At 51.3% G+C, this 57,671-nt stretch carries 46 protein-coding genes and 1 tRNA gene (2 of these 47 cut by a window edge); 16 read left to right on the plus strand and 31 right to left on the minus strand.

The genetic code is table 11. The features are described from left to right. Positions 1-407: the 5' end (the start) of a M20/M25/M40 family metallo-hydrolase gene (locus ACMGDE_RS06070; protein ID WP_436831874.1), read on the minus strand. Its footprint begins 1,192 nt before the window's first position; only the first 407 of its 1,599 coding nucleotides appear in the window; it begins with the start codon at positions 405-407; the stop codon falls past the left edge of the window. 178 nt (positions 408-585) lie between these two features. Further along, on the minus strand, positions 586-3,330 hold the full coding sequence (locus ACMGDE_RS06075) for an outer membrane beta-barrel protein (protein WP_436831875.1): 2,745 nt from the start codon (positions 3,328-3,330) through the stop codon (positions 586-588). Between the two features lie 180 nt (positions 3,331-3,510). Between ACMGDE_RS06075 and ACMGDE_RS06080 the strand changes: the two genes are divergently transcribed. Both ACMGDE_RS06080 and ACMGDE_RS06085 read left to right on the plus strand, forming a co-directional pair. After that, entirely contained in the window at positions 3,511-4,752 is a 1,242-nt protein-coding gene (locus ACMGDE_RS06080; RefSeq protein ID WP_436831876.1) for a SufS family cysteine desulfurase, read from the plus strand. Positions 4,753-4,792: 40 nt separating this feature from the next. Then, a complete protein-coding gene (locus ACMGDE_RS06085) occupies positions 4,793-5,212 on the plus strand; it encodes a SufE family protein (protein WP_436831877.1) in 420 nt (139 codons plus the stop codon). 15 nt (positions 5,213-5,227) lie between these two features. Here the strand turns inward: ACMGDE_RS06085 and lysS are convergent, their stop codons facing one another. Continuing rightward, a complete protein-coding gene (lysS, locus tag ACMGDE_RS06090; protein WP_436831878.1) occupies positions 5,228-6,946 on the minus strand; it encodes a lysine--tRNA ligase in 1,719 nt (572 codons plus the stop codon). 544 nt (positions 6,947-7,490) lie between these two features. On the opposite strand from lysS, the gene ACMGDE_RS06095 reads away from it, so the two are divergent. From ACMGDE_RS06095 to ACMGDE_RS06110, 4 genes are all read left to right on the plus strand, one after another. Then, positions 7,491-8,090 (plus strand): RNA polymerase sigma factor, encoded by a 600-nt coding sequence (locus ACMGDE_RS06095; protein ID WP_436831879.1) that lies wholly within the window; start codon positions 7,491-7,493, stop codon positions 8,088-8,090. An 18-nt stretch (positions 8,091-8,108) separates the two neighbouring features. After that, complete coding sequence (locus ACMGDE_RS06100) at positions 8,109-9,458, plus strand: hypothetical protein (protein WP_436831880.1); 1,350 nt, start codon at positions 8,109-8,111, stop codon at positions 9,456-9,458. 170 nt (positions 9,459-9,628) lie between these two features. Then, positions 9,629-11,545, plus strand: a complete 1,917-nt coding sequence (locus ACMGDE_RS06105) for a sensor histidine kinase (protein WP_436831881.1) — start codon at positions 9,629-9,631, stop codon at positions 11,543-11,545. Positions 11,546-11,639: 94 nt separating this feature from the next. Next, positions 11,640-13,067 carry an alkaline phosphatase gene (locus tag ACMGDE_RS06110; protein ID WP_436831882.1) on the plus strand — a complete coding sequence of 476 codons (1,428 nt, stop codon included), beginning with the start codon at positions 11,640-11,642 and terminating at the stop codon, positions 13,065-13,067. Here ACMGDE_RS06110 and ACMGDE_RS06115 read toward each other — a convergent pair. Together ACMGDE_RS06115 and ACMGDE_RS06120 are read right to left on the minus strand one after the other, a co-directional pair. After that, positions 13,064-13,687 (minus strand): HAD family hydrolase, encoded by a 624-nt coding sequence (locus ACMGDE_RS06115; protein ID WP_436831883.1) that lies wholly within the window; start codon positions 13,685-13,687, stop codon positions 13,064-13,066. The genes ACMGDE_RS06110 and ACMGDE_RS06115 overlap by 4 nt on opposite strands. Continuing rightward, positions 13,684-14,880, minus strand: coding sequence for a proline dehydrogenase family protein (locus tag ACMGDE_RS06120; protein ID WP_436831884.1), 1,197 nt, complete (start codon positions 14,878-14,880; stop codon positions 13,684-13,686). Before ACMGDE_RS06120 ends, ACMGDE_RS06115 begins: the two co-directional genes overlap by 4 nt. Positions 14,881-15,014: 134 nt before the next feature. Here ACMGDE_RS06120 and ACMGDE_RS06125 point away from each other — a divergent pair, with 134 nt between their 5' ends. From ACMGDE_RS06125 to aroB, 3 genes are read left to right on the plus strand one after another with little or no spacing between them, the layout of a single operon-like run. After that, positions 15,015-15,224, plus strand: a complete 210-nt coding sequence (locus tag ACMGDE_RS06125) for an RNA-binding S4 domain-containing protein (protein WP_436831885.1) — start codon at positions 15,015-15,017, stop codon at positions 15,222-15,224. Positions 15,225-15,227: 3 nt separating this feature from the next. Beyond that, positions 15,228-15,650, plus strand: coding sequence for a hypothetical protein (locus ACMGDE_RS06130; RefSeq protein WP_436831886.1), 423 nt, complete (start codon positions 15,228-15,230; stop codon positions 15,648-15,650). Between the two features lie 6 nt (positions 15,651-15,656). Continuing rightward, positions 15,657-16,721 carry a 3-dehydroquinate synthase gene (aroB, locus tag ACMGDE_RS06135; protein WP_436831887.1) on the plus strand — a complete coding sequence of 355 codons (1,065 nt, stop codon included), beginning with the start codon at positions 15,657-15,659 and terminating at the stop codon, positions 16,719-16,721. Positions 16,722-16,740: 19 nt separating this feature from the next. On the opposite strand, the gene lpxB is transcribed toward aroB, so the two are convergent. The 10 genes from lpxB to ACMGDE_RS06185 form a co-directional block, all read right to left on the minus strand. Next, positions 16,741-17,856, minus strand: coding sequence for a lipid-A-disaccharide synthase (gene lpxB / locus ACMGDE_RS06140; RefSeq protein WP_436831888.1), 1,116 nt, complete (start codon positions 17,854-17,856; stop codon positions 16,741-16,743). Next, positions 17,853-19,058, minus strand: a complete 1,206-nt coding sequence (locus ACMGDE_RS06145) for a porin (RefSeq protein WP_436831889.1) — start codon at positions 19,056-19,058, stop codon at positions 17,853-17,855. Before ACMGDE_RS06145 ends, lpxB begins: the two co-directional genes overlap by 4 nt. A 23-nt stretch (positions 19,059-19,081) precedes the next feature. Continuing rightward, positions 19,082-20,140, minus strand: coding sequence for an agmatine deiminase family protein (locus ACMGDE_RS06150; RefSeq protein ID WP_436831890.1), 1,059 nt, complete (start codon positions 20,138-20,140; stop codon positions 19,082-19,084). Further along, positions 20,133-21,005: a carbon-nitrogen hydrolase gene (locus tag ACMGDE_RS06155; RefSeq protein ID WP_436831891.1), complete on the minus strand. Its 873-nt coding sequence runs from the start codon at positions 21,003-21,005 to the stop codon at positions 20,133-20,135. The genes ACMGDE_RS06150 and ACMGDE_RS06155 overlap by 8 nt, the downstream gene beginning before the upstream one ends. A gap of 91 nt (positions 21,006-21,096) precedes the next feature. Further along, entirely contained in the window at positions 21,097-21,960 is an 864-nt protein-coding gene (locus tag ACMGDE_RS06160; RefSeq protein ID WP_436831892.1) for a DUF5050 domain-containing protein, read from the minus strand. A 90-nt stretch (positions 21,961-22,050) separates the two neighbouring features. Continuing rightward, on the minus strand, positions 22,051-23,526 hold the full coding sequence (gene rpoN / locus ACMGDE_RS06165; protein WP_436831893.1) for an RNA polymerase factor sigma-54: 1,476 nt from the start codon (positions 23,524-23,526) through the stop codon (positions 22,051-22,053). 44 nt (positions 23,527-23,570) lie between these two features. Then, positions 23,571-24,659: an ATP-grasp domain-containing protein gene (locus tag ACMGDE_RS06170; RefSeq protein WP_436831894.1), complete on the minus strand. Its 1,089-nt coding sequence runs from the start codon at positions 24,657-24,659 to the stop codon at positions 23,571-23,573. Between the two features lie 178 nt (positions 24,660-24,837). Next, positions 24,838-25,155: a thioredoxin gene (gene trxA, locus ACMGDE_RS06175; protein ID WP_436831895.1), complete on the minus strand. Its 318-nt coding sequence runs from the start codon at positions 25,153-25,155 to the stop codon at positions 24,838-24,840. A 173-nt stretch (positions 25,156-25,328) separates the two neighbouring features. Continuing rightward, on the minus strand, positions 25,329-29,756 hold the full coding sequence (dnaE, locus tag ACMGDE_RS06180; protein WP_436831896.1) for a DNA polymerase III subunit alpha: 4,428 nt from the start codon (positions 29,754-29,756) through the stop codon (positions 25,329-25,331). A gap of 145 nt (positions 29,757-29,901) precedes the next feature. After that, complete coding sequence (locus ACMGDE_RS06185; protein WP_436831897.1) at positions 29,902-30,543, minus strand: DinB family protein; 642 nt, start codon at positions 30,541-30,543, stop codon at positions 29,902-29,904. Between the two features lie 349 nt (positions 30,544-30,892). Here ACMGDE_RS06185 and ACMGDE_RS06190 point away from each other — a divergent pair, with 349 nt between their 5' ends. Further along, positions 30,893-32,203: an ammonium transporter gene (locus ACMGDE_RS06190; RefSeq protein ID WP_436831898.1), complete on the plus strand. Its 1,311-nt coding sequence runs from the start codon at positions 30,893-30,895 to the stop codon at positions 32,201-32,203. 72 nt (positions 32,204-32,275) lie between these two features. Here ACMGDE_RS06190 and ACMGDE_RS06195 read toward each other — a convergent pair whose 3' ends face one another. Then, a complete protein-coding gene (locus tag ACMGDE_RS06195) occupies positions 32,276-32,866 on the minus strand; it encodes a hypothetical protein (RefSeq protein ID WP_436831899.1) in 591 nt (196 codons plus the stop codon). A gap of 143 nt (positions 32,867-33,009) precedes the next feature. Between ACMGDE_RS06195 and ACMGDE_RS06200 the strand changes: the two genes are divergently transcribed. After that, complete coding sequence (locus tag ACMGDE_RS06200) at positions 33,010-34,920, plus strand: amidophosphoribosyltransferase (RefSeq protein WP_436831900.1); 1,911 nt, start codon at positions 33,010-33,012, stop codon at positions 34,918-34,920. Here the strand turns inward: ACMGDE_RS06200 and ACMGDE_RS06205 are convergent. The 5 genes from ACMGDE_RS06205 to ACMGDE_RS06225 are packed head-to-tail and all read right to left on the minus strand — an operon-like array spanning position 34,910 to position 38,526. After that, on the minus strand, positions 34,910-35,890 hold the full coding sequence (locus tag ACMGDE_RS06205; RefSeq protein ID WP_436831901.1) for a bifunctional riboflavin kinase/FAD synthetase: 981 nt from the start codon (positions 35,888-35,890) through the stop codon (positions 34,910-34,912). The two genes, ACMGDE_RS06200 and ACMGDE_RS06205, sit on opposite strands and share 11 nt — an antisense overlap. Beyond that, entirely contained in the window at positions 35,868-36,605 is a 738-nt protein-coding gene (gene truB, locus ACMGDE_RS06210; RefSeq protein ID WP_436831902.1) for a tRNA pseudouridine(55) synthase TruB, read from the minus strand. Before truB ends, ACMGDE_RS06205 begins: the two co-directional genes overlap by 23 nt. Continuing rightward, positions 36,605-37,399 carry an undecaprenyl-diphosphate phosphatase gene (locus ACMGDE_RS06215; protein ID WP_436831903.1) on the minus strand — a complete coding sequence of 265 codons (795 nt, stop codon included), beginning with the start codon at positions 37,397-37,399 and terminating at the stop codon, positions 36,605-36,607. Before ACMGDE_RS06215 ends, truB begins: the two co-directional genes overlap by 1 nt. Then, the gene (locus tag ACMGDE_RS06220) at positions 37,399-37,638 is read right to left on the minus strand and encodes a DUF3098 domain-containing protein (RefSeq protein ID WP_436831904.1); all 240 of its coding nucleotides are present in this window, start codon (positions 37,636-37,638) and stop codon (positions 37,399-37,401) included. The genes ACMGDE_RS06215 and ACMGDE_RS06220 overlap by 1 nt, the downstream gene beginning before the upstream one ends. A 9-nt stretch (positions 37,639-37,647) precedes the next feature. Then, positions 37,648-38,526 carry a cell division protein FtsX gene (locus ACMGDE_RS06225; protein ID WP_436831905.1) on the minus strand — a complete coding sequence of 293 codons (879 nt, stop codon included), beginning with the start codon at positions 38,524-38,526 and terminating at the stop codon, positions 37,648-37,650. Between the two features lie 175 nt (positions 38,527-38,701). Between ACMGDE_RS06225 and leuS the strand changes: the two genes are divergently transcribed. After that, positions 38,702-41,491 carry a leucine--tRNA ligase gene (gene leuS, locus ACMGDE_RS06230; protein WP_436831906.1) on the plus strand — a complete coding sequence of 930 codons (2,790 nt, stop codon included), beginning with the start codon at positions 38,702-38,704 and terminating at the stop codon, positions 41,489-41,491. A gap of 68 nt (positions 41,492-41,559) precedes the next feature. Next, positions 41,560-41,796 (plus strand): type II toxin-antitoxin system Phd/YefM family antitoxin, encoded by a 237-nt coding sequence (locus ACMGDE_RS06235; protein ID WP_436831907.1) that lies wholly within the window; start codon positions 41,560-41,562, stop codon positions 41,794-41,796. On the opposite strand, the gene ACMGDE_RS06240 is transcribed toward ACMGDE_RS06235, so the two are convergent. After that, positions 41,791-42,213 (minus strand): type II toxin-antitoxin system VapC family toxin, encoded by a 423-nt coding sequence (locus ACMGDE_RS06240; protein ID WP_436831908.1) that lies wholly within the window; start codon positions 42,211-42,213, stop codon positions 41,791-41,793. The genes ACMGDE_RS06235 and ACMGDE_RS06240 overlap by 6 nt on opposite strands. After that, entirely contained in the window at positions 42,210-42,455 is a 246-nt protein-coding gene (locus tag ACMGDE_RS06245; RefSeq protein WP_436831909.1) for a DUF6364 family protein, read from the minus strand. Before ACMGDE_RS06245 ends, ACMGDE_RS06240 begins: the two co-directional genes overlap by 4 nt. A gap of 123 nt (positions 42,456-42,578) precedes the next feature. Here ACMGDE_RS06245 and ACMGDE_RS06250 point away from each other — a divergent pair, with 123 nt between their 5' ends. Together ACMGDE_RS06250 and ACMGDE_RS06255 are read left to right on the plus strand one after the other, a co-directional pair. Next, positions 42,579-44,693 carry a S9 family peptidase gene (locus tag ACMGDE_RS06250; RefSeq protein ID WP_436831910.1) on the plus strand — a complete coding sequence of 705 codons (2,115 nt, stop codon included), beginning with the start codon at positions 42,579-42,581 and terminating at the stop codon, positions 44,691-44,693. Between the two features lie 62 nt (positions 44,694-44,755). Next, positions 44,756-44,829: transfer RNA gene (locus ACMGDE_RS06255), tRNA-Ala, on the plus strand. A 91-nt stretch (positions 44,830-44,920) separates the two neighbouring features. On the opposite strand, the gene ACMGDE_RS06260 is transcribed toward ACMGDE_RS06255, so the two are convergent. From ACMGDE_RS06260 to ACMGDE_RS06290, 7 genes are all read right to left on the minus strand, one after another. Then, positions 44,921-45,385, minus strand: a complete 465-nt coding sequence (locus ACMGDE_RS06260; RefSeq protein WP_436831911.1) for a hypothetical protein — start codon at positions 45,383-45,385, stop codon at positions 44,921-44,923. Between the two features lie 550 nt (positions 45,386-45,935). Beyond that, the gene (locus tag ACMGDE_RS06265; RefSeq protein WP_436831912.1) at positions 45,936-46,634 is read right to left on the minus strand and encodes an SGNH/GDSL hydrolase family protein; all 699 of its coding nucleotides are present in this window, start codon (positions 46,632-46,634) and stop codon (positions 45,936-45,938) included. 26 nt (positions 46,635-46,660) lie between these two features. After that, positions 46,661-49,153: a hypothetical protein gene (locus tag ACMGDE_RS06270; protein WP_436831913.1), complete on the minus strand. Its 2,493-nt coding sequence runs from the start codon at positions 49,151-49,153 to the stop codon at positions 46,661-46,663. Positions 49,154-49,199: 46 nt separating this feature from the next. Next, complete coding sequence (locus tag ACMGDE_RS06275; RefSeq protein ID WP_436831914.1) at positions 49,200-50,636, minus strand: RagB/SusD family nutrient uptake outer membrane protein; 1,437 nt, start codon at positions 50,634-50,636, stop codon at positions 49,200-49,202. Between the two features lie 17 nt (positions 50,637-50,653). Continuing rightward, positions 50,654-53,851 carry a SusC/RagA family TonB-linked outer membrane protein gene (locus tag ACMGDE_RS06280; RefSeq protein WP_436831915.1) on the minus strand — a complete coding sequence of 1,066 codons (3,198 nt, stop codon included), beginning with the start codon at positions 53,849-53,851 and terminating at the stop codon, positions 50,654-50,656. Between the two features lie 41 nt (positions 53,852-53,892). Then, the gene (locus tag ACMGDE_RS06285; RefSeq protein WP_436831916.1) at positions 53,893-55,371 is read right to left on the minus strand and encodes a hypothetical protein; all 1,479 of its coding nucleotides are present in this window, start codon (positions 55,369-55,371) and stop codon (positions 53,893-53,895) included. 83 nt (positions 55,372-55,454) lie between these two features. Beyond that, positions 55,455-56,672, minus strand: coding sequence for an MFS transporter (locus ACMGDE_RS06290; RefSeq protein ID WP_436831917.1), 1,218 nt, complete (start codon positions 56,670-56,672; stop codon positions 55,455-55,457). A gap of 148 nt (positions 56,673-56,820) precedes the next feature. Between ACMGDE_RS06290 and ACMGDE_RS06295 the strand changes: the two genes are divergently transcribed. Beyond that, positions 56,821-57,561, plus strand: coding sequence for a GntR family transcriptional regulator (locus tag ACMGDE_RS06295; protein WP_436831918.1), 741 nt, complete (start codon positions 56,821-56,823; stop codon positions 57,559-57,561). A gap of 79 nt (positions 57,562-57,640) precedes the next feature. On the opposite strand, the gene ACMGDE_RS06300 is transcribed toward ACMGDE_RS06295, so the two are convergent. Further along, positions 57,641-57,671: the final stretch of a cadherin-like beta sandwich domain-containing protein gene (locus ACMGDE_RS06300; protein WP_436831919.1), read on the minus strand. The gene runs 2,291 nt beyond the window's last position; the window shows 31 of its 2,322 coding nt (coding positions 2,292-2,322); the start codon falls outside the window, past its right edge — the gene reads right to left on this strand; the stop codon is at positions 57,641-57,643.

A 57,671-nucleotide genomic window follows, 5' to 3' on the forward strand; every position in this document is an offset into this window, starting at 1 on the left:
CCTGTGGTGGGGCTCCAGGCTAGCTGGGTGCCCGCGAGGGTTTTCACCCGGGGGTGTACCATGTCGATGTGGGAGATGCCGCGCTCCCATCCCCGCCATTCGCCGAATTCCTCATAGCGCGCTTCAATGCCCCATTGCTTGTACTTTTCGATTGCCCAGTCGTGGGCATATTTCATCTGGGGTGTACCGACCAAGCGCGGACCTACCACGTCCAGCAGTTCATGGGCCAGCTGTTTGAGTTGGGAGTTTCCGTTGGCTTCTTTGACGATCTGTTCGACTATGGGTTCGAGCTTTTGCTCTTGTACCATCCATTGCGGCTGGGCGGAGGCCCATGTCAGGCTTAGCCCCAAGAGAAGGCTTAATGTGGCCGATTTGACCGCGTGCGGTTTTGATAATAATACGTTCATGTGTTTCATGCTGTCTTGTTTTGGTTAATGAAAATAGTGACTAAAACGCTTAAATCCCTGCATGAGCCATTACTTGTTCATGCAAGTTTCATCGCTGCTTTAACGCTGGCTATTCTACTGAAAATAGTTGAAAAAAACGATTGTGTGCCAGAAATTTTACGTTTTAAGCCGGCGATCGCTATTCATTGTAAAGCGCTTCGTAATCTTGCTGGGTCGTTCCCTTCGCAAAATACCGGATGTTGTAGGTAAAACTCAGCATGAAATAACGCTGCAGCACGTTTGAGCGCGAATCTTCTATATACGTCTCGGTGATTTCGCGCTGGATGTTGTTGTTCTGCCCGAATAGGTCATACACGGAGGCGCTGACTTCCGCGCGTTCGTTCTTGAGCAGTTTCTTGCCGATAGCCATGTTGACCAGGAAAATGCTATTGTCGTATCCTTCGGAGAGGCCGGTGTTGAGCTGGTGATGGAGATCCAGTCGGTAAACCAGTCCCTGCCACAGGATCCAATTGTAATTGATGCGGGTCGTTTGATTGAAAAAGTTATTGTTTAGCGTGGGGCGGAGCGAATTTTGGACGGTGTTATAGCTTGATCGGGTCCAGATGTTGAAGTCGATACGGTCGCTGATGTTACTGCTTAGTGATAAACCGCCGCTGTACCGGGTGGAGTTGACAAAATTGATCTCTTCGTTGATCATCCCCGGACTGTGGCTATACCGGAGACCACCGTGGACATTGAAATTGGATGGGAGGAAACGTACAGGCAAGCCGTAGTGGAAATAGGAACGCAGATCCCAGTAGCCATTCAGGTTGACGGGGCGGCTGAGTTGCGATCCCCGCTCCAGGACAATACCCTCTGCCAGTTCAACGGGTTCCTCAGCGATGGTTGTACTGTTGACGACATTGTTATTGGTAATGGAAGATTGGATGTTGGCGAAGAACGTGCGTTCGGTTTGGGGGTTATAATTGCGGTAGCGCAGTCGCAGCTGGTTGCTATACGATTGGCCAAGATCGGGGTTCCCGGTGCGGAGGTGCAACGGATTGGAATTGTCGATCACCCCTTGCAGATCGCCGATCGATGGCGCATTGGTGCCGGCGTCATAATCAAATTCCAGACTTTTGGATTCGGTGATATCGTAGTCGATGCGGATCGAAGGCAACACGCTTTTGAACGTACGGGCCAATAAAAATGGAGCGGGGAATTCCTGGTCGTTTTTGAGCTGCGCATGCTGGAATTCTGCTTCCACCTGCAGGCGGAACTTGTCCAGTGCATATTGGTAACCAATTTCAGCCTCCTGTGATAGGTACCTGCTGTTGAATGTATTGCTCAATGCGGTATCTAGCCGCCTGACGGCATCCGCGCCGCCGACATCGTCGATGTCATACGTCAGCTTGTCGGAATCATCGCCGCGATTGCCCACCTCATATTCAAGCTCCACCATTCCGTTTTTGCCTACCGGTTCGGTATAAGAAACATTGCTTTCCCACGAGAATCCCTTTCTCGTGCGCACGATATTCTGGTTCAGCTGCTCCAACCGTTCCTCCGGATCATAAAAAATATTCTCCGCTTGCCGATTCGCATCGTCCTCATTGCGGTGATTGCCCGTTTGAACGCCGACCGTGAGGCTTCGTCCTTTTTTGGCGAATCTTCGGCTGTAGAATAGCCGGCTGTCAAAATCGATGTCTGAATTATCGGCTGCTAGCCGATTTTGGGTTTCGTTTAGCGGTCCCCCTGCGGTAACGGTATTGCCGGTGAAGAACGTGTTTTCCTCGTCGGCCTCTGCCGAGAAACTCGGCCGGAACAGGATCTGGTTATTGCTGTCAATCTGGTACTCCAACCGCATATCAAATCGGTGCTCCATGTTTCGGCGGGTATTGGTGCTCGATTCGGTATAGACCTGCCCGTCGTCATCAGGAAGCACATATTCGCGAAGGAGGGAGGCTTCACCAATATTTTTGCGGTGGTTAAAGAGGTAACTGGCATTGACCTCTACTTTTTCTCCCAGGTTATCGGTATAATCCACGCCGATCCGATTGGTGGTGATGATGCCGTTTTGCGGATTCGTCTCCCCCAGGCTATTGGGATCTGCCGAATAGTCCATCGCATTCACATTGTTTGTCAATCCGGTTACCGTAACCCGCTGGTCTTCGTTGAAGGCATTCACGCTGGCGCCCACCATATAGCGGTCGTCATTGCCATATCCGGCAGTGGATTTACCAAAAAGACCGCGGCGGCTATTGGGCTTGGTAATGATGTTGATGGTTTTTTGCCGTTCGCCGTCGTCAAATCCGCTTAGTTCGGCTTTGTCGCTCTTCTTATCAAATACCTGGATGCTTTGGATGATTTCGGCGGGCAGGTTTTGCAGCGCCGCTTTGACATCCGTACCGAAAAACGGCTTGCCGTCAACCAGGATCTGTGTCACGTTTTCGCCTTGCGCTTGGATACTGCCGTCCTCGCTGCCCATTCCCGGCATCTTTTCGATCAGATTTTGGGCGGTGGCGTCTTTCATGGTTTGAAATGCCGCAGCATTGAATTGGGTGGTATCGCCCCGCTGTTCACCCACTGGCGGGCGCATATTGATGGTTATTTCGTCGAGGACCCTGGCACCTTCCTGGAGGTACAGGGTACCGACATCCGTATGTTTGGTTATTTCTAACGCTTGCACAATATTTTCGTATCCGAGGTATTGCACGTAGAGCTCATAATTCCCCGCCCGAACCTCTTCCAGGTCAAATGTGCCATCCGAGTGGGTTACCGTTTCGCGGATCAGCAGGGAATCGGCGGTGTTCAAGAGCGAAACGGTCACATTTGGAAACGGAATGCTGTCGCTGGCGGCACGTACCACTCCTTTGATGGTATATTGCTGAGCAAGTGCCGGATGAATGCATAACCATGAAAGCCATGCGCAGATGAGGTATTTCATTAATGGTGAAGTATGTTTTAGTATCTGCCCAAGCCGAACAAATATCAGACCGTCATTGGGGAAAGTCGGTCGTTACTTGCCATTATGGCGTGCTTGCGATGTAAAACATTTGTTAACATGTCGTCCGGCGGTCAATTCGACGGTGGCTACACGAGTAAAAAAATATGTACCTTTGTAACTATGGAACGTACAGCAGTACTGGAACGGTTTGACGTTGATCGCATCAGGAAAGATTTCCCCATACTCACCCGAACGGTGAATGGCAAGCCATTGGTATACCTCGACAATGGAGCGACTACACAGAAGCCCCAACGGGTGATCGACGCTATCGCGGCCTATTATACCCAGCTGAACAGCAATGTGCACCGCGGTGTACATCACCTCAGTCAATTGGCCACGGATGCTTTTGAAGTGACGCGACGGAAGCTGAAGCCATTTATCAATGCCGCCCACGAACACGAGATCATTTTCACGAAGGGCACCACGGAAAGCATCAACCTGGTGGCCAATTGCTTTGGTCAGGCGTTTGTGCGCGCGGGGGATGAGATCATTATTTCGACGATGGAGCATCATTCCAACATCGTGCCTTGGCAGATTCTCTGTGAAACGCGCGGCGCTGTATTGAAGGTGGTGCCGATCAACGAGGCTGGTGAACTGGATATGGAGGCCTATCGGTCCATGCTCAGCGAGCGGACCAGGATGGTGGCTGTTACCTACGTATCCAATGCGTTGGGGACCATCAATCCGGTGGAGGAGATCATCGATCTAGCCCATGCCGCCGGTGCTTGTGTGCTGCTGGATGCGGCGCAGGCTGTGCAGCACCTTCCGATTGATGTGCAGGCGCTGGATGTGGATTTTCTCGCATTCTCGGGTCACAAAATGTATGGTCCAACGGGCATCGGGGTGCTCTATGGGAAGGAGAAATGGCTCAACGCAATGCCTCCCTATCAAAGCGGGGGCGAGATGATCAAAGAAGTAACGTTTGCCAAAACGACCTATAACGAATTGCCTTTCAAGTTTGAAGCAGGCACGCCTAACATTGAGGCAGGCATTTGCCTGGCGCATGCCATCGATTACATCAATGATATTGGATTGGATCACATTGCGCAATACGAGCATGACCTGCTGGCCTACGGTACTCACCGGTTGCTGGAGGTCCCCGGTCTGCGGATTGTCGGCACGGCTAACGAAAAGTCAAGTGTCATTTCATTCCTGCTGGGCGATGTACATCCTTATGACGTAGGGGTTATCCTGGATAAATTGGGTATAGCGGTACGGACCGGGCACCACTGCACGCAACCGCTCATGGACCGGTACGGCATTCCGGGCACCGTAAGGGCGTCCATCGCGATGTATAATACCAAGGAGGAGATGGATGTATTGGTAGCTGGCGTACAACGGGCCGCTTCGATGCTGGCTTAAGGAGACCAACCACCCATCACCGATCACCAAACACCAAATAATGACTATTAACGAAATACAAGACGAACTCATCGACGACTTTGCCTTTTTCGACGATTGGATGGCCAAATACGAATACCTGATCCAGTTGGGAAAAGAATTGCCGTTGATCGATGAGCGATATAAACAGGACGAATACCTCATTAAGGGCTGCCAGTCGAAAGTGTGGTTGCATGCTGACCAACAGGAAGGCCGGGTGGTATTTACGGCGGATAGCGACGCCATCATCACGAAAGGTTTGGTGGGATTGATGATCAAGGTATTGTCGGGCCACACACCTGCGGAAATCGCTGACAGCGAACTCTACTTCATCGACCGGATCGGATTGAAGGAACACCTTTCGCCCACCCGGGCAAATGGCCTGCTGTCGATGGTCAAACAGATGAAACTGTATGCCATCGCGTTGAATGCCAAGGCTTGATGAAGGAATAAGGGCTTATTCAAACCACTTCAATACCTCGTCCTTCGTTGGCATGGAAATTTCGAGTTTCATCTTCTTGCGGAGACCGCCCAAATCGTTGAACACTTTATTGGGATTGGCTGCTTTCAAGGCCTCGATGGTGTTTAGCCCCATTTTTTGCAGTACGGGTACCCATTCATCCGGTACACCCTGCGCTTTGTAGTCGGCTACACCGGCTTGCTTCACGGCTTTCTCGGGACGCATTTGCGGGAAGAACAGGACATCCTGGATGCTCTGTTGGTTGGTCATGAGCATGGCCAGCCGGTCGATGCCGATACCGATACCGGCGGTAGGGGGCATGCCGTATTCCAGCGCGCGCAGGAAGTCATAATCGATGAACATGGCCTCGTCGTCGCCCCGTTCCATCAGGGTGAGCTGTTCTTCGAAGCGTATCCGCTGATCGATCGGGTCATTCAGCTCGCTGTATGCATTGGCTAGTTCCTTGCCGTTGACCATCAGTTCAAAACGCTCTACCAAACCGGGTTTGCTGCGGTGTTTTTTGGTCAGCGGACTCATCTCTACGGGGTAGTCGATGATGAACGTGGGTTGTATGTAATGATGTTCGCATTTTTCGCCAAAGATCTCATCGATAAGCTTGCCTTTTCCCATGCTTTCATCGGCTGGGATATCCAGTTGCTTGCAAACATCGCGCAGACCTGCCTCATCCAGTCCGGATACATCAAACCCGGTATGCTCCTTGATGGCGTCGTAGATGCTCACACGTGGGTAGGGGGCTGCAAAATTCAGGTGGTTATTGCCGACGGGTAGCACGGTGGCGCCGTTGGTCGCGAGGGCCACCTGTTCAAAGAGTTTCTCGGTGATGTCCATCATCCACAGGTAGTCTTTGTAGGCGACGTAAAATTCCAGGACCGTAAACTCGGGGTTATGCGTACGGTCCATCCCCTCATTGCGGAAATTGCGGCTGAATTCATATACCCAATCGTATCCGCCCACAATGAGCCGTTTGAGGTAAAGCTCGTTTGCGATGCGGAGGTACAGCGGGATGTCGAGTGCATTGTGGTGGGTGGCAAAAGGACGGGCGGCTGCGCCGCCGGGTATGCTTTGCAGCACCGGCGTGTCTACTTCCAGTGCACCGCGCTCGTTGAGGAAATCCCGGATAGCGGTTTTCACTTTGGAAACTTTGACGAAGGTATCGCGCACCTGGGGGTTGACCACCAGATCGACATAGCGCTGGCGGTAACGGAATTCGGGATCCGTGACGGCATCGAAGGTCTTGCCATCGACCGACTTCACCACGGGCAGTGGCTTCAGTGATTTGGCCAATAGGGTAAGCCGCTCTACATGTATCGAGATTTCACCTGTATTAGTGGTGAATACAAACCCGTTTACACCGATGAAATCACCGATATCAAGCAGCTTTTTGAAGACGGTATTGTAGAAGGTCTTATCGTCATCCGGGCACAGGTCGTCACGCTTCACATATGCCTGTATCCGTCCGGTAGCGTCTTGCAATTCGATGAAGGACACACTTCCCATCACGCGGCGACTCATGATCCGGCCGGCAATGCTGATATTTTTGTAGTTTAGTTTATCACGTTCATAGTTTTCCAGGATATCCTGGGCGGTCGCGTTGACCTCGAAGGAGGCAGCTGGGTAAGGGTTTATGCCCAACGCTTCTAATTTGCTCAACGCATCTCTGCGCTGTAGCTCCTGTTCTGATAGTGCGGTACTCATCCGTTTAAATTATGCGGCAAACTTAGCTAAAATGGACTTGATATGCAATGTTCTTTTCCGTCGCTCGCCGCGACAGGCAATACTTTTTGACCGCAAAAAGTATTCAAAAACTCGCCACTTTGCCCAGCTGCTATGGCTGGTAGTGCATCCCTGTGCATACCGCAGCTGACCAAGGTGGCATTTTTAGGTGTACGGAGGGTTCTTGCGGGCACTCAGGACGGGGCCATCCGCGTTACGGGATTATCGTCGGAGCAGGCAAGCCGAGCACCTTGGGTGCTTCCAAGTACCTGGCATGCCCGGCTGCCCGTTATAGCAAAAGATCCAAGCGGTGATTTTTGGGTACTTTTGATCGCAAAAGTACCAAGCCCCGTCGCGGCAGCGGCAAAGATTACCAGTACCTGTAGCATTGTGTTACCGACATACGTCTTATCGATAACGAGTGATATTAATATGGTTGATTTTTCATAGCCGGCTACATACGGTGGGAATTGGGCGTATATTTGTAACGTGAATCAATGAGCTGATTTAGTATTGTAGCCGCGTAGTGAGTTTGAACATCCGATACTTGAAGGGGAAGCATGCGCTGTCATTGGAGAGCGCGGTAAAGGGGTGTGCTCAAACAGGAGACGAGCGTAGCAAGGAATATGTATACAAAAAATGCTACGGCTATATCCGCGCGGTGACCGTTCGGTATGTTAAAAACCTGTATGACGCGGAGGAGTTGACAAATGAAAGTTTCATACGCGCATTCAACAAAATCGCGACGTTCAACTGTGAGGAGTCGGGCGAACGGTTCGAAAAATCATTCCGGGCGTGGCTAGCCCGTATTGCGGTGAACATCTCCATTGATTTTTTGCGTGCCCAAAAGCAATTTTTGGCATTGGACGATGTCAACGAGGGGGAAATCGAGCAGCAACAAGTGGAGGTAGCCGGCAAGCTATATGTCGACGATATTCTGAAACTGCTGGCTCAATTGCCCGAAATTCAACGGGCGATTTTTAACCTGTATGAGGTGGAGGGGTATTCGCATGAGGAGGTTTCGGCGCTATTGGATATACCCGAGAGCACATCCCGGACCTACCTCACACGTGCGAAGAAAAAACTACGGAAGCTTTATCTGGAATCGATTAATATCACGGCGTGATTTTAACAATAAGCTGAGATGAACGAAAATGAAGGAAATAAGGAACTGATTCACCGGATAGGAGAGACGCTGCGCGACCATGTCGAGCCGTACAAAGATGGGGCATGGGAGCAGTTTTCAACGATATACGGTCCGCGTACGAAACGACTGCTGTGGCCTTATTGGAGTGCCGCTGCGGTGATCGTGCTGGCGATTGGTCTGTTTTGGTTTAATCGCCAGCCTGCTATACAGGACGCCGCGCAAAACAAGATCGCACAACAGCGGGACACGACACAGCAACCAGCTGCTGCCGGAGAGACGGAAGCGACAGGCGAAATAGCGACTGGAGAGCAGGTGCATGAATCCGAAGCACCCGTGAATCGGACAATATTGGATGGAGAGCGGCTATTGGCCGATAACCGCGCGGCGGCCAGTGTACCTGCCGTGGATGACGAAGTACTTTCTACAGCGGATACGGAGGTCCCCATCGCGGAGGAAATCGCGGTAGCGGCCGTTTCCAAACCGGATACGTCGACTGTCGCCCCAACGGCCGGTGGCGCGGCGCCGAAGCTGGCGGTCGCCGCAGCAACGGAGACGCCCGCACGGCAATCCGCAGTGCCGTTGCCGGCGGACAATATCCCCGGCCAGCGTGTGCCGGAGGACCGGCGCACGTCGGACTACAGCACGCCCGTGGTTGCCGACGAAACCGAAAACAGCGTCCGAAGCGGCACAAAAAAATGGAACCTGGGACTGGTGGTCTCGCCATCGATGACCAGTGAGCAAGTTAATCTCGGGGGAGGGCTAGCGGTCGCCTACCAGCTGTCAGACAAATTTTCGGTAGGATCGGGCGTGTCGATCGGCCGATTGGGTGTGGGGGAAAATTCGAACTACGAACCACCGTATGACGGGCGTCAGGCCTCACCGACCGAGAATGTGCAGGGATTGGCAAAGGGTGCTGAGGAGTACAGGCAGGATGTCTCGGTGACCAGCAATGTGGTGGCCTTGGATATACCGCTGGATCTGCGCTATGAGATCACGAAAGGTTTTTATACATCGGTAGGCGTATCATACGTGGCGGTGCTGAACGAGCAGCGGACCGAACATTTCATCGGTGGCCTCAACCAAGCCACCTTCGGGAATAGCAGTTCGCTGGACAAGGATTTGAATGCTTCTACACAAGTGGTGTATTCATCTGCAAGGGTGGCCGATCAACCCTTGCAGGGGAAAGGGTATACGGGTTTTATGAATTTTTCCATCGGGCGCAAAATGTCGCTTTCCCGGAAACTTTCAATCTCGGTTGAACCCTATTTCAAGCTCCCGGTGGGTAGGCTTTCGCGGGAAGAGATGAATTTCACCAACGGCGGAATCCGTATCGTCACGGGATTCTGAGCTAAGAAAACTTGACCGTTATTTACCTGCCGGAATTTTGTTTCCTTGACAAAATCTGATAGATTTGATACATCCTAAGCATCTGCCTGCCATATTTGGATGATGAGCATGCTCCCTAAGGGGGAATGGGGCCGGTTTTGCAAGAAGCAGCACCGTTAAAACGTAGCGATATGCGTTTTTATGTATTACCTTTTTTGCTCGTGATCCAGGGAAGCGCTGGCTATGCATTCCAACTTCCGAAGTCACCCTCGTCTGCGGATAGTGCCATCATCGATGACTGGTACCGGAGTGCATTTCATTCGCTGAAGGACAGCCTGCCGCGATCGGATGATCTCATCAACAAGGCCTGGAAAATGGCGATTAGCATTTCCTATCGCCGGGGGATCGCCGACGGATACTATTATACGGGATGCGTATACGAACAAAAAGGTGAACAACAAACTGCCGTGCGATACTTTGAAAAAGCGGTTTCATTATATACTCAGGGGCAATTTTTGAATAACCTCCCCGATTGTAATCGGCGATTGGGACAGCTATACATGCAGCAACGCAGCTATTATGGGGCGTTGCAGCGTTTTCTGGAGGGATTGCAGGTCGCGGAAAACCAGGAAAACCAAGAGAGCCAAATCGAGCTGCGTATTCAACTTGCCAATTATCACAATACGGTTTCGAGTGATTATCAGGAGGCGATCCTATTGCTCGATGGTGCGGAAGCGTTGGTACGCACGCATGGGTATATCGCAGCATTGGGGAGGATCTATTTACAATACAGCATCAGCCACACCAAACAACGGAATTATGAGCGTGCGCTGCATTACAGCCAGTTGGCCAAACAGGCGTTTGAGCCCGACACCGGTCGCGAAAATTTACTAAGGGCATTGCTGGCGGAGGGTGAAGTTTATGAAGAAACCCGTGATGCGGCGCGACTGGCCACCGTACTTGAACGGAGCGAAACGTTGCTCGACTCCGTAGCAAGCGACGCGTTGACGTTCCGCCACCAATTATTGTATGCCACCGAACTGTATTTCTTGGGAGATTACTCCAGTGCACTGGACGTTTGTGAACGGTTATACACGCAGCTGAAGGATAAGGCACGTACGGAAACCTGGTCTGGACTTCGCGCGTTGCAGGCAAGGATCCACTATGCCAGGGGAAATCTGCAGAAGGCCGACAGCCTGTTCAACGATTATGCCTACACAAAGGACAGCCTGTACGCCGCCCAATATATCGGGCAGGGTGCGGCCATGCATGAAAACTATCAGTTGGAGAAATTCGAACGGCAGATCAGGGAACAGGAATTGCAATTGTCCAATACCAACTATCAGCGGTACGGGTTGATCGGGGGCATCGTAGTCTTGCTGGCGGTATTGGGTATCCTTTATTTCCACTTTCGGGAAAAGGATAAACTGGCGCATCGTGTGGCGACAAAAAATGCAGCGATTTCGGTTCAAAATGAAGTGTTGAAGCAGGCTAATAAGCAAAATGACCTGCTCCTGCGCGAGATACACCACCGTGTCAAAAATAACCTCCAGATCATCAACAGCCTGCTCAGCCTGCAGTCACGCAAGACGACTAACGAGGAGGCGATTGCCGTTATGCAGGATAGTATGAGCAGGATCAATTCCATCGCCCTCATCCACAATAAACTCTATCAACAACAAAACCTCCATCAGCTGAACATTCAGGAGTACATCGAACAGCTTGGGGCACACCTGCTGCGGATCTATAACGTCAGCAAAAAATACATCGACCTTCAAGTGGAGGCCAACGATGTTTCGCTGGATATCGATACCGCGATATCGGTCGGCTTGATCTTGACGGAGTTGATCACCAATTCGCTGAAACATGCATTCATTGGCCGTGAGGAAGGTGAAATCCAGGTACTGGTCAGGCAGGAGGGAGACCTCGACTATGAACTGGTGTTTAAGGACAATGGCATCGGTATACCGGAAGCCAAGCAGAAACAAACGAGCGAAACCCTGGGATTCCGGCTGATTCACTCGCTCACCAGGCAATTGACGGGTACCGTCCGCTATACGTTCGACGTGTTTTCGACATATTCCATCCGGTTTAAGGGGCAGGCTTGATGTGCTTATGGTATTTATTACGTGACAATCGCTTCATATTGGCTTAATATGGGGCTCCTATTTTTGGCAAATTGAACAACCAATCAGGGATTTAATGAAACGAAGAGATTTTTTTAGAAAAACCACTATTGCCGCTGCGGGTTCGGCGATGTTATCGCCGCTGGGCGCATTGACCGGCACAGGCCGTCCACCTATATTCAACGGCGCATCGGCAAAGACGGCTAAGAACATCATTTTCATGGTGAGCGATGGCATGAGCGTGGGCACATTGAGCATGGCTAATATGCTGCGTGAGCGCCGGGATGGCAAGCTGAGCGAATGGATGTCGCTGTATCAGCATAATGCCGCTAGTCGGGGGCTGATGGATACGGCGTCAGCGAATAGTTTGGTGACCGATTCTGCTGCCGCCAGTTCGTCATGGGGCGGAGGTGTACGGGTCAACAACGGAATCCTCAATGTCGCGCCGGACGGGAGCCACCCGGTGCCCATCCTTCAGAAGTTCAAGTCGGCGGGCAAAGCCGTAGGCTGTGTCACTACCGTGCCGATCACGCACGCGACACCGGCGGGATTCTGCGTGAATAGCGACAGCCGATCGGACCAGCCCGGCATTGCCCTGATGTACCACGACCTGCGGTTTGATGTGATGTTGGGGGGCGGCACCGAGTTTTTCAGTGCGGATAAGCGTGCCGACAAGCAAGATGTTTTCGGGAAATTCGCCGCCAGCGGTTTCCAGGTGGCCAAGACGCGGGATGAGCTGCTGGCGATCGATACTGGTGCTAAGGACGCTCCCATATTGGGTGTGTTTCATCAGGATGGCTTGCCTTATGCGCTGGACCGGGAAAATGATGAGGCCTTGAAAAAATCGACGCCTTCGTTGGCGGAGATGGTGGGTACGGCTATCCGGCATTTGCAGAAGAACCGCAACGGGTTTGTGCTGCAAGTGGAGGGTGGCAAGGTCGACTGGGCCGCCCATGCGAACGATATCGGTGGTCTGCTCTACGATCAATTGGCTTTTGACGAAGCGTTGGCTACGGTGATCGCCTTTGCCGAAGCGGACGGAGAGACGCTGGTGATCGTGACGACGGACCACGGGAATGCGAATCCGGGCTTATTCGGCGCAACTGAGAACTTCGAGAAAATTATCGGTTTTAAACATACCAATGACTGGGTGTTGCAAGGTATCGACCGGGATTTCACAGCCAGTCAGGTGCGGGAACGCATCGAGCACGCGCAGGGATATGCCATTAGCGCTAATGAAGCGATCCAGCTGCTTGCTCATTATGTGACCGACCGCAATGAGGATGGGCTGTATAACCCCTATAAACTGCCGTTTGCTGATTTTGCTGACATTCAGCGGAAGTATACCGCTATCAGCTGGGCAAGCAATGGGCACTCGGGCGATCATGTGGAAATTGCGGCTTATGGGGTAGGGCGCGAACTGCTCAAACCATTCGTGCGGAATACCGAGATGCACAACCTGATGCTGGAAGCGGCGGGGGTGAAGACCAAAAAGCCCGCTTAACCGAGCTGGTCGATCCGTACCCAGTCCATCCCCGCGGCGATGGCACCCTGTACACCGGGGTTGCCGTCTTCGAAGACCAGGCAATCTGCCGGAGCGACCCCAAGCTGCTGGGCCGCCGCCAGAAAGGGGTCGGGGTAGGGTTTGCCCCGGTCGGTGTCACCGGCACAGACAAGCGCTTCAATCGTATCAATCAGTCCGATTACCGTGAGTGTGCGGGTGACCGTCTTGCGGCTCCCGCCGGAGACCACGCCGATGCGCACCTTGCCGATATGCGCTTTCAGGTGGTGCACTACGAAATCAATCGGCAGCGTATCCGACACGTAGCGGTCAAGGAAGATGGTCGACTTCAGCGTAGCAAACTCCTGTGGAGGGACATCCGTGCCATACCGCTTATTGATTTCCTCAGCGATCAATACCGTTGGCCACCCGGCAAGTTCATCAATGATGGCGGTGTCCAATAGGATGCCGTACTGGGCAGCGGCTTCGCGGTACGCGGCTTTGTGCGCATGCATGTTGTCGGCGAGCGTGCCATCGCAGTCATAAAGGAATGCCTTATACGGCATTTTGCGGCTTACCTCGGTGAGGATGTCGAGCTGTTCTTGTATCCGTGTGTCAGTCATCTGTTGGCTTTCCTTCTTTTTTTCTCTTTGGCAATGAGCGATAGCTCGCGCCCGGTCTGCCCCGCGACCGAAGTGTTCTCCTGAGCCCTCCGGAAAAGATAGGGCATCACCGCCTTAACAGGTCCATAAGGCATGTATTTGGCCACGTTATAACCCGCTTCGCCGAGGTTAAAACTCAGGTTGTCACTCATGCCCAGCAATTGCGCGAAATGAATATGCGGATGATCATGCGCGAGCTGGCGGCTATTCATTTCCTCGGCCAATAGCAGGCTGCTGGCCTCGTTATGGGTGCCCGCCATGAACGCAATCCGATCAAGGTGGTCGAGACAGAAGCGGATAGCGAGGTCATAATCCCGGTCGGTCGCCTCTTTATTGGGTTGAATTGGCGAATCGTAGCCTTGGTCGGCAGCCCGTTCCCGTTCGATTTCCATGTACGCACCGCGCACCAGCTTGGCGCCGAGGAAGAATCCGGCCGTCTCGGCCAAATAGTAATCGGCCTGCAGCGAGGCCAGTTTGTCATGGCGATAGAGTTGGTAGGTATTGTATACCATCGGCGCACGGCGGTTATACTGCTGCATCATCTCCCGTGCGAGATCGTCAATCGCATCCTGTATCCAGGAGTGCTCCGCATCGATCAATACGTTTACCCCGTTGTCATGGCATGCCTGACATATGCGGGTCACCCGTTGCTTCACCCGGTCATATTCGGCTTGTTCGTCCGGACGGAGCGCTGTTTTGGCATGGATCTTTTCAAACAGTTCAAAGCGGCCAAGCCCCGTGGGCTTGAATACCGAAAAGGAAATGTTCGGGTCTGTCTTGGCGTAGGCGACGGTCCGCAGAATCTCCTCGCAAGTGGCATCAAAGACATGCTCGGCATCTTCGCCCTCGACAGAGTAGTCAAGAATTGTTCCCACATGCTGCTTTGCTAAGCGTTCGATCGCGGGAACACACCCTGCGATGGTCTCGCCGCCGCAGAAGTGATCGAAGATGGTGCTGCGGATGATACCCTGTATGGGTAATCCGGCAGTCAACGCAAAATTGGTAATCGGAGGCCCTATCTTGGTCAGAAAATTGCTGGCGATGATCTTAAATAGCCAATAGGCTTTATGGAGGTCTTTGTCGCTTTTATTCCGGAATGCGATAGCGGTATTTTCAAACGAAAGTTCGCTGCTTTGCTGTGTTTGTTGGGACATTCAATGATGCAATTGCTGGTGCGAAATTAGGGATAATTGCGGTTTTATGCAAGTTGGTTTACGGGTTTCGATCAAGGCGGGCGCTTTTATGCCTGCCAGTTGGTTTCACCGTGATTAAGCACTACATTTGCACCATGATGACCTTTAAAATCACCGGTGAGTACATCCAGTTAATCCAGTTGCTGAAAGCGCTTAACTGGGTGGAACATGGGGGGGAGGCGCAGGCGGTGGTCGTTGCGGGATTGGTGAAATACAATGGCCGGGTGGATTACCGCAAACGGCTGAAAATAAGGCCGGGGGATAAGGTCGAGTTTAACGGTAAACAGGTACAACTAACGGAATAAGCCATGAAGAAGCGATTCATATTCCTCTTGCTCACGGCGTTATGCGCTTGCGATGCAAAGAAGAAAACCGATAAGCCCTACGTGTTGGCCATTGCGGTGGAAACCTATGAAAAAAAGGGTTCGGACGTCATGGTGGAAAAAATGGAAACCGATACGGTGACGGTGCCGACAGCGTTGGCTGCATATGCCATGGGCGTTCAGAAATATGCCGCCGTATTGATGCATATCGCGCAGTTTCCAGACTCCATAAAGGGTGCAAAGGGCATGAAGATATGGGATGAACAGGGCAATGATGTGGTCCCCTCGGTTCCCCAAACCCAGCGGGATAGCGTGATCATGAACTTTATCCAATTTGCACGGCGGTCGGATATACCTTACTATGAACGCGTGAAAGATTTTGAACTCAAACTGATGACAGCAAGATAGCAACTGATGGACTCCTATATTCCGAGCACGGGCTACCACGTGTTTTTTGACGATACATTGGCTGAACTGGAGCGGTTTATCCAAGCGAACACCTACTCCAAGATACTGATACTGACCGACCGGAATACCAGCGAGCATTGCTTGCCGGTGCTGCAAGCGGCCATGCCCACGTTCGATGGCTATGACGTCATTGAGGTAGACCCCGGAGAGGAAAACAAGAACATTGATTTTTGCATCGGTATCTGGAAGATGATGCTCGACTTCGGTGCCGACCGCCAAAGCCTGCTGATCAACCTGGGCGGCGGGGTGGTGACCGATATGGGGGGCTTCGCGGCGTCGACCTTCAAACGCGGGATTGACTTTGTGCAGGTACCGACTACCTTATTGTCACAGGTGGATGCTTCGGTCGGCGGCAAAACGGGTATCGATATGGATAGCGTGAAGAACATGATCGGCACCTTTGCCCAGCCCAAAGCGGTGTTCATTTCCACAGCATTCTTGCGGACATTGGATAACCGTCAATTGGTATCGGGCTTTGCCGAAGTCATTAAACATGGCCTCATCCGCGATGCCGACTTCTATGAACAGGTGAAGGCGCTGGATGCGTCGGCATTGACCACTGCTCATATCCGGCACTCCGTATCGATCAAAAATGAGGTGGTCACACAGGATCCAACCGAGAAGGGGCTGCGAAAGATCCTGAATTTCGGCCACACCATCGGCCACGCCATTGAGGGGTATTCATTGGCACATGACAGCAGGCCCCTGCTCCATGGGGAAGCCATCGCCGTGGGGATGATCTGCGAGGGATATTTATCCCATCGGATCAATGGGTTGCCCAAGGAGGCACTGGATGACCTGGTCGGCACCTTCCAGAAACACTTTCCCGATTATCGCTATAGCGAAGCGTCCTACGAGCTGTTTATTGACTTGATGAAGAATGATAAGAAAAACACCGGAGGCAGGATTGGTTTTGCGTTGCTGAGCCAGATCGGCCATTGCAGCGTCGATGTGTTTGTGGAGGAAGCGTTGATCAAGGAAAGCCTGGATTTCTACCGGGCGTTATCCTGACCAATGTTGGCGCGGCTCATCACCGGTTGTGCAAAAAGGTCGTGATCAGTGCTGCTGTGCGCGCTGATGCACCTGGCTGACCCATTTTCTCATGCAGTAGCTCGTAGTAGTTGAGTACCTGCCCGCGATGGGCCTTGTTGTTCAGGAGCAAATCCAGCTCGTCGGCAATGCTGTCCTTGTTGCACTCTTTTTGGATCAATTCACGCACGGCGGGCATGTCGATGATCAGGTTGACCAGGGAGATAAACCGCACCTGGATGACCATCTTGGCAATGGCGATGGACAGCGGGTTGGCCCGGTACACCACCACCTGCGGGACGCGCAGCAGGGCGGCTTCCAACGTGGCGGTACCGCTGGCAACAATCGCCGCTTCGGCATGTTTGAGGAGGTCATATGTGGCGTTGAACACCACGGGGAGCGCCCGTCCGTCCATGTGCTGCGTATAATACGTCTTGGTGAAATTAGGCGCACCGGCGACCACGCAGTGATGTGCGGGGAACAGGAGCGATACCTTCGCCATGATGGGCAGCAACTTGCTGATTTCCATTTCGCGGCTGCCGGGCAGCAATGCAATGATGGGCTTGCCCGCCAGGTTGTTCTCCTCCAGGAAATGCGGATTGTCGACGTGGCTGGCAACCGCATCCAAGAGCGGATTGCCCACATAGTCGACTTCCATTCCCCAGGTCCGGTAGAAATCAACTTCAAAGGGGAGAATACAGAAAAGCTTATCCACCACGCGCTTGATTTTTAACACCCGGCGTTGGTTCCACGCCCATACCTTCGGTGAAATGTAGTAGCAGACCTTAAACCCCATTTCCTTGGCAAAGGAAGCGATTTTGAGGTTAAATCCCGGAAAATCGATCAGTACCAAGGTGTCCGGCTTACAGGCCGACACATCCGCTTTCACCAGCCGGAGGTTTCGGGCGATGGTCCGGATGTTGGCCAGTACTTCAACGAAGCCCATGAACGCCATTTGGGAGGTATGGATGACCGCTGTTTCACCGGATGCCTGCTGCATGCGATCGCCACCGACGATCCGGAATTGCGCATCGCCGTCCTCCTTTTTGAGCGCATGGATGAGGTTGGCACCATGCAGGTCGCCCGATGTTTCCCCGGCGATGATGTAATACCTCATATACCTAATTCCACTTGGAAGGTGGCACCCCAGTTATTGCCGTCGTTGCTTGTCCGGTAGATGCCGTCTTCAATTTGATAGCTCGCGTTCAATTGCAGTTTGAAGCGGTGGGCGCGGAAATACTTGGTCAAGCCGAGTTCCACGACCTCCGTCTGCGCCTCATAAGCGCCGATATCCTGGTGCGGCTTAATCCACGTGTACCGGCTCGCAAGTTCGTATCCGGCATTTCTGTTCAGCAGGTAAGACAGTTGTTGGTTGAGGCCCTGCCCTTTGAATGCATAGATAACTTCGCCTTCTTCGTCGGTGCTGAACGGATCACCCACATCGCGCCGCATGTATTCTACCTGGTAGGCCCAGCCCCGATACTTAAAGATGGCATCGTAAAAGCTGGTTTTCAGCGTGAGGGGAGAAGCGAGGAACTTGCCCGTTTGGCCACCGGCGCGTGTTGTACGGTCATTGTAGCTGTAGCCTCCGCCGATCGACAGCTTCGGCATTTCCTCATATTCGAGGTCGCCCTCGTAATAGTCGCCCCCATTGGTGAATGCACCGAGTGGCAGGAACTCCATCCGTCCGGTATAGGCTAAGCCATTATCGGTCGCCAGGGCGGCGCGGCCTTCGCCGGTACTGATGGCCCCCTTGAAATGGAACGGCACCGACCCGATCTTAGGGGAATAATACGCCTTGACGCCGAAGTCGCGATCGATATTGAACGTGGCGTTGACCAACGAGCGTTCAGCAAATTGCAGTTCACCCGACGAATTGACCCGTTGACGGTTGCCGGGAAGTTTATTCTGTCCGAAGGAGACATAGAAATTGTCGGTAAAGTGGTAGAACACCACCGCGTCACGCACAATGTTGACGACATCCGTATCGTCATAGTCCTGATCGCCACGCGTAAACCCCAGCTGGATGCTGTACGACAGCCGGGGATTGTAGATATAGCCATCCATCCGCAGCCGCAGGCGCCTGATACGCGCCTCAAAGCTCTCGGCGCCAAAGTCGTCGCCGCTGACGGAAGTGTACCGCAGGCGGTTCTGCATCCTGAACCGGAAATTGATATAAAACGTCGAATCGTCACCCGTGTACTGGATGCCCTTAAAATCTTCAATAGTTGGCCGTTCATCATTTTGACGCTGGCCGAAGGCTAATTGGCAGGTGCTACACAGGATAACGGCAAAAAAAAACAATAATCGATTTGTCATGCTACGCAATGGTTAATATTCGCTTATAAGGTTCTCACGTCAGGTTCCTGCTGGCTCAGGCAGTGCCAACTGCCCAATCCCCAGATGATCTCGAAGCTATCGATACCGACCACCTTACGATCGGGAAAACAGCCCGCTAATATATCCAGCGCCCGCTGGTCGTTTCGGTCGTCGCGGTAAGTAGGCACGGCCACCACTGTATTGGCGATGTAAAAATTGGCATAGGAGGCGGGTAGCCGCTGGCCGTCGTACACCACTGGCGTCGGCATGGGCAATTCGATAATGTCGAGTTGCTTACCATCCTGGAGCCGCATTTTTTTGAGCAACCGGAGGTTATCTTGCAAAATGGCATAATTTTCATCCGAGCGGTTCTCTTCAATCACGGTCACCACCGTGTCGGCGTTTACAAAACGGGTGATGTCATCGATGTGGCCATCGGTGTCGTCACCGACGATGCCGTCGCCAAGCCAAAGAATCTGCGAGGCACCGTAATAGGCATACAGGTACTCCTCAATTTCTGGCTGGCTCAAGTGCGGATTGCGGTTCTTGTTGAGCAGGCACGCCGTACTGGTCAAGATGGTACCTTTCCCGTTGAAGTCCACTGAGCCACCCTCCATCACGATGCCGGGGTGATAAACCGGTATGTCCAGCGCCTTTCCGATCAAGGTGGGAATAACATCATCCTGTTCGTAAGGCGGGTATTTATTGCCCCAAGCGTTATAGCCCCAGTCCACGATGATCTTTTTCGTGTCGGCATCGGGGTTGATTAAGAAAGCCGGACCATGATCGCGGCACCAGGCGTCGTCTGTCGGATGGTGGTAAAAGGTCACGCGGGACAAGTCTACCCCCGCATGCAATAAGTGGGTTGTGGCGGAGGCCTCCATGGCCGCATCGGCTACATTGATACATACCTGCTCGCCAGCGGAAACTTCCTTGATGAATTGGCAATACGGACCGAATACGGTTTCGAGCTTGCCCGGCCAGCTCGCCTCCTTATGCGGCCAGCTCAGCCAGGTGGCACGGTGGGGATACCACTCCGCTGGAAAGCGGTAGCCCAATGCTTGGGGAGTCAGCCTACTCATCAATGAACCGTTTGGTAATGGGTTGGTAGCTGTCTATCCGGCGGTCGCGGAGAAAAGGCCAATGTTTGCGGAAGTAATCCGATTGGGACAAATCTACTGCGGTCACTTCTGTTTCCTCGCGGTCATGGTCACCCAGGTAAAGCAATCGTCCCTGTGCATTGGTGATGAAGCTGCCGCCCCAGAATTTCATCGCGCCGTTTTGCTCAAATCCTACACGATTCACGCTTACGACCGGAATACCGTTGGCCACGGCATGCGATCGCTGAATGGTCTGCCAGGCGTTGTATTGGTCTTGGTTGGTCTCCTGATCCTGGTCAGTTGACCAGCCGATGGCCGTGGGGTAAAACAAGATCTCGGCGCCCATCAACGCCGTGATGCGTGCTGCTTCGGGATACCATTGATCCCAGCAGATGAGTACGCCAATCGTGGCGAACTTGGTTTTGAATACCTTGTAACCCAAATCGCCCGGCGTGAAGTAAAATTTCTCGTAAAAAGCCGGGTCATCGGGGATGTGCATCTTGCGGTACTTGCCGAGGTAAGTGCCATCGGCATCGATCACCGCGGTCGTATTGTGGTACAGTCCCTGTGCACGTTTTTCGAATAACGAAGCGATGATGACAACACCCAGCTCGGCCGCCACGGTCTGCAGGGTTTCCGTAGAAGGGCCCGGTATGGGTTCAGCCAAGTCGAAATTGTCGTAATCTTCCACATCGCAGAAATAAAGCGAGGTGAACAGTTCCTGCAAGCAGACGATCTGCGCTCCCTTAGCGGCGGCTGCGCGGATCTGCGCCACCGCTTTGGAGAGGTTGGTTGCCTTGTCTGCCACACAACTCATCTGCACCGTCCCGATTTTTACGTTGGTCATGTTTGCTGCTTTTTTTGTCGCAAAGGTACGACTTATTACAACAGTAAAAAAGCCGGCAGGTTTTCAAAACGTGGCTTGCTGACGCCGTGGATCAATAGACCAATTCGTACGCCGCGACCTCGTTTTTGAGAAATGTGGGAACCAGTACAAGATTTTGTCCCGGTACAAACCCGATATCAGCCGTATTGGATTTTTCGGCTTGCGTATCGAGCAGCACGGTGGTTTCCTTGCCACGGATGAAAAAGACTTCGCCGTGCCATCTGCTGGCCACGAAGGTGCTGTCATTCAAGATGATCAGTCCATCACCGCCGGTTACTTCCGTATTGACGACTTCCTGCGTGTACTGACCGTCGTCGCTGAATTTTTTGAGGCCTTCGCCATCCAAGGCATACAGACGGCCATCATGGCATTCGAGTCCATTTACATTGGGGTTGGCGGTTGAGATGGTCTCATAGCTTCCGTCCGTAGTCATGCGATAAATGTGCCCCGTCTGCGTATCCGAGAAGTATAGCTGCTGCCCATCGGTCGCCAGGTCGTTGAGGAAGACCGCGCTGTCCACCGCGATGGTTTTCTCGATGGCTGCCGAAGCAATGTCAATGATCTTGACGGCATCGATGTCCGTGACATACAGTTTGCCGCCCAGCACCGCCATGCCTTTGGGCGCGTGCAAGTCGCCCTCCACCCATTTGAGGTCGCGGATGGTGCCATCGGTGTTGAGCGTGGAGATAAAGCCATCGTTATCTTTGTCTCCGGCGTTGGTATTGCCGTTCGCGACGAAGATGGCGTCCTGTGCCGGGTCGTATAAGGCAGATTCCGAACCCGTAAAAATGGTGTCCGTTTTCCACGACTGCGTAAGCTTCGGCGTCACCGGCGCATCAGTGGAGTCGTTGTTTTGTCCGCCTGCGCATCCCAGTAGCGTCAACGCGGTGGCGGTGAGAAAAAATGAAGTGTTCATCATATCAGGATTTAATTAATAATTGATTCATTCCTTATCGACCACTCACCACCGATCACCGATCACTCACCACCGATCACCCACCCACCATCAGAGCTGTTTCCGCAGCCGTGCCACCGGTATCCCCATGGCTTCTCGGTATTTGGCCACAGTCCGGCGGGCGATGGTATAGCCCTTTTCCTTCAATATCTCCGTTAATTTTTCGTCGGCCAGCGGCTTGCGTTTATTTTCGTTTGAAATGCACTCTTCCAATATTTTCTTCACCTCTTTGTTGGAAACCTCTTCACCCGAATCGGTTTGTATGGCTTCCGAAAAGAACGACTTGAGCAGGAAGGTGCCGAATTCCGTTTGCACATATTTAGAATTGGCCACGCGGGATACCGTGGAGATGTCCATATCAATCCGGTCGGCGATATCCTTCAGGATCATCGGCTTCAGTTGACGTTCATCGGCCGTCAGGAAGTACTCGTACTGGTAGTTCATGATGGCGTTCATGGTTTTGAGCAGCGTTTGTTGCCGTTGTTTGATGGCATCGATAAACCACTTTGCTGAGTCGAGTTTTTGTTTGACAAACTGCACGGCTTCTTTCATCTTCTTGTCTTTCTGAGACGCTTTGTCATAATGCTCGAACATCTCCTGATACGAACGGCTCACGCGGAGCTCCGGTGCATTGCGGGCATTAAGGGTGAGGTGAAGTACGCCGTCGTTGTTGGTGATGTGGAAATCAGGAATGATGTGCAGCTGTTTTCCGGCTACAGCCCCCGAGTCGCCCGGTTTTGGATTGAGTTTGAGTATTTCGTTGACGATTTCTTTCAGCTCTTCCGAGTCGATGCTGAGTACACGCTCCAGCTTGTCATAGTGCTTCTTGGTAAACTCATCGAGGTAATTCTCCACCACGGCCATCGCCTTCTTGATGATGAGGCTGTCCTGATCCTTTTTGCGCAGCTGGATCAGCAAGCACTCCTGGAGGTTGCGGGCACCGATGCCCGGAGGATCAAACTCCTGGATGACCTTGAGCATCTCTTCGACCTCCTGTTCCTCGGCGATGACGTTCTGGGAAAACGCCAGGTCGTCAATGAGTGATGAAATGGGTCTTCTGAGATATCCATCATCATCCAAGCTCCCGATGATCTGCTGCCCGATGAGGAAATCCCGGTCAGACAAAGCAAGCAGGTCGAGCTGCTGCTGCAGGTTTTCGAAGAACGAATTTTGAATCGCGATGGGGATTTCCTTGCGGTCATCCTCGTCGTCGCCATTGCCGTTTTGATTGCCGCTGTAGTCGTTAATGTCGTCTGATTGCAGGTAGTCGTCTACATTGAATTCATCAAGCTCGCCAGACTGCTCGTCCTCGTTAAAACGCTCCTCATCGGGATCTTTATCCGGATATTCTTCTACCGGATCGTTCATATTGGCGAGACTGATGTCCTCCAATGCCGGATTTTCTTCCAGCTCCTCTTTGATGCGGGTATCCAACGAAACCGTGGGCACCTGCAGCAATTTGATGAACTGGATTTGCTGAGGAGATAGTTTCTGTAATAACTTTTGTTGTAGAGTCTGTTTTAGCATAATCAATTCGCTGGGCAAAAATACGAAAATAAAGGTTATCGTACCTACCTCATCAAGCGTAAGTTATTGAAATGGGCTTTTAACATCCGTAAGCCATCTACAAAACCCATTAGCTTGATCCCTTCCTTGGCCGCATTTGCCTTGCTGATGGCATACAATAGCCGCCAATGCTTACAAACTTCTTTCCACGCGAAAAAGACGGAATGCGCGGGATCATAAATATGCGCGGGTTCGCTCGCTGCACCGTTTAATTCAATGATCGAAAAATGTTTCCCCATGTGGAGTTCTTCCCAGCTTTTAAACTTGACATCCAAGCGGCCGTAATGAAACCCGGATATCTGTTGGCAGACATGATCGATGGTGTTTGACAGCGCTTCGTTGATTTTATGGCTGACGTCCACAAATCGGGCACCCCGGCAATGGGTGCCGTAGGGGAGGGTATACTGCGCGCCGGTGTGCAGTACGGTGTCCAGCAACGCGCCGTAGGTAGCCCTGAGTACGGGTAACTGAATAACGTACCGGTCTTCCTTTGCGAGCAGATCCGCGATGGTTGACGACCCATCGCCCGTAACGGTCAGGTATTCCTTACCGACGATGCCCGAGATGCGCCCTCGTGGCTCGCCGGGCATGCGGTAATAAAAGATGCCGATTTCATGCTCATAATCGATAAATTCCTGAATGAGGAAATCGACCTTACTCTCAGCGGCATAACCACTCAGGTCAGCGACGTTATGCAACAATTTTACGCCAGTTCCCCGATCGCCGACATTCGGCTTGGCCATCAACGGAAAGTCGAACCCGTTCGCCCGTAGTGATTGTTCCAGCGCATCGGCTTCCGTACCGGCCGGTACCAGTTGTGTCTTGGGGTAGTACTGGTAGGGCATGAGGTTGTAGATCTCGTGCTTTGGGGCGAGGGTAAAGCCCGAATACGGAATGCGGGGATTTGCGGCACTAAAGAAAAACGGGGTGCGTGCCCTGAGGCTGATCCAGAACCAATAGGCCATCAACGGAGCATAGAAAACAGGGGCCGGCCAATATTCCCAACTGCTGGTCTTGATCAGCCACTTTTTGATCGGCCATGGCCATTTATCGGATACAGTGTTGGTTTGCTGATTTATCGGTTGGAGTGCCATTCGTACAGTGTCTGCCCTCCTCGAATCTTTATGTATCATATTTTCAGTGACCAAAATTGGTAATGGTGCGCCAATGGCTTTTAAATAAAACAGCAAATTAACGGTTTTGTTGTATAGGTCCAATTATGGCCAACAAAAAAAGGGCGCTTTTCCGAGCGCCCTTTTTGATTTCCTTTTTTTACAACTGTTTCACCAGTTTGTCGGCCAGAATAGACTTAGGAACGGCTCCGATTTGTTTATCCACGATTTCTCCGTTTTTGAAAAACAGCAGCGCGGGGATATTGCGGATACCGTATTTTACCGAAATATCGGGGTTATGGTCCACATTCACCTTGCCTATTACCACCTTGCCATCGTATTCCTTTGCCAATTCTTCGACGATCGGACCGACCATGCGGCAAGGGCCGCACCATTCCGCCCAGAAGTCTACCAATACCGGTTTGTCTGATTGCAATACAACTTCATCGAAGTTGCTGTCTGTAATTTCTAGTGCCATAATGTTCATTCGTTATGCTTGGGCAGCAGCCATCGGCTATCAGCTTCCGCGTATTTCACTTAGTTGTTTACACGTTGTTTCGGTTGCTGGTCACCAACCACCGGTCACCAGCCGCCGATCACAAAGATAAGTATCAAATTCATTGCCAGGGCATCGATACGGACAATCTGACATTAATTTAACTTGTAATGGACACCGTTGATCTCGGTAAGTGCCTCGATGAAATCATTACTCGGACTGATTTTCAGACCTTTAGAGGGCATTTCGATGCTGATTTCCGACTCCAGATCACGCACGGCAAACTTCAACTGGCAGGTTTTATTTTCGTATTGCTCGATATTGGTATGCACCAGCTGTTGAATACGGCTGACGAAAACATCGTTCACTTCATGCAGGGGCACCTGTATGGTGATGCATTTGGCCAGCTTGTCCCGCAAATCCGAAAGTAATTGCATGCCCTTGACCTCGAATCCCCAGTTTCCAGGTTGGCGGAACCGCTCCTGGATGATTCCTTTGACCTGTATGAAGTATCCTTCGTGCAGATAGCCCTTCATTTTCACATAGTCCTCGCCGAACAAGGCGATTTCATAGGAGTCTGAATAATCTTCGAAGACCATCACACCGAAGGGTTTCCCATTTTTGGTAATGCGGTGACTCGCCGCGGTGACCAAGCCACCGATGATCAATTCCCTATTTTTGATTTTGCTGAATTCCGATAGCGTTTCTTCATCCACGTCCGACCCCTTTACCTTGTCGATCAGCGTAAGCAGCCGGACAGCATGTTGGCAGAAATGCTTGATTTCAAATCGGTAGCTATCCAACGGATGGCTCGTCAGGTAAATGCCGATCACATCCTTTTCGTATTTGAGTTTTTCGATCAGTCCCCATTCGGCACAAAAGGGCAGGGTAGGTTCAGGGATCTCGGTGTTGCTGCTGCCACCGAACAGGCTTACCTGTGCAGAGTTTTCGTTTTCCTTGTGCTTAGTGCCATACTTCAATGCTTTTTCCAGCGTGGTACCCCCATCGCCGTCGGCATGGAAATACTGTGCCCGGTGCGATCCAGCGAAACAATCGAACCCGCCGGCATAAGCAAGGCTTTCGAAGGCTTTCTTATTCGCTGCCCGCAGATCAATGCGCCGTGACAGGTCAAAAATCGATCTGTATGGTCCACCCGTGCGGCTTTGCACGATGGTGTCCACGGCACCCGCACCCACACCTTTCACTGCGCCCATGCCGAAGCGGATGGCACCCCTGTCGTTGACCGTAAATTTGTAGTACGATTCGTTGACATCCGGTCCCAGTACCTGCAAACCCATGCGTTTACATTCTTCCATGAAGAAGGTGACCTGCTTGATGTCGTTCATGTTGTTGGAAAGCACGGCGGCCATGTATTCGGCTGGATAATGCGCCTTTAGGTAGGCGGTCTGATAAGCCACCCAGGCATAGCAGGTGGAGTGCGACTTATTGAATGCATAGCTGGCAAATGCTTCCCAGTCTTTCCATATTTTTTCCAGCACCTTGGGTGTGTGGCCGTTGGCCGCCGCCTGATCGACAAACTTCGGCTTCATCTTATCCAGTACGTCCCGTTGCTTCTTGCCCATGGCTTTGCGGAGGACGTCCGCCTCGCCCTTGGTAAAACCCGCCAGCTTCTGCGACAGCAGCATCACCTGTTCTTGGTACACGGTGATGCCGTAGGTTTCCCGGAGATATTCCTCACAGGCATCCAGATCATAGGTAATGGGTTCGTGACCGTGCTTGCGGCGGATGAAGCTGGGGATGTATTCCATCGGTCCCGGGCGGTACAGCGCATTCATGGCGATGAGGTCGCCGAAGACCGTCGGCTTCAGCTCCTTCATGTATTTTTGCATGCCAGGCGACTCATATTGGAAGATGCCGATGGTTTCGCCGCGCTGGAAGAGCTCGTATGTCTTTTGGTCGTCTATCGGAAACGCATCCGGATTGAGCTCGATGCCATGCCGGTGTTTCACAATATTGACCGTATCCTTAATGAGGGTGAGGGTCTTGAGTCCGAGGAAGTCCATCTTGAGGAGTCCCGCACTTTCGACCACCGAATTGTCAAACTGGGTGACGTACAGATCGGAGTCTTTTGCCGTGGCCACCGGCACGAAGTCCGTAATGTCATCAGGTGTGATGATCACACCGCACGCGTGAATGCCCGTATTGCGGAGCGAACCTTCGAGCACCTGCGCCTGCCGTATCGTTTCGGCCTCCACACCGGTGCCGTTGGCCAGCTGGATCAGCTGCTGCACATTTTCAAGCTCTTCGGAACGCAGGGCGCTTTTGAGTGCCTGCGCATCCATTGTGAAAATCTTGTTGAGCTTCAGGTTGGGGATTAGCTTGGCAATCTTATCGGCTTCAAAGAGGGGGAGATCCAGCACCCTAGCCGTGTCGCGGATAGACGATTTAGCGGCCATGGTGCCATAGGTGATGATCTGCGCCACCTGATTGGCCCCGTATTTATTGATTACGTACTCCATTACGCGGCCCCGGCCTTCGTCATCGAAGTCGATATCGATATCGGGCATGGATATCCGGTCGGGATTGAGAAACCGTTCGAAGAGCAGGTCGTAGGCAATGGGGTCGATGTTGGTAATGCCCAGGCAATAGGCCACGGCCGATCCGGCTGCGGAACCCCGACCCGGACCGACGGACACGTCCAGTCTGCGGGCTTCGGCAATGAAATCCTGTACGATGAGGAAATAACCCGGATATCCGGTCCGCTCAATGGTGGCCAATTCGAAATCCAACCGCTCGCGTATCTCGGGAGTGATTTCGGCATAACGTTTCTCCGCTCCCACATACGTGAGGTGCCGCAAGTACTTGTTTTCGCCCCGTTTGCCTTGGTCGCCTTCATCTTCGGCCACCATGAATTCCGGCGGGATTTCAAATTTGGGCAACAATACTTCGCGGTAGAGTGTATACGGTTCGATCTTGTCGACGATCTCCTGTACATTGAGAATGGCCTCGGGCAGGTCTGCGAAGGCCTTCCTCATGTCCGCACCTGACTTGAAATAATACTCGTCATTGGGCAGTCCGAAACGGAATCCGCGTCCACGTCCCTTGGGTGTCGCCAGCTTCTCGCCATCCTTCACGCAAAGGAGGATATCATGTGCATGCGCATCTGCCTTGTTGATATAATAGGTGTTGTTGGTGGCGACAACCTTCACCTGATGTTTTGCGGCCAGCGCGATGAGGCTTTGGTTGATGCGGTCTTCATCTTCCTGCCCATGTCGCATCAATTCGATGTAGAAATCCGCACCGAACGTGTCTTTCCACCACAGTAAAGCCTCCTCGGCTTGGTTTTCGCCCATGTTGAGGAGTTTATTCGGAATCTCGCCATACAGGTTGCCCGAGAGCACAATAATGTCTTCCTTATACTGCTCCACAACGGCATGGTCAATCCGGGGCACATAATAAAATCCCTTAGTATAAGCGATGGATGACATCTTGGCCAGGTGATGATAGCCTCGCTTGTTTTTGGCCAGCAAAACCACCTGATAGCCATTATCCTTGCGCGATTTGTCCGTGTGGTCTTCGCAGATGTAAAACTCACAGCCCACGATGGGCTTGAGGATGATTTCGCTGGGGGTTTCGCCCTTTTCGATGGCCGCTTTGTTTTTGGCTTCAGCGGCCTTGTTATGGTTGAGCACGCTGCTCACGAAGTGGAATGCCCCCATCATGTTGCCGTGATCGGTGATGGCCACCGCAGGCATCTTATGTGCTGCTGCGGCCTTTACCAGGTCATCTATGGAGATGGTGGACTGCAAGACGGAAAACTGCGTGTGGTTATGCAGGTGCACAAAATCCACCTTGGCCATATCCCGTTTGTTGGCTTCGAGATCCTGCGTGGGGACGCCCACCTGTTGCTGCTGCAGCCGCTTGCGCAGCTCGTCCGATGCGGCTTTTAAGTTGATATGGGTAAGCCCGAGGGGCTGAATGGATTGCGGGTTGCACTGGCGGAACTCCAGAAAATAGCCTGTGTCGGTCTGCAATTCGGCAGGGGTGAACACCTCCCGCTTGATCAGCTCCAGGAAACAGCGGGTGGTGGCTTCGACGTCGGCTGTAGCATTATGCGCTTCGGCAAAAGGAACCCCAAACAGGTATTGATGCAGTTCCGTCAGGTTAGGAAGCTTGAATTTGCCGCCGCGGCCTCCGGGTATTTTGAGCAATTCGGCCGTGATCTCTGTACAGGTATCCAGCACGGGCATAGCGGCCAAGGGAGTATGCACGCCAAGGCGATGATATTCGCAGCCCATGATGTTGATGTCGAACCCGATGTTTTGGCCCACCACAAACTTGGCCTGGGCCAGCGCCGTATTGAATTTGACCAGTACGTCGGCTAGGGGGATACCCTGCTCTGTGGCCAGCTCGGTGGAAATGCCATGTATGCGCTCCGCGTCAAAGGGAATATTGAAGCCATCAGGTTTGATTAGATAGTCCTGATGCTCAAGGAGATTGCCCATGGAATCATGCAGCTGCCAGGCAATCTGTATGCATCGTGGCCAGTTATCAGTGTCGGTAATGGGTGCATCCCACCGTTTGGGAAGACCAGTTGTTTCGGTGTCAAATATCAGGTACATCGCTTGCCTCAAGACATGGGGAGTAGATCATGAATCGCCCAAACAAACTTACGGAAAGTTGAGTGGAATCGAAACAGAAAAACCACATGGACAGGGTCCATGTGGCCAAGCCATTGGAATTAATCCGTTTATGTTTTCAACACGGCTACTTCGAAGGGAACGTCCGGTTGGCCTTTACCTCTTCGATTTGCAGGGTGTGGCGTGCCGTGTGGCCGGCGACGAACAGTAGGGAATGATAGGCATCGATAGCGCCAAAGGGTGAGTCGCTGACGTGGTTACGCATGTCATCGATGGAAACTTGCTTGATGTAAGCCAGTATTTCAGCCCGTTGGGCCTGAAAGTCTTTGATCGCTTCCTGCGGATCGGAATACCGGCCCTTGCCGATCAGCTCCTTTGGAGCTTCCGCTTTTTGACTACGATCGGTGATGCCATTGATCAGCTGCTGGCTCGTGACCTTTACTTCCGCTCTCCGCTCGGGGTTGGCGGGTTTTTCGAGCGCCTCTTTGGCCATGTCAAAAAGTGCTTTTTCCGTGATCACGATGTGCTCCACACATTGGCTTATGGACCATGCCTCGGCTGACGGCTTATATTGCAACTGTGCGGCACTCAGACCTGCAATGTTTTTTTGCAGGTTGTCTTCGGTTTTGCGGTAATAATCCAATAAGAAAGCCTTGTCGTCCTGTATCACCCGGAAGCCCCCGTGAACGGGCTGTACTGGAGGAGTGGGTTTCGTCGAAGTAAACGAGAGGATCAGTAAGGAAATACCCACCAATAATAACTGTTTCATGGTATTCATGTTTATGTTAATGATATTCGTCTAAAGCCACCCAAAGATACAACAATCGACTCGCATAACCGGGTGCAGATGCGCCATTTTTAAGGGGGAAGCGAGACAATATGCGATGGAAGCGGCGGGGTATGTTAGGTAGTTTGCAGTGCTGTGGAGGATGTGTTTATTGAAATTATGCTGTTAATTTTAGGGTTGTTTTGATTTTTATTGAATTTTAGGACTATAAATTGCATATTTTGGACGTCAACGGGCATGTGTTTAATGATTTATCAAAAATAATTACAAATTATTGCGATTATATTATTGTAATTACTACTTTAGCTGCGAAATTAATGATATAAAACAAATGAATTCGAAGAAATCAACAATTCCTTTCATTTTACTGGTTGTAGTGGTATTATTGGCGCTGTTTTATCCAGGATTGCCTGCTGGAGGTGAGCACGAATTTAGTGGGGCAGATGTCGCCTGGATGTTGACTTCCACGGCGTTGGTTCTCATCATGACACCCGGTTTAGCTTTTTTTTATGGAGGGATGGTCAAGAAAAAAAATGTGATCTCCACCATGCTGCAAAGTTTTATCTGTATGGCAGTTGTGGCGGTGATCTGGGTGGTATTTGGGTTTAGCTTGGTATTCGGAGAATCCATCGGCGGTATCATTGGCAATCCGGCTACCTATTTCATGTTTGACGGCGTCATCGGCGGACCGAATTGGCCGGGGGCGCCCACGATTCCGTTTGCGCTATTTGCGATGTATCAGCTGAAGTTTGCAATCATCACGCCGGCATTGATCACCGGTGCTTTTGCAGAGCGTATCCGGTTTACCTCTTACATTCTGTTCCTGTGCTTGTTTTTCATCTTTATCTATGCGCCGTTAGCACACGCCACTTGGCATCCCGATGGGCTGTTGTTCGGCATGGGCGTACTTGATTTCGCCGGAGGCACGGTCGTGCACATGTCGGCAGGGGTTACGGCGTTGGCCTCGGCATTATACCTCAAGCAGGGATACGCCAACGGAGGGCATGATCCCGCGCGGATCACCTATGTGATCTTAGGCACGGGGTTACTCTGGTTTGGGTGGTTCGGTTTCAATGCCGGTTCCGCATTCGGTGCTGGTGAGTTAGCCGCTACCGCTTTAGCGACCACCACTACCGCATCAGGTGCAGCTGCACTGGCCTGGATATTTTTCGATGCCGCCAGGGGTAAAAAGCCGACGGCCATGGGTGTATGTATTGGCGTAGTGGTCGGTTTGGTGGCCATTACCCCCGCAGCCGGTTTTGTCACGGTGCCCCACTCCTTGATCATCGGGGTCGTTACATCGATCATCAGCAGGCTGGTTGTTGAATGGCGCACCCGTTCGCGGGTAGACGATACGCTGGACGTATTTCCGAGCCATGGCGTGGGAGGAATGGTCGGCATGATCCTGACCGGCGTATTTGCCACTCATACCGTCAATGCGGTAGTCACCACTGATGGGTTGTTTTTCGGTGAAACAGGACTGTTCACGGCCCATGTCATCGGTTTGATAGGCGCGGTTATTTTTACCTTTATCATGGCCTTCATCATCCTGAAGGTAACAGACGTGATCACCAAGCTACGCGTTTCGCCTGAAGAAGAGGAAATGGGACTGGATATCAGCCAGCATGGCGAAAAATTATAAGTTGATTCCTGATCATCACTGTTGCCACCCCTGCGTTCCAGGGGTGGCAGCTTGTTTATATAATAGGAACACTCAACGGGGAATAAAAATTTTAATGATATCATCGGCCACGGTCACCCTCCGTTTGCTGTCTTTATGCATAACAAAAGAGGAGAGTTCATCAATGCTTGGATAATCCCCTTCCCCGGTAAACAATCGGGCGTCATCAATGAGAATACCGTGATCGGGTGCCGCCGTTAGCAGGACTTCGAGTTCTGCTAAAATAGGCGTATTCTTTTCTCCTTTTGCCGTGATCCCTGCTGAATAGTGACCATCGAGCCAGCACAACGCAGGTTCATTGATCTCCATTAACAGGTCCTTCAGCACAACGCCACTGTCCCCTTGCAGGATTTTTACATGTGGAAACGCTGCGAATCGCTTAACAGCCCGTTGATGCAGGTCTTCTCCCAATTCGATTGAATAGATTTTTTCGAAATGATTTCGCTGGGCTTCGACCATATCCCCCAAATAGGTGCCTGTCTCTATGAATACCTTAAAACCATACGCTTTCCGGTACTTATGAATGTTGTTTTGCTTGATGATATGCAGCGCAGGGAGATCGGTTTCGTTGAAACGTGCCCTTTCTTCGTTTTTCGGGCGGCGGCCAAATAGCTTTCGTAGCATGATGGGAGGCGTTTATGTAAGGGATAAAAATATGGAACATTTTCGAAACGGGAGCCAAGCAGCATGTAAACATAGATCATAAAAGTAAGTTGAAACATTGTTATCTAAAAATTGTGTATCTTTGCAGCACTCAAACGCATAACATGAGTGACGCTATTAAACATGAGTGCGGTAACGCATTAATTCGCCTGTTAAAACCCCTTTCTTATTATCAGGAAAAATATGGTACGGCCTTATATGGCATTAATAAACTGTACCTATTGATGGAAAAACAGCACAACCGTGGACAGGACGGCGCCGGTATCGCGACCATCAAGCTTGATGTGAAGCCGGGCAACCGCTACATCAGCCGGTATCGGTCGATGGCGCCGAATGCGGTGGCGGACATCTTCGAGTACGTGCAGAAAAAGATTGCCTCAGCGCAGCGCGCATACCCTGATCATTTTAAGGACAGCCAATGGCTCAAGGAAAATGTAAGCTTCACCGGTGAGGTGTTATTGGGGCACCTGCGATATGGGACACATGGGAAGAACAGCATCGAAAGCTGCCACCCTTTCCTCCGCCAGAATAACTGGATGACCCGTAACCTCGTCATCGCAGGAAATTTCAACATGACCAATGTTGATGAACTGCTCGAGCAATTGTATGAACTTGGTCAGCATCCCAAGGAAAAGGCGGATACGGTAACCGTGCTGGAGAAGATCGGCCATTTTTTGGATGCCGAAAATCAAGAGCTGTTTGATAAATTCAAGCAAAAAGGATATAGCAATGTCGAGATCAGCTCATTGATCGCAGATGATATGGATGTGGCGCGTATCCTGCGGAAGTCGGCCAAAACCTGGGACGGTGGGTATACCATTACCGGGATCATGGGGCATGGCGACGCATTTGTCATGCGTGACCCCGCAGGTATCCGGCCAGCTTACTATTACGCCGATGATGAGGTGGTCGTGGTGGCTTCGGAGCGGCCGGCCATCCAAACAGCATTCAACGTGAAGATCGGCGCGATCAATGAGGTCAAACCCGGTTATGCGCTGATCATCAAAAAGGACGGCAGCATCACCGAGGAGATGTTCAGGGAGCCGGCGGAAAAGAAGTCATGTTCGTTTGAACGGATCTATTTTTCAAGGGGCAGCGATGCCGATATCTACCAAGAACGCAAACACCTAGGGCGCCTGTTATGCCCGCAAATATTGGATGCCATCAACGGCGACATCAAGAATACGGTGTTTTCTTACATCCCCAATACGGCGGAGGTAGCCTTCTACGGACTTGAAGAGGGTATCAATGCCTATGTGCGCAAGCTCCAAAAGGATACGCTGCTCAACCGCGCCGATAAGATCTCCGACGTAGAATTAGACGAGATGCTGAGCATCGCTCCACGGTTTGAAAAGCTGAATATCAAGGACGCCAAGTTGCGGACCTTCATCACGCAGGATGCGGACCGGCAGGATATGGTGCAGCATGTTTACGATACCACGTATGGTATTGTCAAAGACCATGAGGATACCATTGTGGCGATGGATGACTCCATCGTGCGGGGTACGACGCTTAAGCAAAGCATCCTGACCATCCTGGACCGTCTCAATCCCAAGAAAATCATCATTGTCTCCTCGGCGCCGCAAATCCGCTATCCCGATTGCTATGGGATCGATATGTCTCGTTTAGGTGAGTTTGTGGCATTTGAAGCGGCGGTTTCCCTGCTATACAAGCGAGGGATGGGCGAGGTGGTCGAAGACGTGTACCGCAAATGCGTTGCCTCACGGGATCTACCCAAGGAGCAGGCGGAAAATTATGTAAAGGCGATCTATGAACCCTTCACGGATGATGAGATCTCCGATGAAATTGCACGTATCATCCGCGGAAACCACATCAAGGCGGAGGTGGAAGTGATCTATCAAACGCTGGAAAACCTGCATACCGCATGCCCCGATCACCGGGGAGATTGGTATTTCTCGGGTGACTATCCCACACCGGGCGGTAATCGCGTGGTCAACAAAGCGTATATGAACTGGGTGGAAGGGAAGAATGTACGGGCGTACTTCAGTGCGTGATCCCAAATAGCCCTTTAACCTTTTTTTCGTCTTCAGCCATCTGGTCGATGAGTTCCTGCATAGTTTCAAACCATTGATCATGCCGGATGAAATGAAGAAATTTGACGCGCAACGTCTTTCCGTAAATATCTTCTTTGAAGTCGAATAGGTAAACCTCGATGCTGCGGCTTACCCCATCGATAGTAGGCCTGGTGCCGATATACCCCATTCCTTTGACCAGCTGCTGCGGTGGATTGGGCACATACGGGCCGGTTTGGATCACCGCTGGTTCGATAATGGCGACCTCCACGGCGTAGATGCCGTACGCGGGGATGAGCTTATGCTCTTCCTGCACCTGCAGGTTGGCCGTAGGATAACCGATATTGCGGCCCAATTGATTGCCCCTGACCACCTTGCCTGTCAGCTGGAAAGGATACCCCAGATACGTATTGGCAATATCCATATCGCCCTTGATCAGCGCTTCGCGGATCTTAGTGGACGATACGGCCACATCATTGATGTCCTGTTCCGGGATCTGCTCGACCGTATAGCCATAGATTTCGGCATGGTCAAGCAGGTCGTGGAGCGATCCTTCGCGGTCTTTGCCAAAGCGGTGGTCGTACCCGATGACAATTTTCTTGGTGCCAATCTTGCCGACCAGCACATCACGGATATACTCCTCGGGTGACTGATTCGAAAAATCGCGGGTAAACGGAGTAATGATGAGGTGATCGATTCCGGCATCGGCCAGCAGTTGCACTTTTTCTTCGATATCGCTGATCAGCCGGAGGCTATCATCTTCCGGATGCAAAATCAAGCGCGGGTGCGGGAAAAAGGTGAGGAGTACGGTTTCACCATTGATCATCCGGGCGCATTCCTTTAGCGTGCTCAATATCTTTTGATGGCCCACATGAACGCCGTCAAACGTGCCGATGGTCACCACCGCATTGTCCAGCGGGATAAAATCCTCAAGGTTTCTGTATATTCTCATGTGATGCTTCAAAGGTAACGCCCTTTATGCAGTTGACCAAATCATCTACCTGCCAGGCGTTGTCCACACTGAAATCGCCGCTTTTGGTCCGCCGCAAGCGACTCAAATGGGCACCATTATTCAGGGCGATCCCCAAATCATGCGCCAACGAGCGGATGTAGGTGCCCTTGCTGCATACCACCCTGAATTGGACATCGGGCAGGTCCACGTTTATTACCTCAAATTCAAAGATGTGCACCTTGCGCGATTTCATTTCCACCTCCATTCCCCGACGGGCATTTTCGTATGCCCGCTTGCCCGCTATTTTTATCGCGGAATGCGCGGGCGGCACCTGTGTGATTTCACCGACGAATGATGCCGCCACTTGCCTGATCCGTTCGTCCGTGATGCCCGATAAGTCAAACCGTTGATCGATCTCGTGCTCCAGATCATAAGAAGGGGTGGTGGCGCCCAGCGTGATGGTTCCGGTATATTCCTTTTGCTGTGCCTGAAATTCCTCGATGCGTTTGGTGAATTTACCCGTGCAGATGATCAGCAAACCCGTAGCCAGCGGATCAAGCGTACCCGCATGCCCTACCTTTACCTTCAACGGCTTTATCGCATTGCTGATTTTACGCACCACGTCGAAGCTGGTCCACCGAAGCGGTTTATCCACCAACAGCACCTCACCTTCCGCAAAGTTGAAAGCACGACCCGATGTGCAAGGCGTTTCCATTAGATGATCTGCAAACTGTGCCCGCTGAGCAGCATGACGATGATGATGCCACCGACGATAATCCGGTACCAGCCGAACGCTTTGAATCCGTATTTGGACACAATGCCGATAAACGATTTAATGGCAATGATGGCGACGACGAAGCCAATGACATTGCCCACGACGAGTTGATTGATTTCAGCACCACTCAGGGTATTTCCGCCGTCGAAATGATCTTTCAGTTTGAGCACCGTGGCCCCGAACATCATCGGGATAGCCAAGAAGAACGAAAATTCGGCAGCGGCTTTGCGGGTGAGGTCTTGTGTCATGCCCCCTACGATCGTGCTCGCCGACCGCGAGGTGCCGGGGATAAGCGCCAGGCACTGGAAGAATCCGATTTTAACCGCCTGTACGTAGCTGATGTCATCCGAATCATCAAGGTGTGGCTTATTGAACCACTTGTCTACAAACAATAGGATAACCCCGCCGACGACCAATGTAATGCCCACCACCAATGGGCTTTCGAGCAGTCCATCGATCACGTCGCTGAACAGAAAACCGCAGATGGAGGCCGGGATGGCCGCGATCACCAATTTATAATAAAAGGAGAGCGAACGGAAAAAGCGCCGGTAGTACAGCACCAATACCGACAGGATGGTGCCCAATTGGACGGCAATGGTAAACAGCTTGACAAAAGGGGTAGGAGATACCCCCATCAACGCGGTTACAATGATCATATGGCCGGTCGATGATACCGGCAGAAATTCCGTGAGGCCCTCGATAATGGCCAGCACAATCACTTCAAACAACGTCATTAACTGTTCCCGGAATTTTTAGGTTTTATCAAAATCGATACCACGCCCAATGCAAAGCCAATAACAACGACAAGGGGAGCCAAGGTGATTTTGGTAAAACTATAGATGTTTTCAGTACCCGTCATGAGGACAAAGCCCAGGATGACCACTGCGATGCTCAGCAAAAAAAACTGATAATTCCGTTTGCCGAATACAAACGACGCCTTTGGAGGCTGCGGTGTTTTTTTGTATGATGACATATGCTACGATTATCTATATAATTCATTCGATTTCAGGCGCAGGTATTTGCCGACCGCAAAATACGTGCTCAATCCCGATATCAGGATGCCCAGCAACGCAATAACGACGAAGATGACGATAAATTCAAACCAATTGCGCAGAAATACCAATTCTGGAATTTCCCGCTGCCCCAAGTGGAGGGTCAGCAGCAGCAGCAGGATGGCGATGAGTGCACCCAGTAGGCCATGAAGGACGCCATACGCCAAAAAGGGTCGTCGGATAAATCCCCTGGTGGCACCGACCATCTGCATGCTTTTGATCAGAAAACGCTGTGAATAAATGGCCAAGCGGATGGTATTGTTGATGAGCGCGACCGCGATAACCAGCAATACCGCGGTAAACGCCAGGATGACAATCCCAATGGTACGGATATTTTTATTGACCATATCGATGAGCGACTCCTGGTACACCACCTCCTTCACCATCTTGTTGGCGGAAACTTTTTTGATAAACGTTTGGATGCTATCCGTATTGGCATATTCCGCTTTGAGGTAGATGTCAATGGACGACAACAGCGGATTGTGCCCGAGGAATGCAACAAAATCCTCACCCAGTTCCTGTGAAAGATTTTTGGCCGCCAGTTCCTTGCTGATGTATTGCGAGCGCAGGACGAATGGATCGGACTCCAACTCCTTTTGGAACGCCAGGACGTTGCCTTCGCCCACACCTTCGTTCATAATGATATTGAGCACAATATTCTCTTTGACGTAGTTGGACAGGTTTTTTGCATGCACGAGCAGCAAACCCAAAAGGCCGGTCATCAACAGCACTAAGGCGATGCTGATCACCGTGGAAATGTATACGGATTTGGTCTTTTTTGAGGATGTACTTACTTCATATACTTCCATGTGTCTTGCTATTTTCGTTGCGAAAGTAACGAATTGTGTTGATATAAATGCAATTGAGGCGGCATAAAATGATTTCTACCTATTGTCCAAACGTCGTCCCGGTGGTGTTTATTGTCATTTGGGATTGTCGGCGTCATGTCGTAATTTCGCCGTCCTTATACGATACTTCGTGACTATGGATTATCAGCATCGTGCGATTGAAAAAAAGTGGCAGCAGTTTTGGGCAGACCATCATACCTTCCGGGTAGCCAATACATCGGGAAAGCCCAAGTATTACGTGCTGGATATGTTTCCATACCCATCCGGCGCGGGACTGCATGTGGGCCATCCACTGGGATACATCGCTTCCGATATTTTCACCCGTTTCAAACGCCTGAAAGGATTCAACGTGCTCCATCCGATGGGATACGATTCCTTTGGCTTGCCAGCAGAGCAGTATGCCATCCAAACCGGACAGCATCCCGCCATTACCACCGCAGCCAACATCAAGCGGTACCGGGAGCAACTGGATAACATCGGTTTTTCGTTTGACTGGAGCCGGGAAGTGCGCACGAGCGACCCCTCTTTTTACCGATGGACGCAATGGATTTTCATGCAGCTCTTCAATGCCTGGTACAACCAGGCTGCGGACCGGGCCGAACACATCGATCGCTTGGTTGCCCATTTCGAAACCCATGGTTCACACGGCCTGCGGGCCGTCTGCGATGAGGATGTCCGCAGCTTTACCGCCGCGGCGTGGCAGGCATTCGGCCCCGAGGAGCAGCAACGTGAGTTGCTGAAATATCGGCTGGCCTACTTGCGTGAAAGTACTGTCAATTGGTGTGCAGCATTGGGTACCGTGTTGGCCAACGACGAAGTCATCAATGGCGTATCCGAAAGGGGGGGGTATCCTGTTGAGCAGAAGAAAATGATGCAGTGGAGTATGCGCATCACAGCCTATGCCGAACGCTTGCTCAGCGGGCTGGAGACCATCGACTGGCCGGAGCCATTGGTAGAGATGCAGCGCAACTGGATCGGCAAGAGCGTCGGTGCGAGCGTGCGATTCGCGGTACCCATCTTAGGCGATGCCGGCGCTATCGACGTATTCACCACACGGGTAGACACCATCTACGGGGTAAACGCATTGGTGCTTGCGCCAGAGCATGAGCTGGTGGAATCCCTGACCACCGCCGGGCAAAAAACCCAAGTGGAAACCTATATCACCCAAACCAAGAAAAAGTCCGAGCTCGACCGCATGGCCGATGTCAAAGCGGTTTCGGGCGCCTTCACAGGCAGCTATGCCATACATCCGCTAACCGGCAAGGATGTCCCGATCTGGATCGCGGATTACGTGCTGGCCGGTTATGGTACCGGTGCCGTGATGGCCGTGCCATCGGGCGACCAGCGCGACTACCTGTTTTCCATGCATTTCGGACTGCCGATCATCCCGATATCGGATGCCCAGCAGCTCGATGGGCAGGCCGACCCGACAAAGGCGGGCCGGTACATCAATTCGGATATCATTAATGGCCTCACTTATCACGAGGCTGTTGACACCCTGGTAGCCAAGCTGGAATCCATCGGCGCCGGCAAAGCGACCATCAACTACCGGATGCGTGACGCCATTTTCGGCAGGCAGCGCTATTGGGGCGAGCCGGTGCCCGTGTATTTCAAAGACGGATTGCCACAGTTGATTGATGTCGATGAACTGCCGTTACTGCTCCCCGAAGTAGACAAATACCTGCCCACCGAGACCGGAGAGCCCCCATTGGGCAGGGCCAAAGACTGGAAGTACCACGGTACCTTCGAGTACGAACTCAGCACCATGCCCGGTTGGGCGGGGTCCAGCTGGTACTGGTACCGCTATATGGACGCACAGCATACCGCGGAATTTGCCTCCCGGGAGGCCATTGATTATTGGCGCGACGTAGACCTCTACATCGGCGGCTCAGAGCATGCCACCGGCCACCTGTTGTACAGCCGCTTCTGGAACAAGTTTCTCAAAGATATGGGCTATGTGCCCGAGGAGGAGCCCTTCAAGAAACTCATCAATCAAGGGATGATCCAGGGACGGAGCAATTTCGTATACCGTGTGCTGGATAAAGAAGGCCGGGGTACCGATACGTTCGTTTCGCTGGGGCTGAAAGACCAGTACCAGACGGTAGCCCTGCACGTCGATGTCAACATCGTGAGCAATGATGTGCTTGATCTGGATAAATTCCGCCAGTTCCGACCTGATTTTGCCGATGCCGAGTTCATCCTGGAGCATGGCAAATACATTTGCGGCCATGAAGTGGAGAAGATGTCGAAGTCGAAGTACAATGTGGTCAATCCAGATGACATCATCGAGCAGTACGGGGCAGATACGCTACGGATGTACGAGATGTTCCTCGGCCCGTTGGAACAGAGCAAACCATGGAATACCAATGGCATCGAAGGCGTCTACAAGTTTCTCCGCAAGTTCTGGAAACTCTTCCACGATGCCGGAGGTACCTTCGCGGTCAGTGACGAGGAACCGGATAAGGCCGAATGGAAGGCGCTGCATAAGATCATCAAAAAAGTAGAAGACGACGTCGAGCGTTTTTCCTTCAATACCTCGGTTTCTTCGTTTATGATCTGCGTGAACGAGCTGACCGATCTGAAATGCAATAAACGGGCGATCCTGCACGAGCTGTGCATCGTGCTGCACCCCTATGCCCCCCACATCACCGAAGAATTGTGGGAACTGCTTGGAAATGCGCCTGGTACCTTGTCTTATGCCGCTTATCCGGTATTCAACCCCGACTATCTGGTGGAAAACGAGTTTGCTTATCCCATTTCGGTGAACGGGAGGACGCGCATGAACCTCACCCTGCCGCTTGATTGGGAACAACCCGATGTCGAAAAGGCCGTGTTGAACAATGCCGATGTGCAGCATTATCTCGACGGCAAACCCGTGCGGAAAGTGATTTATGTGAAAGGCCGGATCGTGAATATTGTGGTATAATCTCAGCATAAATTGAAGACTGCTTGACAACTTGACAAATAGAAGTTACCTTTGAAAAAAGTACGGTAATGAAGACAATGACGGTCAGTGAGTTTAAAACGCATTTTTCTGAAGTGCTTGACCAAGTAAAGGAGGGCGCGGAGATAGCTGTCACGTATGGCAAATCTAAGGAGATCATTGGATATTTTGTGCCCAAGACTGCCAAAGCAACGAAGAAGCGCAAGCTGGGTGTATTGAAAGGAAAAGCTTCGGCTTCTTTTGGTCCGGATTTTAAAATGACCACGGAGGAGTTCTTGGGGTTATGACCTATTTAAGTTTTGAACCAGCTCATCTGGAGGTAATACCGGTACCGGTGCTTTTTTGAAATCCTTGATGTTTCTCGTGACAATATAATCCAAGTCGACCACGGAAGTTGCCGCCATAATTTGGATGGCGTCTTCAAAGTCTTTGTGGTCTGAAAGCAAACTCCTTTTGATAATATGATAGTCGATCGGTACAATGGTTAGGTAATTAAGGAGGTCATGCAAGATTTCCCTAAGCTTCTCTTCGTCTATGAATTTTTTCAGCAAGTAGTGGGAAGTCGCGAAAGAATGGGACGAGGTGAACAATTTGACCTCCTTTTTCTCCGCTAAATCGAAAATTTCAACGGCATATTTACTGAAGGGCGGGCGGTCAGCAAGCAAATCGATGAGGATGTTGGTGTCAACGAATACAACCTTCATAGGTGTTTTTTCTCAAGATACTCGCGCAATGCTTGTTTTTCATCAAAATTTCGGGGTAGTTTTACGGCCCCGGCTATTTTTTTTAATTTCGGTGATAGTTGTCTATCATCCCGTTGTTCGGATGTAAGCGATTGAAGATAATTTTCAATCAGTTCAGATAAACTTCTTCCGGTATTTTTTGCGTATAGCTTGGCCCGTTTGATGACGCTTTCTTCAACCGTTAAGGTAAGTTTCGTTGCCATGACACGTGTAGTTTGCACAAAGATACGTAAATTTAATGTGGCAATCAACCGCGTTGTACCTGGCTTCCGCAAATTTTCCTACCTTAGCGGCGTCAATTTACATGAATAACCAATCCAACAGATATGAATAGGATATACCTTACCATTGGTGCTTTCCTGCTGTTTGTATCGCAAATAGCAGCCCAGACCAAGCGCCTGGACCTGGAGCAATCGCTCGGTGAAAAACCTTCACTCACCAAATCCATCGGCATGATCCGCGGCTGGGCCGATGCCGAGCATTATATCGAATCCGATACCGCGAGACAGCAATTTCAGGTCCATATTAAAACAGGTGAACGGACCCCCTACACTCCACCGCCGAGCAGCGACGTGGAAGTGTATGTGGAAGCGAATGACATCTTCATCCGAGAAGGCGCCGACGAGCCCCGGAAATTGACTGATTCACCCGAGGAGGAGGAGAAAAACCCAACCCTATCGCCCGATAATCAGTATGTGGCATTCACCCGTAACAATGACCTTTATGCCATACGCGTATCCGATGGCCGGGAAACTCGATATACAACGGATGGGACAGACGTGATCTACAACGGATGGGCTTCATGGGTGTATTTTGAGGAAATACTCGGGCGTGCCACCCGTTATAAGGCATTCTGGTGGGCACCCAATAGCAAGACCTTGGCATTTATGCGGTTTGACGATACGAAGGTGCCGATGTTCCCGATTTATGGTGCTACCGGGCAACATGGCTATCTGGAGGAGACCCGGTACCCGAAAGCAGGCGATCCCAATCCCGAAGTGAAGGTAGGGTTTGTGCCCGTGGAGGGCGGCAACGTTGTTTGGTCAGATTTTAATGAAAAGGACGACCAATATTTCGGTGAGCCTTATTGGAGCTTCGATAGTGATAACCTCATGGTGCAATGGATGAACCGCGACCAGACCGACCTCAAGTTCTATCAGGTCGATCCAGCGACGGGATCAAAACGCGAAATATATCACGAGCACCAGGACTCATGGATAGACCTGAGTCACAGCGAGCGCATCACGTACCTGAAGGATAACAAACATTATATTCTCAAAAGCGATAAGACGGGTTGGGCGCATTATTACCTATATGCCTTAGATGGTACGTTGCTGAATCCCATTACGGAAGGCAAGTGGCAAGTATCGTCGTTGGAGCTTGTAGACGAGAAAACGAAGACCATCTATTTCACGGCACGTAAGGAGCACTCCGCCACGGAGGATCTTTACCGCGTGGATTACAGCGGTAAAAACCTGCAACGCCTGACCCTTGGCGACTATACCCATCAGGTGGCCGTATCGCCGGACGGCAAGTATTTCATCACGACCTATTCCAATGTCAGCACACCCCCGAAAATCGCGCTATTGAATAACAAGGGGAAACTCGTCAAAGAACTGGCAGACAGTAAGGCGGATGATTTTGATGACTATATCTACGCCAAGACGGAAATGATCACCATTCCAACGCCCGATGGTTATCAATTGCCAGCAACAATTACCTGGCCTACGGATTTCGACGAAACGAAGCAATATCCGGTGATTTTCAGCATTTACGGCGGGCCGGATGCGGGTTCTGTGCGCGATACTTGGAAAGGCACATCCAACCAGCATTGGGCAAATGAAGGGATCATCCAAATCAGCGTAGACCACAGGGCATCGGGACACTTCGGCAAAGAAGGGGTAGCGCTGATGCATCGCAGTCTAGGCAAATGGGAGATCGAGGATTACGTAACGGCTGCCAAATGGCTGAAAAGCAAGCCCTGGGTGGCCAAGGATAAGTTGCTGATCACGGGACATAGCTACGGCGGGTATATGACCTGCCTGGCGCTGACCAAGGCTGCGGATTACTTCGACTACGGCATTGCCGGTGCTCCCGTGACCAGCTGGGAGCTGTATGACACACACTATACCGAGCGGTACATGGATACCCCGCAGGACAATCCCGAAGGATACAAGAACGGCTCGGTGCTTACCTATGTGGATAACTACAAAGGGCGGTTGCGTATCCTGCATGGCAATATGGATGACAATGTGCACATGCAAAACACCATCCAACTGGTGGATGCCCTGACCAACCGCGATAAGCCGTTCGAGTTGATGATCTATCCAGGCAGCAGGCATGGCTTCGCCCGTGAAAAATCGGATTACGACCGCAAGGAACGTTACCGGTTCTATTACCAATATTTGCTGGAAAAACCGGTACCCGAAGAACTGAAGTAAATTCTATTTTTTTGCTTTTGACTTTTCAATGCTGAATTGTACATTTGCAGTCCCAAACGGATGGGGGTTTAGCTCAGTTGGCTAGAGTACTTGCCTGGCAGGCAAGGGGTCACCGGTTCGAATCCGGTAATCTCCACTTGATTATCAAGCACTTATGAATCGCTCATAAGTGCTTTTTCTTTCAGTAACCTCCAATCCCATGATCTGTAAAAAATGTATGTTGATTCCTACAGGGAAATCCATCCGAGATACATGAACAGAGACAGTACGGGCGACCCAACTGCTACGTAATTTATAGGCTTTCGGCCCTGTGCCGGAAGCCGTTGTAACCCTACGGAAAAGAGGATAGTGGTTGCCGCCCGCCCCAGCAATATAAGGTCCCATCGCTCATCCCGGTTTTTCAGTGTTTCCCTGTCATCACCTTCCAGTAACCCCGCATACAAGAAGTCCGGAAGTAGCAGTCGGCCACCATAGATTCCGTGTTGGGAAAAAGCATTGGTCCCAACAGGATTGCCGCATTGGTGCGGAGCAAAGGTAAAGGCGAAAACCTGGAACGGAAAGGCGTGACTGTGAAAATTGGCGACTATGGCAATCTCCCAATCTTTGCGCGAAGCATTCGAAGGGGTGGATAATTGCTGCTGGTACCGGTCACGGATCTGAAAAACTGCGGCAAACAGCAAGAAATGCAGCAAACTCAGTCAAAGAAGCAGGAGTACTGCATATTATCTATACCAGTTTCGAGCGTAAGGACGAAACCGGGAGCTCGCCAAACGGACAATATGGGGGGTAATAAAGCGAGTACCCGGACTCCCCCTACAGCTTGCCCAAGATAAAAATTCGGGGTATTGGAATGACAGCAGGATCAGCTGGAAGAGCTGGCTGACTTGGTCGGGGAACAGGCAGCGGCATATAAAGCCTGGCTGGAAAAACCGGGATGAGTTTGCGACGATATCCCAATATGCGGAATCCAGGCAGGGCGATTGCTGCATGTAAGCAGCGAATCCGCCGGAAAGATCAGGGAACGGATCGATCAGGGAAATTCCATCACCAACAGATCGCAAAATGGCTCGCCGCCAGCACGAATGATAATGGTGTATACAACCTTCAACTTATGCTTATGTTGACGCGTATACTTTTGTCGTTGGAAAATTGACAGGAAGCAACGGTGAAAGAATTGGATGGCGTTTGTGTTAAATCTGATAAACGTGTAACTGCAGATTATATTGGATGCGGCGCGTCTTGTCAAAACCATTTCACCAGTTCGGCTGCAATGACGTCATGTCCGCGTTTATTGGGATGGTTTACACTGGCCATGTAGTACTTGAGCTCCTTTTCACCAATGATTCCCTTGAATATCGAATATATATCAACTAATCCGATATGGTATTGCTTTGATAATTCCCGGATTTGTTCACTTAATTTATCGAGCGGGGTATCCATTGCGCGGATAGCGATCCGCTGGTCCGGTGAAGGTGTAAGCAAAATGACTTTAATCCCTTCCGCTAGCGCGCGATCGATCATCTGTTTATACGCTGTCTGCGCTTGGTGGATATCCTGGAAGCGATCATTCAGCGCATAGTCAATAAATAAAACGTCGGGTTTATGGGGCAGTACGTCTTTTTCGAAACGTGCTGCACCTTTGATGGAGTTTTCGCCGCCTATGGCGGTGACGATCACATTGATGACTGCATAGGGATACTTTTCTTTTAGTTTTTCCAGCAGGAGATGGGGATATGCTTGGAGTGTGTGCACCTCATGCCTGTCCCCATATCCCGCTGGAACGGAATGGCCGTGAAAGACCAAGTTGATGGTGCGGTTTTCGGGCCAGGGTTTCTGAAGCTGGGACAAGACGTCTTGCAGATACACAGAAGAATCCGCCTGGGCGACGGCTGGGTGCGTCCTTAACAGCAGAGCGATGCATATGTAGCTGAAAATAAACAAACACGCCTGATTTAGTTTAACTGTTTTTACCATGACACAACCAATGTACCTGTAAAATTCTTTAAAATGATATATCTCCCAAGTTCCGTGCCTGTTGACTCCTCAAAGGCTATCCGATTTTTGCGCCACGGATACTGACTGTCTTGATAGGTATAGATGTGCTTGTTATCCATACCGTCTGGCGGATAGATACGTACCGTAGCATTTTCAAGGCCGCTGACCTGATATCGCTCGGTCACCCCCAATTCGCCGGAATGGAGAACCTTGTATGAAACGATGCCTTCCTGTTGGTCGACGAATACCCTGCATTCCCGGTGCCATGCTGTTGGCAAGGTGTACGAGGCATATCCATCTTCCAATTTTGTGTCTAATCCGAGCAGTAGCGGGGCGCCTTGGGGTGTCTTCATGCGATAGCCGACCGTACTGTTTGGTTGGTAACCGGAAAAGAAGTAAGCGTTATTGGATCGAGCAATCGTGAGGACAGGCGCTTTGACTGCGGGACTGTCTTTATCTATCAGGATATCCCATCCGAATTGCTGCAATACCTGACGCAACCACACCGGGGCCGGGAAATATACAGTTGGATCATGGGGCGTCAACAGGCGCCCCCCGGTGAAGCTGCTGGAATTGGTTCCCCGCAAATAGGCAATCTTTCCGCCATTCCAGGTGGGTTCCTGCCGTGTCCAAGCCAGTGCCTCGTTATTGCTGCTGACCAACACGCGGGTATGGGGGTCGCTCCTGTTTTTGATGGCTGTGTTAATCGGCCCACCCGAGAACAGCGCTTCGTGCCTGATACGTTGCGGATAAGGCACGCGTAATCGATCTGCCACGAAATGGCTTTCAAACGTCAGTTCGCCACCTATTTCTTCATCCGCCGGACCGAGATTGATAAAATCCATGAACGCTTTCCCGGCATGGTTAGCGGGGCCATATAGAATCAATTTGCCGCCATTTTTGACGAAGTCCATGTAGGCAGATGCCAAGGGAGTCCCTGCATCCGGTACAATCCCGACCAAGATTGATTCGCGATAGAATTCAGGATGCTGTCGGATGGCCGATAAGAACGATTTGGTGGATGTCACGGTGTTCAAAGGGAATCCGTTATTGATGGCCTGGCGGATGACCCAATCGCCATAATAGATTTCTGCCAGCCGATCCGGCGCTTGGTAGGCCCAATCGTGATACTCGTCAAAGGGATAGACCCACACGACCGGACCCGGGGCGGTGGGCTGGTCATAGCGTGCTTTCAGTATATGCGGCGTCACTTCATCCGGCACCTGGCTGGGCATGTTGCCAAACGAGTCGTCGATGCTGAGGAAATTCAGTTGGGTAGGGCCTTGCACGTTTCCATGGGCATCTATGCGGGCCACAGACATCGGTAAATAGATATCATGGGGTTCCCGGCCATAACGATCCAGCCAAGGGCTGTTGAGCCACCACGGATCGTGGGTATAGTACCGGAAAGGGAACCGGTCACCGGGAAGCTCGGCCATACGCGACATGTATCCGGTCATCTCTAAACCAAAATCGCCATCCAGCGCTGCCCAAGGGGAGTTAGGAGGAGGCAACAGGTTAAAACCGCCTTCGTAAATGGCCCTCAAATCTACCGCATCGCGAGCTAAATCAGCTCCGGTAGACAGGTTTGTACCGCGTGTCTGTATGGGAAAATCCGGGCATTCCTGGCGGAATAGTGTCCAGAATTGTTTAATTTTCTCCGTAAGTGCAGGCAGGCGTTCCGCTAAAAATTCCTCGCCGGTAAACGTTGCACCCGTAGCCGACCATCCTTCGGCACCAAAGCCGAACCCATTACTGAACCAAAGGTAGTCGAATCCCATGTCCGTCAGAAAATGCTGGCTTTGCCGGCCGAAGAAGGTGCCGAACGGTGTTTGATCGGGAATGCCATCGGGGTATCCCGCATAATGTCCTTGGTCTTCAAGTAGGACCGAGTAGCAGCTGACGAATGTCTTATGTCCCATGGCATTTCCACCCAGTATTTCCGGGTGCTTTTCGTACTTGAACGCTGATTTCGCAAATTCCGGTCCCGGGTCGAAGGTTTCTCCGACGATCACCGGTTTGCCGGTAACGGTTTGGCCGACTTCCTTCAGCGTCTGCACAATGAATCGCAGATCACCGTAGGTGAACTCAGGAGGGTCCTCCATATAAAGAACCGCCCGTTCGTGCAGGGAGAGTGAATCGGGGCCGCTGTCCACTTCATGTTCGGTATTGGGATTGCCGATGTAACGCGCCCACTCCAGCCGCTGCGTCAACTCCCCAGAATAATCAAGGATCTCGGATCCATCGCTCGTCCACAACATCACGGCCACCGTGTCCGTGTGACGCAGCAAGGAATGCCATTGCGTAAACATTTCTGTGGCAACCGCCCGTATATAAGCCGGATCATTCCGCTTAAACGGTTTTAAGGATACCTCCAATACCGTGGTTTGGAAGGGATGCCCTTTCAGCGTGCCCGGAACAGGCTGGGTCAGCGGTTGTCCCAACGCCTGATCGTATATCATCATAATCGCCAGAGAGATCGTTAAAAACAATGATTTCATAGCCTGTCTTTTAGTAGCCCTCGTTTTGGGTCAGTCCCGGATTAATATCGCGTTCGTTTTGCGGAATGGGCATCAACAGTTCATGATCTTCCACGCTGAAGTTTAGACCAGCGGCCGCATAGTAATCATTCAGCACCTGTTTGGCCCGTCCGGTGCGCACCAGGTCGAACCAGCGTTGTCCTTCGAAGAGAAATTCGACCCGTCGTTCCCGTTCCAACGCCAGCGCCAGATCTTGTTTGGACACCGGGCCGACATCCGCTAAACCTGCCCGCTGCCGCACTTCATTGAGGTAGTCAGCAGCCAGTTCGCCTTCCCCAGATTCATTCAGTGCCTCGGACAACATCAATAAAACATCTGCATAACGGAGTACCGTGAAGTTGTTGTCCATGTCTGACACCGGGTTTGCATTGAAATCTACGAATTTTTTCCCGTACCAGAGCTTGTAGATTGAACCGTCATTTAACGGGATATCCTCTGAGATGGACAGATCCTTACGTCTGTCGCCATCCTCGTAGGCATTGACAAGATCCAAGGTTGGCGATAGCCTTCCGCCCCCCAATTGGTTGCCGGGGAATAGGGCCATTCCACCATACAATACGGGCACCTCCTGCTGAGCAAACGAATTGCCTTCGCCTACGTTTCCCGATAAGTACTTAATTTCAAAGATCGATTCGATCAGATCGTCGTTCGTTGGACTGAACAGGCTGCCATAATCATCCACCAATTCATATTGCTTAGAATCGACGACTTCCTGCAGGTAGGTCCGTGCATTCGGAAAATCCTTCCGCGTCAAAAAGAATTTGCCCAATAACGCCTTGGCCGCCCCGGAAGAACCCCGTCCTTTGCTGAGGGAGACATTCGCGAGCAGCACATCAGCATTTGACAGATCGCTAACGATCAAACTGTCGATCCGTTCGACGGGCTGGCGCGTCATTTCTTGCAGCTGTACTTCGTCAGGACTACGGAAGTCTTTGGTTACCAAGGGAACATCGCCATATAATCGAACTAAGTTGAAATAGCAATATGCCCGGATGAAATAGGCCTCACCCCGGTACTGGTTTTTATCGGCGTCGCTCATCTCGGCATCGTCGATACGGTTAAGCACGCTATTGGCCCGCGCAATGGTCACAAACGAGGAAGACCATAAGGTGCTTACATACGCATTGCTCGACGTAATGTTCATCTCATCACATTCCAGTTCGTTGACACCGGGAGACTGAAGCGTGATGTGCACGTTGTCGGTTGTCAGTTCAGCAAGAAACGGATATGCATTGTTGTGCAAGGTCTGGAGTCCCGAATAACAACCCATGATAAGGGCTTCAAAATCATTCTTATCGCTATAAAAATTCTGATCGTTCACCTCGTATTCGGGTGCAAGATCCAAGAAATTACTGCATGAAACGGCCGTTATCGCACAGACCGTTATCGCTATCGCTATTTTTTTCATGTTATTACCCTCCTGCGTTAAAATTTAAGACCAATACCGAATGTAAATGTCCGCGCCAACGGGTAGGTCATGAAATCAAGCCCCGAATTGTCGACGTTGTTCCCCGACGTGCTTGACTCCGGATCATACCCCGGATAATCCGTGAACGTCGCTAAGTTAGTGACGTCAAGAAATAGGTTGACGCCCGTCGCGCGTAGCCGGGCAGCGACCGAAGCGGGCAACTGATAGCCCAACCGGACATTTTTGATGCGGATATAAGACGCATCAAACAAAAAGCGGGAAGACGTGGAAAAGCCGTAGGCGTGGTTGCTCCGTATTGCCCGGGGTATCATCCCATTGCCCGGGTCCGATTCCGAGCGCCAGCGATCATTCACCATGGAAAGCTGGTTTTGGACACCGTTGCTGCCCAGGATGGTCTCGCCCGCAATGAAGTAGGTGTCAGCGCCCTGCGATCCGTTGACGAACACATTAAGCGACCAGTTTTTATAAGAGAAGCTATTCAGGAAACCCCACGAGAAGTCGGGCCATGGGCTTCCGACAATCCGTTTGTCACTCGCCGTAATCCGGCCGTCTTGATCCACATCTTCGAACCGCAGATCGCCAGGTTGGGTGGCCGGATGCTGAACCGGATTGTTCGCAACTTCCTCGGTGTTTTGGAAAACACCCAACGCATGCATCAAATAGAAACTGGAGATGGGGTCGCCCACTTGTGTGATCTGGTATGCCGAATTGCTGATCCGCCCACCGTCGACCGCCACTTTACGTACCTTGTTCACATTTCGGTTGAACGTCAGCGTACTTGACCAATTGAACTGATCCCCGGCCACGTTCAGCGTGGAAAGTGCCAATTCGATACCCTTGTTTTCGATTTCCCCGATGTTCTGGGTCGAGCTGCCATAACCTGTTGCCGCCGGCAGCTGCACCGCGAGAAGCAGCGCGGTCTTCAGATCCCGGTATACGTCGGCGGTCAACGAAATCCGGTCCTGAAAGAATCCGGCATCCAAACCGAGATTTACCTGCTTTGATTTCTCCCAAGTAAGGTTATAGTTGGGCATATTGCTGGGAATCAACCCGGGTGCCAACTGGCCATTGTCTACATAATTGGATGGCGTGAGCAGGCCGATATGGGCATAGTTACCAATCTCGTTATTCCCCGCAAGGCCATAGCTGGCGCGGACTTTTAAGTTGTTAATGAACCGTACGGGCTCCATAAATGCCTCTTCCGAGATGTTATATCCAACCGAAAACGAGGGAAATGTGCCCCATTTGTTGCTTGCACCAAAACGCGAACTTCCATCCCGTCTGACAGTGGCCGTCAGCAGATACCGGCCGTCAAACGAATAGTTGGCCCGCGCGATCAGCGATACCATCGCCCATTGTGAAATGATATGCGTACCGGCATTTACCGTGCCTGCGGAAAGGTATGGCACGTAATCTGTGGGGAAGTCCGTGGCACCGGCTGATAGCCGGTCATAGGTGTCCTTTTGGATCGTAAATCCCGCAAAGGCATTCAGGTGATGCACGTCGGAGAATGTCTGGTCGAACGTCAGGGTATTTTCATTGAGCCAATTCAACGACTCGTCTTTGGTTACCCCAGCGGTGGCAGGGCTTGTCTGGCTGCCGAAGCTCCCCAGTTTGGAGGATTTCCATAGACGTATCTCGTTCGTTGCAAATTTTACGCCGATAGAACTTTTGAATGTCAACGGTTCCAGCAACCTGACCTCCACATAATTATTTGTCAGGAAATCACCGAGCTTCCTTTTATCAGAGAAGTTATCCAAGATGAATAACGGGTTTTCTACGGTCACGCCCAATGGATCCAGGATTTCGGAAAAATAATCCCCATGCTCGTCCCGAATGGGAATGGTGGGAGAGGAGGCAACGGCGGCGCCGATAACGGGCCGGTTGCCTAGGTGGCCTTCCGTATTAGGGAATGTCCCATAGGCATAGGACCCCGCGGTATTGGTGCCGATCTTGATCCAATCAGAGAGCTGCGCCTCCACATTGGTGCGTAAGTTAAACCGGTTATAATCCGATGTCAGAATAATCCCTTGCTGGTCGAAATAACCGGCGGAAACACGGTATTTGATTTTGTCGGTCCCCCCACCGATGGCCAGCTGATAATTCTGCACCGGGGCCGTCTGGTAAATGACGTCTTGCCAGTCAGTATTGTATACCAACGATTCCGGATGCCGAAATTCCGGCTTGACCTGTGTTGTCGAGCTCCTCACCTCATTGGGATCGCTCACCGAATTTGTTGTAGGGTTGGCGTACACCCATGCTGCATCACGCCCATCTGCCGTATATTCGGCAAACTCCTGTGCATTCATCATTTCGAGCTTGTGCGCAACCTGTTGCAGGCCATACGAAACGTCAAACGAAACCTGAGGTTTACCAAGGGCGCCTTTCTTGGTGGTGATGATGACCACTCCGTTGGCACCCCGCGAGCCATAAATGGCCGTCGCGGACGCATCCTTCAGTACGTCTATGGATTCAATGTCGGCCGGATTAATAGAGGCCAGCGGATTTACCCGCTGCTGGGTATTGTTGGCCATACCAGCGGAAGAAAATGTAGATCCGCCAAAGTTTTGCATATCAGAACTTTGGCCGGAACCACCAATGGCAAATCCGTCGACAACATACAAGGGTTGACTGCCGCCCGTGATGGAGCTGACGCCGCGGATCTGAACGTTTACATTCCCTCCCGGCGCTCCGGTGGTCTGAGAGATCTGTGCGCCGGCAACACGGCCCTGCAGCATTTGATCAAATGACGCCGCAGATGGCATGCGGATGTCGTCGCCTTTTACGCTGGCAATGGATCCTGTCAAATCGCGTTTGCGCTGCGTACCATACCCGACAACCACCACCTCATCCAACTGCTCCTCATTGGAAATCAGTGCGATGGATAATGGCTTTCTGTCGCTGACGGCGACAGTCTGCGTAACATATCCCGTGAAAGACACGACTAGTACCGCAGGAATTGGTGCTTGAACGCTGAAATTACCGGCAGCGTCCGTCTGGCCTGCCTGATCCGATCCCCGTATGTTGACGGTGGCACCCGCTAGGGGAGTGCCGTCGATCGAAGAGGTCACCTTGCCCGTGATTGCGGTCGGTTGGGATGATTGACCGATCGCCGGATGAATATGCAGGAGCAAGCAGCCACATAATGTGCCTATCCAGCATCCGGTTGACTTAAACTTGGAATAAGACATCATAATCTAAAAGTTAGTTAATGTTTAATTGATTTTTATTGTTCCTATGCGGTCACCACGACGGCTTCCACCCCCAAATACGCCGCTATTTTTTGGATGGTATGGGCGTGGTGCCCTACGCCCAATGCGAAGTGGTGTGTAGGCCCTTCCTGCATCCACCGGTAGAGAAATGTGCGGACATCCGGTTTAAAAAACCCTCTTGTATTGGTGTTGCCCGTCGGTGGAATGGGGCCAGCGACCGATTGTCCCTCTGCAATAATGAATTTGAAGCGGCCTCCATATGTTGAGCTGATGCTAAGCATGGTGATGGGACCTTCCTTGATCTTAAACTCCACGCTTGCGCCGGAACCGTACTTGCCGTGGTATTTTTTCAGGCTTCTCAATACCGGCCGCCCCTCGGCGATGGCAATGTTGTGGGGGCCGTCATGCCCCACCAATACGAAATCCTCCAAAAAATCAACGGGATGAAATTCGGCAAAGCTGCCGCCTATCCCAAGCCGGTCCATGATAAACATGGCAATACACGTTTTCAGGTCCGATTCACCGCACATCGGGAAGCCCCTTGAAGTCAACAGCGAATTGCCCACGATCAGGTTGGACATAACCACCCGCGTATCGGTATTTTCCGCTCCTTCGTAATAATAAGCCAGGCCATCGAGCTGTTTTTCTTCCACAAATTTTTCCAATGCAACGGTAATGCGCGCGGCCGTTTCGAGATCAGCGGGTTTCAGCTTTTCCGAAATCGGGTCCGACACCGGTTCCGGTGTATCAAAAAATCCCAGTATATCCCGGCTCACCGCCTTTACGGCCCCCTCGTCGGCGTTGCGGTAATTTTTAACGATTTCGTGCGCCTCGCATTGTACGATATGCGCTCCGAAAAACGCCGTCAGCATCGTCGCGTCCGAGTGCATGTCGAGCATGGACTCGATGGGATGGCCGATGTGACCGATACGTGCCGTCTTCAGATCATGCAGAACTTTCGCAATACGGCAGTATTCGGCAATTTTTTCTTCAGCGGCCGGATCATCCTGCAACGTACCGATGATCATGTCGGGGACGCGCTTCCCCATGCGGACGGCAACTCCGGCAAATTCGGGCAACGCACAGATATCGTCGTTATACAGTTGCATATAGGTGGAAGCCCTGCTGTAGTCCATTGCTTTATCGGGCTGAAGCGCTACCAGCACAATCGGTATGTCCACGCTTTTGATGACAATCCCGAATGTGTTTGAGGTAGCATAGGTTACCATGTCACAGAAAATCAGGTCCAGATTGGCCGCTTTCAATTCCGGAACCAGTTCATAAGCCCGCTGCACATTATCCACGAGGCCGAAATCCACGACTTCTACATCCTGCCCATCCAACTTGGCAATAAACTGCCGTTGCTTTTCTTCCATTGCTTCCAGTAGTCCTTCAAATTGTGCCCAATACTTGTAATAGGCAACACCAAATACGCCGATCCGGGCAGGGGACACCGACTTGTAAACACCAAGGGCAGCGGCTGACTCATTCTTTACTATCATATAATGTTATTTTTGTATCGTTCTTAACGCACTAAGTTAATGTTGAAACACCGCCGGCTGCCATGCCGATAGCTTATTTCAGATTATTTCAATTGAATAGGACCGATCTTAGGAATAAACAAAACCAGAATAAAGAAACCCAACGGGTACATCATCCCCGCGGCCACCCATAACGGAGTATATCCGATATTTTCTGCGACCATTCCGATCAATGGATTGACCATCAGTGCGGACAGCGCCCCAGCGGTACCGGACACACCCACGACCGTGGAAGTTGCGCCCGCGCCAAACATATCAGATATAGCAGTAATGTAATTGGTTATCCAGAATCCGTGCGCAAACATGACCACGCTCATCAGCATCACCGCGACATGGACAGATGATACAAATGCGATCAATGGGGCCACGGCAGTGAGCAGTGCCGCAAATCCCATAATGGTCTTCCTGGACCTGTTGACACTGAAGCCAAACCGGTTCATCAACTGATCGGATATCCATCCGCCCAATATGTTGGATACACCCAATGCCAGAAATGGTACCCAAAACAGGGAACCGATCACCGCATAGGACACATCCCGCTCAGCGCTCAGGTATTTCGGAATCCAGAACATAAGGAAATACAACACAGGGTCCAAACAAAACCGGATCGCCACAAATACCCACAGCGCCCTGATTCTTGCCAGCCTGCCAAGTGGAATAGGCCTTTCCACAACCGCCGGTTCCTTATCCACAGCCCGGGCCGGCCTTTTCGCCACAGCCAACCAAACCACTACCCATAAGATCCCGATCAATCCCGGAATAACAAAGCCCCAGCGCCAACCATGTGCATTTGATATCCATACGGTGAGCGGGGGCGCAATAACCGCTCCGATGGCCGATCCGCCGATCGCGATGCCGTTGGCCAGTGCGCGTTCCTTTTTGTCAAACCATTCGTAAACCGCCCGCGCCGCGCCAGGGAAGCAACCGCCTTCGCCCACTCCCAGCAGAAATCGGTAAGCGGCCAACTGATGAAAACCGTTCATGATGCCATGCAGTACGTTGGCCAGTGACCATATGCCTACCGAAGCTGCCAATCCCAACCTGCTCCCATGACGGTCGATCAGCCAACCGCCCACGGTGAACATCAGCGCATAGCCGATCAGGAAGCTGGTATTCACCCAACCATACTGCACATCGGTCAACCCAAACTCTTCTTGTATCTCAATAATAGCCACGGAAAGCACCTGCCGGTCCAGAAAACTAAGCCCGGTAGCAACAAACAAGAGAACCGCAATAAACCACCTAACTTTAACAGATTTCATAATTGGTATCAACCTTAACGCACTAAGTTGTAGTTTGACAAATGTAGACCTTTAAAAGATAAAAGCAAATAAAAAAACTAATTAAATTTCCCTGCCTTATTAAGGGGAAAAGACTATAATTGTAACTCGTAAGCTTAGTGCGTCAATCATGGAGAAGAAGTTTGTTCAGATCAGCAGCGATATTATAGAGAAGATAAAAGCAGGTGAATTATTGCCGGGTGACAAAGTACCCTCAGAGAACGAGATCATCCAGCACTATCAGGTTAGCAACACAACAGCTCGTAAAAGTCTCCTGGATATCGAGCTAAAAGGCTGGGTGAAGCGGATAAAAGGAAAGGGCACCTTTGTATTAAACCGCACCGAAGATCGGCATCTTTTGCGTACGCTGGGTTCCATCACCGATACCCGTATCGGTTTCAACGAAAAATTGATGGCAGAGGGTTTTGAACCCAAAAACATTATTATTGAAAAAACGGTTTTGGCCGAAGGGATCTCTTCTGAAATTGCCGGCAAGCATTATATCATTGATGGCCCGGTTTTAAAGGTCCACCAGTTGCGTTATGCCAATGATATCGCCATGAAGGATGAAATTAAATACATCTCCCTATTGCTCTGTCCTAAAATAAATCTTGAACCAACGGAAGTTTCTTATTACAAGGTATACGAAATGAAATATGGCCTGACGATTAAAGATGTCAACCAGGCCTTAAGTGCCGAGATTGTCTATCCGGATGAAGCCAGACATCACTTTGATGTTCAGGTGCCAACTCCGGCCTTTGTACTGGACAGTGCCGTGATCAGCACGAAAGACAAAGTAATTGAAGTCGAGCATTCCTTTTACAGGGGTGATAAATATAAATTTGCCATCAAAGCAAACCTGGCGTTGTAATAATTATAAATGTTGCAATATTATAGAAATGGTTTGCCGAATTTGCTAATTCATAATACCAATCGCTGCATTTCTTAGACTAATAACCGGAATCAGCCGATAAGGTCAGT

The organism is Parapedobacter brassicae, assembly GCF_051400755.1.
GTDB lineage: Bacteria > Bacteroidota > Bacteroidia > Sphingobacteriales > Sphingobacteriaceae > Parapedobacter.

Excerpts from the sequence above, each read along its gene's own strand:
- ACMGDE_RS06250 (WP_436831910.1), top strand. The coding sequence starts at position 42,579 with ATGAATAGGATATACCTTACCATTGGTGCTTTCCTGCTGTTTGTATCG.
- ACMGDE_RS06220 (WP_436831904.1), bottom strand. The coding sequence starts at position 37,638 with ATGTCATCATACAAAAAAACACCGCAGCCTCCAAAGGCGTCGTTTGTA.
- ACMGDE_RS06285 (WP_436831916.1), bottom strand. The coding sequence starts at position 55,371 with ATGATAGTAAAGAATGAGTCAGCCGCTGCCCTTGGTGTTTACAAGTCG.
- ACMGDE_RS06075 (WP_436831875.1), bottom strand. The coding sequence starts at position 3,330 with ATGAAATACCTCATCTGCGCATGGCTTTCATGGTTATGCATTCATCCG.
- ACMGDE_RS06110 (WP_436831882.1), top strand. The coding sequence starts at position 11,640 with ATGAAACGAAGAGATTTTTTTAGAAAAACCACTATTGCCGCTGCGGGT.
- lysS (WP_436831878.1), bottom strand. The coding sequence starts at position 6,946 with ATGAGTACCGCACTATCAGAACAGGAGCTACAGCGCAGAGATGCGTTG.
- truB (WP_436831902.1), bottom strand. The coding sequence starts at position 36,605 with ATGGAAACGCCTTGCACATCGGGTCGTGCTTTCAACTTTGCGGAAGGT.
- aroB (WP_436831887.1), top strand. The coding sequence starts at position 15,657 with ATGGACTCCTATATTCCGAGCACGGGCTACCACGTGTTTTTTGACGAT.
- ACMGDE_RS06235 (WP_436831907.1), top strand. The coding sequence starts at position 41,560 with ATGAAGACAATGACGGTCAGTGAGTTTAAAACGCATTTTTCTGAAGTG.
- ACMGDE_RS06150 (WP_436831890.1), bottom strand. The coding sequence starts at position 20,140 with ATGAGTAGGCTGACTCCCCAAGCATTGGGCTACCGCTTTCCAGCGGAG.
- ACMGDE_RS06280 (WP_436831915.1), bottom strand. The coding sequence starts at position 53,851 with ATGATGTCTTATTCCAAGTTTAAGTCAACCGGATGCTGGATAGGCACA.
- rpoN (WP_436831893.1), bottom strand. The coding sequence starts at position 23,526 with ATGCTAAAACAGACTCTACAACAAAAGTTATTACAGAAACTATCTCCT.
- ACMGDE_RS06080 (WP_436831876.1), top strand. The coding sequence starts at position 3,511 with ATGGAACGTACAGCAGTACTGGAACGGTTTGACGTTGATCGCATCAGG.
- ACMGDE_RS06155 (WP_436831891.1), bottom strand. The coding sequence starts at position 21,005 with ATGACCAACGTAAAAATCGGGACGGTGCAGATGAGTTGTGTGGCAGAC.
- ACMGDE_RS06100 (WP_436831880.1), top strand. The coding sequence starts at position 8,109 with ATGAACGAAAATGAAGGAAATAAGGAACTGATTCACCGGATAGGAGAG.
- lpxB (WP_436831888.1), bottom strand. The coding sequence starts at position 17,856 with ATGAGGTATTACATCATCGCCGGGGAAACATCGGGCGACCTGCATGGT.
- trxA (WP_436831895.1), bottom strand. The coding sequence starts at position 25,155 with ATGGCACTAGAAATTACAGACAGCAACTTCGATGAAGTTGTATTGCAA.
- ACMGDE_RS06215 (WP_436831903.1), bottom strand. The coding sequence starts at position 37,399 with ATGACGTTGTTTGAAGTGATTGTGCTGGCCATTATCGAGGGCCTCACG.
- ACMGDE_RS06245 (WP_436831909.1), bottom strand. The coding sequence starts at position 42,455 with ATGGCAACGAAACTTACCTTAACGGTTGAAGAAAGCGTCATCAAACGG.
- ACMGDE_RS06275 (WP_436831914.1), bottom strand. The coding sequence starts at position 50,636 with ATGAAAAAAATAGCGATAGCGATAACGGTCTGTGCGATAACGGCCGTT.
- ACMGDE_RS06240 (WP_436831908.1), bottom strand. The coding sequence starts at position 42,213 with ATGAAGGTTGTATTCGTTGACACCAACATCCTCATCGATTTGCTTGCT.
- leuS (WP_436831906.1), top strand. The coding sequence starts at position 38,702 with ATGGATTATCAGCATCGTGCGATTGAAAAAAAGTGGCAGCAGTTTTGG.
- ACMGDE_RS06125 (WP_436831885.1), top strand. The coding sequence starts at position 15,015 with ATGATGACCTTTAAAATCACCGGTGAGTACATCCAGTTAATCCAGTTG.
- ACMGDE_RS06185 (WP_436831897.1), bottom strand. The coding sequence starts at position 30,543 with ATGAAACAGTTATTATTGGTGGGTATTTCCTTACTGATCCTCTCGTTT.
- ACMGDE_RS06205 (WP_436831901.1), bottom strand. The coding sequence starts at position 35,890 with ATGAGAATATACAGAAACCTTGAGGATTTTATCCCGCTGGACAATGCG.
- ACMGDE_RS06085 (WP_436831877.1), top strand. The coding sequence starts at position 4,793 with ATGACTATTAACGAAATACAAGACGAACTCATCGACGACTTTGCCTTT.
- ACMGDE_RS06200 (WP_436831900.1), top strand. The coding sequence starts at position 33,010 with ATGAGTGACGCTATTAAACATGAGTGCGGTAACGCATTAATTCGCCTG.
- ACMGDE_RS06295 (WP_436831918.1), top strand. The coding sequence starts at position 56,821 with ATGGAGAAGAAGTTTGTTCAGATCAGCAGCGATATTATAGAGAAGATA.
- ACMGDE_RS06105 (WP_436831881.1), top strand. The coding sequence starts at position 9,629 with ATGCGTTTTTATGTATTACCTTTTTTGCTCGTGATCCAGGGAAGCGCT.
- ACMGDE_RS06190 (WP_436831898.1), top strand. The coding sequence starts at position 30,893 with ATGAATTCGAAGAAATCAACAATTCCTTTCATTTTACTGGTTGTAGTG.
- ACMGDE_RS06120 (WP_436831884.1), bottom strand. The coding sequence starts at position 14,880 with ATGTCCCAACAAACACAGCAAAGCAGCGAACTTTCGTTTGAAAATACC.
- ACMGDE_RS06270 (WP_436831913.1), bottom strand. The coding sequence starts at position 49,153 with ATGATGATATACGATCAGGCGTTGGGACAACCGCTGACCCAGCCTGTT.
- ACMGDE_RS06115 (WP_436831883.1), bottom strand. The coding sequence starts at position 13,687 with ATGACTGACACACGGATACAAGAACAGCTCGACATCCTCACCGAGGTA.
- ACMGDE_RS06225 (WP_436831905.1), bottom strand. The coding sequence starts at position 38,526 with ATGGAAGTATATGAAGTAAGTACATCCTCAAAAAAGACCAAATCCGTA.
- ACMGDE_RS06130 (WP_436831886.1), top strand. The coding sequence starts at position 15,228 with ATGAAGAAGCGATTCATATTCCTCTTGCTCACGGCGTTATGCGCTTGC.
- ACMGDE_RS06145 (WP_436831889.1), bottom strand. The coding sequence starts at position 19,058 with ATGACAAATCGATTATTGTTTTTTTTTGCCGTTATCCTGTGTAGCACC.
- ACMGDE_RS06170 (WP_436831894.1), bottom strand. The coding sequence starts at position 24,659 with ATGGCACTCCAACCGATAAATCAGCAAACCAACACTGTATCCGATAAA.
- dnaE (WP_436831896.1), bottom strand. The coding sequence starts at position 29,756 with ATGTACCTGATATTTGACACCGAAACAACTGGTCTTCCCAAACGGTGG.
- ACMGDE_RS06290 (WP_436831917.1), bottom strand. The coding sequence starts at position 56,672 with ATGAAATCTGTTAAAGTTAGGTGGTTTATTGCGGTTCTCTTGTTTGTT.
- ACMGDE_RS06195 (WP_436831899.1), bottom strand. The coding sequence starts at position 32,866 with ATGCTACGAAAGCTATTTGGCCGCCGCCCGAAAAACGAAGAAAGGGCA.
- ACMGDE_RS06160 (WP_436831892.1), bottom strand. The coding sequence starts at position 21,960 with ATGAACACTTCATTTTTTCTCACCGCCACCGCGTTGACGCTACTGGGA.